The sequence below is a fragment of the Escherichia sp. E4742 genome, from assembly GCF_005843885.1.
Taxonomy (GTDB): domain Bacteria; phylum Pseudomonadota; class Gammaproteobacteria; order Enterobacterales; family Enterobacteriaceae; genus Escherichia.
In genome coordinates, this window is record NZ_CP040443.1 from 2,013,410 (window position 1) to 2,071,080 (window position 57,671).

The 57,671-nt window shown below is 50.4% G+C and carries 48 protein-coding genes, 3 tRNA genes, 3 rRNA genes and 2 pseudogenes (2 of these 56 running past the window's edge); 30 read left to right on the top strand and 26 right to left on the bottom strand.

Annotation, left to right across the window (positions count from 1 at the left end):
- A protein-coding gene (gene gppA / locus FEM44_RS09785) for a guanosine-5'-triphosphate,3'-diphosphate diphosphatase (RefSeq protein WP_135523383.1) crosses the window boundary here: on the top strand, nt 1-1,335 show its 3' portion. Its footprint begins 150 nt before the window's first position; only the last 1,335 of its 1,485 coding nucleotides appear in the window; its start codon lies beyond the left edge, outside the window; its stop codon occupies nt 1,333-1,335.
- Between the two features lie 57 nt (nt 1,336-1,392).
- Here gppA and rep read toward each other — a convergent pair whose 3' ends face one another.
- Nucleotides 1,393-3,414 carry a DNA helicase Rep gene (gene rep / locus FEM44_RS09790; protein WP_001238867.1) on the bottom strand — a complete coding sequence of 674 codons (2,022 nt, stop codon included), beginning with the start codon at nt 3,412-3,414 and terminating at the stop codon, nt 1,393-1,395.
- Nucleotides 3,415-3,500: 86 nt separating this feature from the next.
- Between rep and ppiC the strand changes: the two genes are divergently transcribed.
- On the top strand, nt 3,501-3,782 hold the full coding sequence (ppiC, locus tag FEM44_RS09795; RefSeq protein ID WP_001140251.1) for a peptidylprolyl isomerase PpiC: 282 nt from the start codon (nt 3,501-3,503) through the stop codon (nt 3,780-3,782).
- 45 nt (nt 3,783-3,827) lie between these two features.
- On the opposite strand, the gene ilvC is transcribed toward ppiC, so the two are convergent.
- Complete coding sequence (gene ilvC, locus FEM44_RS09800) at nt 3,828-5,303, bottom strand: ketol-acid reductoisomerase (protein ID WP_135523382.1); 1,476 nt, start codon at nt 5,301-5,303, stop codon at nt 3,828-3,830.
- Between the two features lie 149 nt (nt 5,304-5,452).
- On the opposite strand from ilvC, the gene ilvY reads away from it, so the two are divergent.
- Entirely contained in the window at nt 5,453-6,340 is an 888-nt protein-coding gene (ilvY, locus tag FEM44_RS09805; protein ID WP_135523381.1) for an HTH-type transcriptional activator IlvY, read from the top strand.
- Between the two features lie 2 nt (nt 6,341-6,342).
- On the opposite strand, the gene FEM44_RS09810 is transcribed toward ilvY, so the two are convergent.
- The 9 genes from FEM44_RS09810 to ilvL form a co-directional block, all read right to left on the bottom strand.
- A complete protein-coding gene (locus FEM44_RS09810; RefSeq protein WP_135523380.1) occupies nt 6,343-6,684 on the bottom strand; it encodes a helix-turn-helix domain-containing protein in 342 nt (113 codons plus the stop codon).
- The gene (locus tag FEM44_RS09815; protein ID WP_165383357.1) at nt 6,681-6,998 is read right to left on the bottom strand and encodes a type II toxin-antitoxin system RelE/ParE family toxin; all 318 of its coding nucleotides are present in this window, start codon (nt 6,996-6,998) and stop codon (nt 6,681-6,683) included. Before FEM44_RS09815 ends, FEM44_RS09810 begins: the two co-directional genes overlap by 4 nt.
- Before the next feature lie 306 nt (nt 6,999-7,304).
- Nucleotides 7,305-8,849, bottom strand: a complete 1,545-nt coding sequence (gene ilvA, locus FEM44_RS09820; RefSeq protein WP_135523427.1) for a threonine ammonia-lyase, biosynthetic — start codon at nt 8,847-8,849, stop codon at nt 7,305-7,307.
- A 2-nt stretch (nt 8,850-8,851) separates the two neighbouring features.
- Entirely contained in the window at nt 8,852-10,702 is a 1,851-nt protein-coding gene (gene ilvD, locus FEM44_RS09825) for a dihydroxy-acid dehydratase (protein ID WP_135523378.1), read from the bottom strand.
- 64 nt (nt 10,703-10,766) lie between these two features.
- Nucleotides 10,767-11,696 (bottom strand): branched-chain-amino-acid transaminase, encoded by a 930-nt coding sequence (gene ilvE / locus FEM44_RS09830; RefSeq protein ID WP_000208520.1) that lies wholly within the window; start codon nt 11,694-11,696, stop codon nt 10,767-10,769.
- Nucleotides 11,697-11,715: 19 nt separating this feature from the next.
- Nucleotides 11,716-11,979, bottom strand: a complete 264-nt coding sequence (ilvM, locus tag FEM44_RS09835) for an acetolactate synthase 2 small subunit (protein ID WP_000983255.1) — start codon at nt 11,977-11,979, stop codon at nt 11,716-11,718.
- The gene (gene ilvG / locus FEM44_RS09840) at nt 11,976-13,622 is read right to left on the bottom strand and encodes an acetolactate synthase 2 catalytic subunit (RefSeq protein WP_135523377.1); all 1,647 of its coding nucleotides are present in this window, start codon (nt 13,620-13,622) and stop codon (nt 11,976-11,978) included. Before ilvG ends, ilvM begins: the two co-directional genes overlap by 4 nt.
- Nucleotides 13,623-13,624: 2 nt before the next feature.
- Nucleotides 13,625-13,675: a peptide IlvX gene (gene ilvX / locus FEM44_RS09845; RefSeq protein ID WP_001387183.1), complete on the bottom strand. Its 51-nt coding sequence runs from the start codon at nt 13,673-13,675 to the stop codon at nt 13,625-13,627.
- Between the two features lie 86 nt (nt 13,676-13,761).
- Complete coding sequence (ilvL, locus tag FEM44_RS09850) at nt 13,762-13,860, bottom strand: ilv operon leader peptide (RefSeq protein WP_024149608.1); 99 nt, start codon at nt 13,858-13,860, stop codon at nt 13,762-13,764.
- A 350-nt stretch (nt 13,861-14,210) separates the two neighbouring features.
- On the opposite strand from ilvL, the gene FEM44_RS09855 reads away from it, so the two are divergent.
- On the top strand, nt 14,211-15,731 hold the full coding sequence (locus tag FEM44_RS09855; protein WP_135523376.1) for a YifB family Mg chelatase-like AAA ATPase: 1,521 nt from the start codon (nt 14,211-14,213) through the stop codon (nt 15,729-15,731).
- 24 nt (nt 15,732-15,755) lie between these two features.
- Here the strand turns inward: FEM44_RS09855 and maoP are convergent, their stop codons facing one another.
- Nucleotides 15,756-16,094: a macrodomain Ori organization protein MaoP gene (maoP, locus tag FEM44_RS09860; RefSeq protein WP_000841001.1), complete on the bottom strand. Its 339-nt coding sequence runs from the start codon at nt 16,092-16,094 to the stop codon at nt 15,756-15,758.
- 118 nt (nt 16,095-16,212) lie between these two features.
- Here maoP and hdfR point away from each other — a divergent pair, with 118 nt between their 5' ends.
- Complete coding sequence (gene hdfR / locus FEM44_RS09865; RefSeq protein WP_130209370.1) at nt 16,213-17,052, top strand: HTH-type transcriptional regulator HdfR; 840 nt, start codon at nt 16,213-16,215, stop codon at nt 17,050-17,052.
- Nucleotides 17,053-17,147: 95 nt separating this feature from the next.
- Here hdfR and FEM44_RS09870 read toward each other — a convergent pair.
- From FEM44_RS09870 to FEM44_RS09895, 6 genes are all read right to left on the bottom strand, one after another.
- Nucleotides 17,148-17,223, bottom strand: a tRNA-Trp gene (locus tag FEM44_RS09870).
- An 8-nt stretch (nt 17,224-17,231) separates the two neighbouring features.
- Nucleotides 17,232-17,308: transfer RNA gene (locus FEM44_RS09875), tRNA-Asp, on the bottom strand.
- A gap of 54 nt (nt 17,309-17,362) precedes the next feature.
- Nucleotides 17,363-17,478, bottom strand: a 5S ribosomal RNA gene (gene rrf, locus FEM44_RS09880).
- Nucleotides 17,479-17,579: 101 nt separating this feature from the next.
- Nucleotides 17,580-20,481: ribosomal RNA gene (locus FEM44_RS09885) — 23S ribosomal RNA — on the bottom strand.
- 191 nt (nt 20,482-20,672) lie between these two features.
- Nucleotides 20,673-20,748: transfer RNA gene (locus FEM44_RS09890), tRNA-Glu, on the bottom strand.
- A gap of 85 nt (nt 20,749-20,833) precedes the next feature.
- Nucleotides 20,834-22,375, bottom strand: a 16S ribosomal RNA gene (locus tag FEM44_RS09895).
- Together the 16S, 23S and 5S rRNA genes with 3 tRNA genes alongside form the textbook arrangement of a ribosomal RNA operon.
- Before the next feature lie 479 nt (nt 22,376-22,854).
- Here FEM44_RS09895 and FEM44_RS09900 point away from each other — a divergent pair.
- From FEM44_RS09900 to FEM44_RS25980, 3 genes and pseudogenes are all read left to right on the top strand, one after another.
- Complete coding sequence (locus tag FEM44_RS09900; protein WP_135523364.1) at nt 22,855-23,547, top strand: FadR/GntR family transcriptional regulator; 693 nt, start codon at nt 22,855-22,857, stop codon at nt 23,545-23,547.
- Between the two features lie 13 nt (nt 23,548-23,560).
- A pseudogene (locus tag FEM44_RS25470) lies at nt 23,561-23,713 on the top strand (MFS transporter); the annotation flags it as partial.
- Nucleotides 23,714-23,743: 30 nt separating this feature from the next.
- A pseudogene (locus tag FEM44_RS25980) lies at nt 23,744-23,824 on the top strand (hypothetical protein); the annotation flags it as partial.
- Here the strand turns inward: FEM44_RS25980 and rbsR are convergent.
- From rbsR to kup, 7 genes are all read right to left on the bottom strand, one after another.
- Nucleotides 23,790-24,782 carry a ribose operon transcriptional repressor RbsR gene (gene rbsR, locus FEM44_RS09910; RefSeq protein WP_130215068.1) on the bottom strand — a complete coding sequence of 331 codons (993 nt, stop codon included), beginning with the start codon at nt 24,780-24,782 and terminating at the stop codon, nt 23,790-23,792. The pseudogene FEM44_RS25980 and the gene rbsR sit on opposite strands and share 35 nt — an antisense overlap.
- Nucleotides 24,783-24,785: 3 nt before the next feature.
- A complete protein-coding gene (gene rbsK / locus FEM44_RS09915; protein WP_135523375.1) occupies nt 24,786-25,715 on the bottom strand; it encodes a ribokinase in 930 nt (309 codons plus the stop codon).
- Between the two features lie 125 nt (nt 25,716-25,840).
- Nucleotides 25,841-26,731, bottom strand: coding sequence for a ribose ABC transporter substrate-binding protein RbsB (gene rbsB / locus FEM44_RS09920; protein ID WP_001056273.1), 891 nt, complete (start codon nt 26,729-26,731; stop codon nt 25,841-25,843).
- 24 nt (nt 26,732-26,755) lie between these two features.
- Nucleotides 26,756-27,721, bottom strand: a complete 966-nt coding sequence (gene rbsC, locus FEM44_RS09925) for a ribose ABC transporter permease (RefSeq protein WP_000211858.1) — start codon at nt 27,719-27,721, stop codon at nt 26,756-26,758.
- A 4-nt stretch (nt 27,722-27,725) separates the two neighbouring features.
- Nucleotides 27,726-29,231, bottom strand: a complete 1,506-nt coding sequence (gene rbsA, locus FEM44_RS09930) for a ribose ABC transporter ATP-binding protein RbsA (RefSeq protein ID WP_135523362.1) — start codon at nt 29,229-29,231, stop codon at nt 27,726-27,728.
- A gap of 7 nt (nt 29,232-29,238) precedes the next feature.
- The gene (rbsD, locus tag FEM44_RS09935) at nt 29,239-29,658 is read right to left on the bottom strand and encodes a D-ribose pyranase (protein ID WP_130206840.1); all 420 of its coding nucleotides are present in this window, start codon (nt 29,656-29,658) and stop codon (nt 29,239-29,241) included.
- Nucleotides 29,659-29,826: 168 nt separating this feature from the next.
- Nucleotides 29,827-31,695: a low affinity potassium transporter Kup gene (kup, locus tag FEM44_RS09940; protein WP_000102319.1), complete on the bottom strand. Its 1,869-nt coding sequence runs from the start codon at nt 31,693-31,695 to the stop codon at nt 29,827-29,829.
- 222 nt (nt 31,696-31,917) lie between these two features.
- On the opposite strand from kup, the gene ravA reads away from it, so the two are divergent.
- Nucleotides 31,918-33,414 carry an ATPase RavA gene (gene ravA / locus FEM44_RS09945; RefSeq protein WP_135523361.1) on the top strand — a complete coding sequence of 499 codons (1,497 nt, stop codon included), beginning with the start codon at nt 31,918-31,920 and terminating at the stop codon, nt 33,412-33,414.
- A complete protein-coding gene (gene viaA, locus FEM44_RS09950) occupies nt 33,408-34,859 on the top strand; it encodes an ATPase RavA stimulator ViaA (protein WP_135523360.1) in 1,452 nt (483 codons plus the stop codon). The genes ravA and viaA overlap by 7 nt, the downstream gene beginning before the upstream one ends.
- Before the next feature lie 4 nt (nt 34,860-34,863).
- On the opposite strand, the gene asnA is transcribed toward viaA, so the two are convergent.
- Nucleotides 34,864-35,856, bottom strand: coding sequence for an aspartate--ammonia ligase (gene asnA, locus FEM44_RS09955; RefSeq protein ID WP_000845136.1), 993 nt, complete (start codon nt 35,854-35,856; stop codon nt 34,864-34,866).
- A gap of 151 nt (nt 35,857-36,007) precedes the next feature.
- Between asnA and asnC the strand changes: the two genes are divergently transcribed.
- The 20 genes from asnC to pstS form a co-directional block, all read left to right on the top strand.
- Nucleotides 36,008-36,466, top strand: a complete 459-nt coding sequence (gene asnC, locus FEM44_RS09960; RefSeq protein WP_000432970.1) for a transcriptional regulator AsnC — start codon at nt 36,008-36,010, stop codon at nt 36,464-36,466.
- A gap of 89 nt (nt 36,467-36,555) precedes the next feature.
- Entirely contained in the window at nt 36,556-36,999 is a 444-nt protein-coding gene (gene mioC / locus FEM44_RS09965; protein ID WP_135523359.1) for an FMN-binding protein MioC, read from the top strand.
- 378 nt (nt 37,000-37,377) lie between these two features.
- The gene (gene mnmG, locus FEM44_RS09970) at nt 37,378-39,267 is read left to right on the top strand and encodes a tRNA uridine-5-carboxymethylaminomethyl(34) synthesis enzyme MnmG (protein WP_130206830.1); all 1,890 of its coding nucleotides are present in this window, start codon (nt 37,378-37,380) and stop codon (nt 39,265-39,267) included.
- Nucleotides 39,268-39,330: 63 nt separating this feature from the next.
- A complete protein-coding gene (gene rsmG / locus FEM44_RS09975; protein WP_033804388.1) occupies nt 39,331-39,954 on the top strand; it encodes a 16S rRNA (guanine(527)-N(7))-methyltransferase RsmG in 624 nt (207 codons plus the stop codon).
- 616 nt (nt 39,955-40,570) lie between these two features.
- Nucleotides 40,571-40,951 (top strand): F0F1 ATP synthase subunit I, encoded by a 381-nt coding sequence (gene atpI / locus FEM44_RS09980; protein WP_130206826.1) that lies wholly within the window; start codon nt 40,571-40,573, stop codon nt 40,949-40,951.
- Between the two features lie 8 nt (nt 40,952-40,959).
- Nucleotides 40,960-41,775 (top strand): F0F1 ATP synthase subunit A, encoded by an 816-nt coding sequence (atpB, locus tag FEM44_RS09985; protein WP_000135618.1) that lies wholly within the window; start codon nt 40,960-40,962, stop codon nt 41,773-41,775.
- A gap of 46 nt (nt 41,776-41,821) precedes the next feature.
- Nucleotides 41,822-42,061 (top strand): F0F1 ATP synthase subunit C, encoded by a 240-nt coding sequence (atpE, locus tag FEM44_RS09990; protein WP_000429386.1) that lies wholly within the window; start codon nt 41,822-41,824, stop codon nt 42,059-42,061.
- A gap of 61 nt (nt 42,062-42,122) precedes the next feature.
- Nucleotides 42,123-42,593 (top strand): F0F1 ATP synthase subunit B, encoded by a 471-nt coding sequence (gene atpF, locus FEM44_RS09995; protein ID WP_001052219.1) that lies wholly within the window; start codon nt 42,123-42,125, stop codon nt 42,591-42,593.
- A gap of 14 nt (nt 42,594-42,607) precedes the next feature.
- Nucleotides 42,608-43,141, top strand: a complete 534-nt coding sequence (gene atpH, locus FEM44_RS10000) for a F0F1 ATP synthase subunit delta (protein ID WP_001288587.1) — start codon at nt 42,608-42,610, stop codon at nt 43,139-43,141.
- A 12-nt stretch (nt 43,142-43,153) separates the two neighbouring features.
- Nucleotides 43,154-44,695 (top strand): F0F1 ATP synthase subunit alpha, encoded by a 1,542-nt coding sequence (gene atpA, locus FEM44_RS10005; RefSeq protein ID WP_001176745.1) that lies wholly within the window; start codon nt 43,154-43,156, stop codon nt 44,693-44,695.
- 50 nt (nt 44,696-44,745) lie between these two features.
- On the top strand, nt 44,746-45,609 hold the full coding sequence (atpG, locus tag FEM44_RS10010) for a F0F1 ATP synthase subunit gamma (protein WP_130215078.1): 864 nt from the start codon (nt 44,746-44,748) through the stop codon (nt 45,607-45,609).
- Nucleotides 45,610-45,635: 26 nt separating this feature from the next.
- Nucleotides 45,636-47,018 carry a F0F1 ATP synthase subunit beta gene (gene atpD / locus FEM44_RS10015; RefSeq protein WP_000190506.1) on the top strand — a complete coding sequence of 461 codons (1,383 nt, stop codon included), beginning with the start codon at nt 45,636-45,638 and terminating at the stop codon, nt 47,016-47,018.
- A gap of 20 nt (nt 47,019-47,038) precedes the next feature.
- Nucleotides 47,039-47,458 carry a F0F1 ATP synthase subunit epsilon gene (locus tag FEM44_RS10020; protein WP_001251965.1) on the top strand — a complete coding sequence of 140 codons (420 nt, stop codon included), beginning with the start codon at nt 47,039-47,041 and terminating at the stop codon, nt 47,456-47,458.
- Between the two features lie 387 nt (nt 47,459-47,845).
- On the top strand, nt 47,846-49,216 hold the full coding sequence (gene glmU, locus FEM44_RS10025; RefSeq protein WP_130215080.1) for a bifunctional UDP-N-acetylglucosamine diphosphorylase/glucosamine-1-phosphate N-acetyltransferase GlmU: 1,371 nt from the start codon (nt 47,846-47,848) through the stop codon (nt 49,214-49,216).
- A gap of 162 nt (nt 49,217-49,378) precedes the next feature.
- Nucleotides 49,379-51,208 (top strand): glutamine--fructose-6-phosphate transaminase (isomerizing), encoded by a 1,830-nt coding sequence (gene glmS / locus FEM44_RS10030; protein ID WP_135523358.1) that lies wholly within the window; start codon nt 49,379-49,381, stop codon nt 51,206-51,208.
- 458 nt (nt 51,209-51,666) lie between these two features.
- A complete protein-coding gene (locus tag FEM44_RS10035; RefSeq protein WP_135523357.1) occupies nt 51,667-52,242 on the top strand; it encodes a chaperone-usher fimbrial major subunit in 576 nt (191 codons plus the stop codon).
- Between the two features lie 34 nt (nt 52,243-52,276).
- Nucleotides 52,277-53,005: a fimbrial chaperone gene (locus tag FEM44_RS10040; RefSeq protein ID WP_441316615.1), complete on the top strand. Its 729-nt coding sequence runs from the start codon at nt 52,277-52,279 to the stop codon at nt 53,003-53,005.
- A gap of 18 nt (nt 53,006-53,023) precedes the next feature.
- Nucleotides 53,024-55,531 carry a fimbria/pilus outer membrane usher protein gene (locus FEM44_RS10045; protein WP_135523355.1) on the top strand — a complete coding sequence of 836 codons (2,508 nt, stop codon included), beginning with the start codon at nt 53,024-53,026 and terminating at the stop codon, nt 55,529-55,531.
- Complete coding sequence (locus tag FEM44_RS10050; RefSeq protein WP_135523354.1) at nt 55,522-56,613, top strand: fimbrial protein; 1,092 nt, start codon at nt 55,522-55,524, stop codon at nt 56,611-56,613. The genes FEM44_RS10045 and FEM44_RS10050 overlap by 10 nt, the downstream gene beginning before the upstream one ends.
- A gap of 226 nt (nt 56,614-56,839) precedes the next feature.
- On the top strand, nt 56,840-57,671 hold the 5' portion of the coding sequence (gene pstS / locus FEM44_RS10055; RefSeq protein ID WP_135523353.1) for a phosphate ABC transporter substrate-binding protein PstS. 209 nt of this gene lie beyond the right edge of the window; only the first 832 of its 1,041 coding nucleotides appear in the window; the start codon lies at nt 56,840-56,842; the stop codon falls past the right edge of the window.

The following is a 57,671-nucleotide window of genomic DNA, read 5'->3' on the forward strand; positions in this document are numbered from 1 at the left end:
GCCCTGTCTAATGAAGCAATGGAGCGCGGCTGGCAATGCCTGCGTCTGTTTGCTGAACGTCTGCAAGATATCCCTCCCTCGCAAATTCGCGTTGTCGCCACGGCGACGTTACGTCTTGCCGTCAATGCTGGTGATTTCATCGCAAAAGCGCAGGAAATCCTTGGCTGTCCGGTACAGGTCATTAGCGGTGAAGAGGAAGCACGCCTGATTTATCAGGGTGTTGCTCACACCACTGGCGGTGCAGATCAGCGCCTGGTGGTAGATATCGGCGGCGCCAGTACTGAACTGGTAACCGGCACCGGCGCACAAACGACGTCCTTGTTCAGCCTGTCTATGGGCTGCGTTACCTGGCTTGAGCGCTATTTTGCCGATCGTAATCTGGGGCAAGAAAACTTTGTCGCAGCCGAACAAGCCGCGCGCGAAGTGCTACGTCCAGTTGCTGATGAATTGCGCTATCACGGCTGGAAGGTGTGCGTTGGTGCTTCCGGCACCGTGCAGGCTTTGCAGGAAATCATGATGGCGCAGGGTATGGATGAACGCATTACCCTGGCGAAATTGCAGCAACTGAAACAGCGCGCTATTCACTGTGGCAGGCTGGAAGAGCTGGAAATCGAAGGGCTGACGCTGGAACGCGCGTTAGTATTCCCAAGTGGTCTGGCGATCCTGATAGCCATTTTTACCGAGCTGAATATCCAGTGTATGACGCTGGCCGGCGGCGCACTGCGTGAAGGCCTGGTTTACGGCATGTTACATCTGGCGGTCGAGCAGGATATTCGCAGCCGAACACTGCGTAATATTCAACGTCGCTTTATGATTGATACCGATCAAGCACAGCGTGTGGCTAAACTTGCCGCTAACTTGTTCGATCAGGTCGAAAATACCTGGCATCTTGAAGCGATTAGCCGCGATTTACTGATCAGCGTCTGTCAGCTTCATGAAATTGGCCTTAGCGTTGACTTCAAACAAGCGCCGCAACATGCCGCTTATCTGGTGCGTAACCTGGATCTTCCCGGTTTTACCCCCGCGCAGAAAAAGCTGCTGGCGACGTTATTACTCAACCAGACGAATCCGGTCGATCTCCCATCGCTGCATCAGCAAAATGCCGTACCGCCGCGCGTCGCAGAACAACTCTGCCGTTTACTGCGCCTCGCCATCATTTTTGCCAGCCGTCGTCGTGATGATTTAGTACCAGATATAAAATTACAGGCCGATCATGAGCAGTTGACCTTAACGCTGCCACAAGGTTGGCTGACCCAGCATCCGCTGGGTACAGAGGTTATCGATCAGGAAAGCCAGTGGCAGAGCTATGTCCACTGGCCGCTGGAAGTGCATTAACGTGCAAGGTGCTGGATGCAATGCTGACGCATCTTTTCCGGCTTCCCCAGGGAGTGATTATTTCCCTCGTTTTGCCGCCATCATCGCTTTCAGATTCGCCAGATGACTTTGCCCTTTCTGCATCCGTTCTTCGGCGCTGACCACTTTACGCTCCTGTTCCCAAATCAAGTCATCCTGCGGCAGCTCCAGTAAGAATCGGCTCGGCTCCGGACGCACCAGTTCGCCGTACTGACGGCGTTCTTTACACAGCGTAAAGGTCAATTCCTTCTGGGCGCGGGTGATGCCGACATAGGCCAGCCGCCGCTCCTCATCGATATTGTCTTCATCGATGCTGCTCTGGTGCGGCAAAAATCCTTCTTCCATACCGACCATGTAGACATAGGGAAACTCCAGTCCTTTTGACGCGTGGAGAGTCATCAGTTGTACCTGATCCAGCTCTTCCTCGCTCTCACCGCGCTCCATCATGTCGCGCAGAGTAAAGCGCGTCACCACCTGGGTTAACGTCATCGGCTCATCCAGCTCGCTACCTTCCAGCATCTCCGTCATCCAGCTAAACAGTTGGTTGACGTTCTTCATGCGCATTTCGGCGGCTTTCGGGCTGGGCGATGTTTCGTACAGCCAGGATTCATAATCCATGCCGTGGATCAGATCACGCACCGCGGCAATCGGCTCCCGCTCCGCCAGACGCTGGATTTCTGCCAACCAGTGAGTGAAGCGGGTCAATGCTTCATAACCACGTCCGCTAAGCGTCTGACTCAGGCCCATATCAAAGCTGGCGGTAAACATGCTTTTATTGCGCGTCATCGCCCACTCACCCAGCTTTTTCAGCGTAGCCGGGCCAATCTCTCGCTTCGGCGTGTTAACGATACGCAGAAATGCGCTGTCGTCGTCCGGGTTAGTCAGCACGCGCAGATAAGCCAGCAAATCCTTGATTTCAGGACGAGAGAAAAACGACGTACCACCAGATATTTTGTACGGGATGCGGTTTTGCATCAGGAATTTTTCAAACACCCGCGACTGATGGTTGCCGCGATAGAGAATGGCGTAATCTTTGTACTGCGTTTTATTGACGAAGTGATGCGCAATCAGTTCACCGGTGACACGCTCGGCTTCATGTTCCTCGTTATTCGCGCTTAAAACTTTTAGCTCCGCGCCGTAGCCCAGTTCGGAGAACAGACGCTTTTCAAAGACGTGCGGGTTATTGGCGATCAGGATGTTCGCCGCTTTCAGAATACGCCCGGAAGAGCGGTAGTTCTGCTCAAGCTTAATCACCTTCAACGCCGGGAAATCCTGGCTTAACAACACCAGGTTTTGCGGACGTGCGCCGCGCCAGGAGTAGATCGACTGGTCATCATCACCCACCACGGTAAAGCGCGCGCGGCTGCCCACCAGCAGTTTCACCAGTTCATACTGGCTGGTGTTGGTGTCCTGATACTCATCCACCAGCAGGTAGCGAATTTTGTTCTGCCAGCGCTCGCGTACTTCTTCATTGCGTTGCAGAAGTAGCGTCGGCAATAAAATCAGATCGTCGAAGTCGAGAACATTGCACGCTTTCAGGTGCGCATCATACAGCCCATAACAATGGGCAAAAATGCGATCCCGCTCGCCTTTTGCCTCTGCCGCCGCCTGCGCAGGAGTTTTGAGATCGTTCTTCCAGTTGGAGATGGTTGAAATCAGCTGTTGCAGGAGAACTTTGTCATCTTCAATCAGTCCTTCGGTCAACTCTTTGAGCAAAGCAAGCTGATCGGTATCGTCAAACAACGAGAAGTTCGCCTTCATCCCCAATGCTGCATACTCGCGTTTGATGATATCCAGCCCCAGCGTGTGAAAGGTGGAGATCATCAGCCCGCGCGCCTCTTTACGCCCCAGCGTCTGCCCGACACGCTCTTTCATCTCGCGCGCCGCCTTATTGGTAAAGGTCACAGCCGCGATATGTCGCGCCTGATAACCGCAACCGCGGATCAGATGGGCGATTTTATTGGTGATAACACGAGTTTTACCGGAACCCGCGCCCGCCAGCACCAGGCAAGGGCCGGTAACGAATTCGACAGCTTGTTGTTGGCCGGGGTTTAGACGCATAGAAAAATCGCTCAATGAAAGTCGGGAGGGGAAAATAACAGCGTGGTAGTATAGCCAGCCTCATCCTTACCACTCAAGGCACGATCATGGCAAAAACAGCAGCAGCACTGCATATCCTTGTAAAAGAAGAGAAACTGGCTCTGGATCTTCTCGAGCAGATTAAGAACGGTGCCGATTTCGGCAAGCTGGCGAAGAAACATTCCATTTGCCCATCAGGCAAACGCGGCGGTGATTTAGGTGAATTCCGCCAGGGTCAGATGGTTCCGGCGTTCGATAAAGTGGTTTTCTCTTGTCCGGTACTGGAGCCGACTGGCCCGCTGCATACCCAGTTCGGTTACCACATCATTAAGGTGCTTTACCGTAACTAATAGCAAGGCCTTCTCCGGGAGAAGGCCTTGAACTCTGAATCGCTATTAACCCGCAACAGCAATACGTTTCATATCCGTCATATAGCCGCGCAGTTTCTTACCTACCTGCTCAATCGCATGGCTGCGAATCGCTTCATTCACATCACGCAACTGCGCGTTATCTACCGCACCTTCCGGAATAGCTTTACCCAGGTCGCCCGGTTGCAGCTCTGCCATAAACGGTTTCAGCAACGGCACACAAGCGTAAGAGAACAGATAGTTACCGTACTCGGCGGTATCAGAGATAACCACGTTCATTTCGTACAGGCGCTTACGGGCGATGGTGTTGGCAATCAGCGGCAGTTCGTGCAGTGATTCATAATAAGCAGATTCTTCAATGATGCCGGAATCAACCATGGTTTCGAACGCCATTTCAACGCCCGCTTTTACCATTGCGATCATCAGTACGCCTTTATCGAAGTACTCCTGCTCGCCGATTTTACCTTCATACTGCGGCGCGGTTTCGAACGCGGTTTTGCCGGTTTCTTCACGCCAGGTCAGCAGTTTCTTATCGTCGTTGGCCCAGTCCGCCATCATGCCGGAGGAGAATTCGCCGGAGATGATGTCGTCCATATGTTTCTGGAACAGCGGTGCCATGATCTCTTTCAGTTGTTCTGACAGCGCGTAAGCTCGCAGTTTTGCCGGGTTAGAGAGCCTGTCCATCATCAGGGTGATGCCGCCCTGTTTCAGTGCTTCGGTGATTGTTTCCCAACCGAACTGAATCAGTTTTTCTGCGTATGCCGGGTCGGTGCCTTCTTCCACCAGCTTGTCGAAGCACAGCAGAGAGCCGGCCTGCAGCATACCGCACAGAATAGTCTGCTCGCCCATCAGGTCAGATTTCACTTCCGCAACGAAGGAGGATTCCAGCACGCCCGCACGATGACCACCGGTTGCCGCCGCCCAGGCTTTAGCGATCGCCATGCCTTCGCCTTTCGGATCGTTTTCCGGGTGAACGGCAATCAGCGTCGGTACGCCGAATCCTCGTTTGTACTCTTCACGTACTTCGGTGCCAGGGCATTTCGGCGCAACCATTACTACGGTGATGTCTTTACGGATCTGCTCGCCCACTTCGACGATGTTGAAACCGTGCGAGTAACCCAGCGCCGCTCCGTCTTTCATCAGTGGCTGTACGGTGCGCACTACATCAGAGTGCTGCTTGTCCGGCGTCAAGTTAACCACCAGATCCGCCTGCGGGATCAGTTCTTCGTAAGTACCAACTTTAAAACCGTTTTCGGTCGCTTTACGCCAGGATGCGCGCTTCTCGGCAATCGCTTCTTTACGCAGAGCGTAGGAGATATCGAGACCAGAATCACGCATATTCAGACCCTGGTTCAGACCCTGTGCACCACAGCCGACGATGACCACTTTTTTACCCTGAAGGTAGCTCGCGCCGTCAGCGAATTCGTCGCGGCCCATAAAGCGACATTTGCCCAGCTGTGCCAGCTGCTGGCGCAGATTCAGTGTATTGAAGTAGTTAGCCATGGTGATTCCTCGTGATGTTGTGCTTCTTATTGTTCGGTTCGCGTTTGCGAGATTGAATTCACTATATGACAGGAAATTTATTGCGGAAATTGATATATTCACAACGTCACATTGCAATTTCTGCAACGTCAACATTGAGGGCTGCGCCATTGGATTTACGCGATCTGAAAACCTTCCTGCATCTGGCGGAAAGCCGCCATTTTGGCCGTAGCGCGCGGGCAATGCACGTTAGCCCGTCCACGCTCTCTCGGCAGATTCAGCGCCTGGAAGAAGATCTCGGTCAGCCGCTGTTTGTGCGCGATAACCGCACGGTAACGCTGACGGAAGGGGGCGAAGAACTGCGCGTTTTCGCCCAGCAAACGCTGTTGCAGTATCAGCAATTGCGCCACACCATCGATCAGCAAGGGCCCTCGCTCTCTGGCGAGTTACATATTTTCTGCTCGGTGACCGCCGCTTATAGCCATCTGCCGCCGATTCTCGACCGCTTCCGCGCAGAGCACCCGTCGGTGGAGATCAAACTCACTACCGGTGATGCGGCGGACGCAATGGAAAAGGTGGTCACTGGCGAAGCTGATTTGGCGATTGCCGGGAAGCCGGAGACTCTGCCAGGCGCGGTGGCGTTTTCGATGCTGGAGAATCTGACGGTGGTGCTGATCGCGCCTGCCCTACCGTGCCCGGTGCGTAATCAGGTTTCGGCAGAGAAGCCGGACTGGTCTACAGTGCCATTTATCATGGCCGATCAGGGACCGGTACGCCGCCGCATTGAACTGTGGTTTCGGCGCAATAAAATCAGTAACCCGATGATTTACGCCACGGTTGGTGGGCATGAAGCAATGGTATCGATGGTAGCGCTCGGTTGCGGCGTGGCCTTGTTGCCAGAAGTGGTGCTGGAAAACAGCCCGGAACCGGTGCGTAACCGCGTGATGATTTTAGAGCGCAGCGATGAGAAAACGCCGTTTGAACTGGGTGTGTGTGCGCAGAAAAAGCGGCTGCATGAGCCGCTGATTGAGGCGTTCTGGAAGATTTTGCCTAATTAGTTTTACGGCCCCACCATTACCCGAACGGGCTTCCCAATACGACTTAGCATATTCACCAAAGCATCGATGGTGAATTTGCTGCATTTCTTGTTGACGACATCAGAGACGCGCGGCCGTGATATATGTAAAACGGTTGCCACCTCGGCTTGCTTCATCTGGTTTTGCTTAATCCAGAGGGTAATTTCTTCCATGAGCTGTTCTTTGATGACTAACGTGTTTTCGATTTCACTCAGGGAATCAGCGTAAAGCTTTTCTGCTTCCTGCTTATCAAACCCCAAATCAGCAAAAACATTACCGGCAGATGGCGTCACATGGCGAATATCACTATCAGTTTTGGCAATCACAGGCTGTTTCTCCGTTGTTGCACCACCCGGTTATAACGCGTTCTGGCGATGTTTTTATCGTGCTGACTGGTTTGTTGCGTCTGTTTCTGGAAACTATGCAAAACGTAGAGCGCTTCTACGAACTTCGCAACATACATAACGCGATAGATGCCATTGTTGTCACGAATACGAATTTCATTTACCCCAGCCCCAATTTCCGAAAACGGTTTCCAGTCATCGGGTTCAATTCCATACTGAATTTTGTGAAGCTGATAACCGACTGCTTTACGTACCGTTATGGGAAAAGCCAGGAGATCCTCCAGAGAAGATCCCACCCATCGAATTTCTTTTTCATTGGAGAGAGCTCGGGTGAGTAACATAACATCGTTGTGTATAAAATTTTATACATTGCTTTTGACTGGTGCAAGTGATAGTGGTGTACAAATAACCAAAAATAGCGGTGCTAAAGATATGGTGAGCCGAGTTTCACCACAAGCAGGTTGAGCGGCTTCTGGAAAACGTCTCGCAAAATTGAATGAGTGGATGCTTCGGACTGGCAGAAAAGCCCAATAACTGAGGGAAGATCATATCTGGATATTAGGCCCACTTTACTTTGTGGGCCTGAAAACCGAAACGCTGAGTTAACCCGCTAAAAAGAACCTGAACGCCGGGTTATTGGTTTCGTCGTGGCAATCGTAGCCCAGCTCATTCAGCCGGGTTTCGAAATCCGGCTCATGATCGCCAAGTTCGAACGCCGCCAGTACGCGCCCGTAATCAGTGCCATGACTACGATAGTGGAACAAAGAGATATTCCAGTGCGTGCCTAATGTGTTGAGGAAGCGCAGCAGCGCGCCCGGTGATTCCGGGAATTCGAAGCTGTAAAGGCGTTCCTGCAACGGATGCGATGGACGCCCGCCGACCATATAGCGCACGTGTAGCTTCGCCATTTCGTCGTCGGAGAGATCAACCACGCTGTAGCCACCATCGTTGAGCATCTGCAAAATTTCTTTGCGCTCTTCAAGGCCGCGGCTTAAGCGCACGCCGACAAAAATGCAGGCATCTTTAGCATCAGCGAAACGGTAGTTGAACTCTGTGACCGAGCGCCCGCCAAGCAACTGGCAGAACTTCAGGAAGCTGCCCTTTTCCTCCGGGATAGTCACCGCCAGCAACGCTTCACGCTGTTCGCCCAGTTCGCAGCGTTCCGAGACGTAGCGCAGGCCGTGGAAATTGACGTTCGCCCCCGAAAGTACATGCGCCAGTCGTTCGCCGCGAATGTTGTGCTGGGCGATATATTTTTTCATTCCCGCCAGCGCCAGCGCGCCAGACGGCTCCGCCACCGCGCGCACATCTTCGAACAGGTCTTTCATCGCCGCGCAGATAGCATCGCTGTCGACGGTGATGATGTCATCAAGATACTCCTGGCACAAACGGAAGGTTTCATCGCCTATACGTTTTACCGCAACGCCTTCGGCGAACAGCCCCACACGCGGCAAATCAACCGGATGACCGGCATCCAGCGCCGCTTTCAGGCAGGCGGAATCTTCCGCTTCTACGGCGATCACTTTGATTTGCGGCATCAGCTGTTTAATCAGCACCGCCACACCCGCCGCCAGGCCGCCGCCGCCGACTGGCACAAATACGCGGTCAAGATGAGCGTCCTGCTGGAGCAATTCCAGCGCCAGCGTGCCCTGCCCGGCAATCACCATCGGATGGTCGAACGGCGGCACCCAGGTGAAACCCTGCTGCTGTGACAGTTCGATCGCTTTAGCTTTCGCTTCGTCAAAGTTCGCGCCATGAAGCAGCACTTCGCCGCCAAAACCGCGTACCGCATCAACTTTGATATCGGCGGTGGCGGTTGGCATGACGATCAGTGCCTTCACGCCTAACCGCGCGGAGGAAAACGCGACGCCCTGCGCGTGGTTACCCGCCGAGGCGGTGATCACGCCATGCGCTTTCTGTTCTTCCGTCAGGCCCGCCATCATGGCGTATGCGCCGCGCAGCTTAAAGCTGTGCACCGGCTGGCGATCTTCGCGTTTCACCAGAATCACGTTATCAAGACGCGACGAGAGCTTTTCCATTTTTTGTAGCGGCGTGACCTGCGCCGCTTCGTAGACCGGCGCGCGCAGCACCGCTCTTAAATATTCGGCACCTTCCGGAGCACCGGACAGGGGTTGTGAGTCTGCCATCATTAACCCCCCAGTTTCGATTTATCGCGCACCGCGCCTTTGTCGGCGCTGGTTGCCAGGCTGGCATAAGCGCGCAGGGCAAAGGAAACCTGGCGTTCACGGTTTTTCGGCGTCCAGGCCTGGTCGCCACGCGCTTCCTGCGCTTCACGACGCGCGGCAATTTCCTGCTCGCTCAGTTGCAACTGAATGCCGCGATTCGGAATGTCGATTTCGATCAGGTCGCCATCTTCAATGATCGCGATATTGCCGCCGCTTGCCGCTTCCGGTGAGACGTGGCCGATGGAGAGGCCGGAAGTCCCGCCGGAGAAACGGCCATCGGTGATCAGCGCACAGGCTTTGCCGAGGCCCATCGATTTCAGGAAGGTGGTCGGGTAGAGCATTTCCTGCATGCCCGGGCCACCTTTCGGACCTTCGTAGCGGATCACCACAACATCACCCGCGACGACTTTACCGCCGAGGATCGCTTCAACCGCGTCATCCTGGCTTTCGTACACTTTCGCCGGGCCGATGAATTTGAGGATGCTGTCATCGACGCCCGCGGTTTTAACGATGCAGCCGTTTTCTGCGAAATTACCATAGAGCACCGCCAGACCACCATCTTTGCTGTAGGCATGTTCCAGCGAGCGGATACAGCCGTTTGCGCGATCGTCATCGAGAGAATCCCAACGGCAATCCTGCGAGAATGCCTGTGTAGTACGAATGCCCGCTGGGCCAGCGCGGAACATATTTTTTACCGCGTCATCCTGGGTCAGCATCACGTCGTATTGTTCCAGCGTTTGCGGCAACGTCAGGCCAAGTACGTTTTTCACATCACGGTTCAGTAACCCCGCGCGATCCAGTTCGCCAAGAATACCGATAACCCCACCAGCCCGGTGAACATCTTCCATATGGTATTTCTGGGTGCTCGGCGCAACTTTACACAGCTGCGGAACCTTGCGGGAAAGCTTATCGATATCACTCATGGTGAAGTCGATTTCCGCTTCCTGCGCCGCCGCCAGCAGGTGAAGTACCGTGTTGGTAGAGCCGCCCATCGCGATATCCAGCGTCATGGCATTTTCAAACGCCGCTTTGCTGGCGATGTTACGCGGCAGGGCGCTTTCATCATCCTGCTCGTAGTAACGTTTGGTCAGCTCAACAATGCGTTTACCAGCGTTGAGGAACAGTTGCTTACGGTCGGCGTGGGTTGCCAGCAGCGAGCCATTACCCGGCTGCGACAGGCCCAGCGCTTCGGTCAGGCAATTCATCGAGTTAGCGGTGAACATCCCGGAGCAGGAACCGCAGGTTGGGCAAGCGGAACGTTCAACCTGATCGCTCTGGGAGTCAGAGACTTTCGGATCTGCGCCCTGGATCATCGCATCAACCAGATCGAGCTTGATTAACTGATCGGACAGTTTGGTTTTCCCGGCTTCCATCGGGCCGCCGGAAACAAAGATCACCGGAATGTTTAATCGCAGGGAGGCCATCAGCATCCCCGGGGTGATTTTGTCGCAGTTAGAGATGCAGACCATGGCGTCGGCGCAGTGAGCGTTAACCATATACTCAACGGAATCAGCGATCAGCTCGCGAGACGGCAGTGAATAAAGCATCCCCCCGTGGCCCATAGCAATCCCATCATCCACCGCAATGGTGTTGAATTCTTTGGCAACGCCGCCAGCCGCTTCAATTTGTTCAGCGACCAGTTTACCGAGATCGCGAAGATGGACGTGACCCGGTACAAATTGAGTGAACGAGTTCACAACCGCGATAATCGGCTTACCGAAATCGGCGTCGGTCATTCCGGTGGCGCGCCACAGCGCACGAGCACCCGCCATATTACGACCATGAGTGGTGGTGGCGGAACGGTACTTAGGCATACTTTATTTACTCCCAGAGTCTGTCTCGTAAATGGGACGGTGCGTGCCGTCCCATTTTTTGTATTTATTGATTAACTTGATCTAACCAGCCCCATTTATCTTCGGTTTCGCCAGTGAAGAGGCCGAAGAAGGCTTGCTGGATGCGCTTGGTGACCGGGCCACAACGGCCTTCGCCAACCTGAATACCGTCTACGCTGCGCACTGGCGTGATTTCAGCCGCCGTACCGGACATAAACACTTCATCCGCCAGGTACAGTGATTCGCGCGACAGCACCTGCTCACGCACTTCAATTCCCAGCTCTTTCGCCAGTTTGATGATGGCATCACGGGTAATACCCGGCAGCGCGGATGAGGTGAACGGTGGGGTGAACAGCACACCGTCTTTCACTTCAAACAGGTTTTCGCCTGCGCCTTCAGAGATATAACCGTTCACATCCAGCGCGATACCTTCCTGATAACCGTGGCGGCGCGCTTCGCTGCCCACCAGCAGGGAAGAGAGGTAGTTACCGCCGGCTTTTGCCGCGGTTGGGATGGTGTTTGGTGCTGCGCGGTTCCAGGAGGAAACCATCGCATCGATCCCCTGCTCCAGCGCTTCTGCGCCCAGATACGCTCCCCACGGGAAAGCAGCGATAATCACGTCGGTTGAGTATCCCGCAGGCGGGTTTACGCCCATGCCAACATCACCGACGAAGATCAACGGACGGATATAGGCGCTGGTGAGATTGTTTTTGCGGATCACGTCACGACAAGCTTCCATCAGCTCATCAATGCTCTGCGAAACCGGGAAGCGATAGATTTTGGCGGAGTCATGCAGACGCTGCATATGCTCACGATGGCGGAATACAACCGGTCCTTTGTGCGAGTCGTAGCAACGGATGCCTTCAAAAACCGAGGTGCCATAGTGCAGCGCGTGCGACATCACATGCACCTTCGCGTCTTCCCAGCGAACCATCTCCCCATTGAACCAAATGTAATCAGCTTTCTTCGTGGTCATTTTTATATTCCTTTTGCGCTCAGGCGCGGATTTGTTGTGATGTGGTTGTGCTCTGGCAGATGGCAACGTGTGCGACGTCCACCAGTTTATTTAACTGACTAAACAGTAAGTCGACCGACCGAGGGCTGGCAACGGTCAATTCGATATTTATATTTTGTGCATCGCTGGCGGCGGCCATATTCATTGAGCAGACGTGGAAACCACGATGACGCACCACGCGTAAAACACGTTCTAAGGTTTCCGGATTGAAGCGAGCCGATACATTGACCTGATGTTGCATCATGATAATTTCTCCAACATTTCTGAATTACTGGCGCCAGGCGGCACCAGCGGCCAGACGTTCTCAAGTTCGTCGATTGAGACATGAAGCAGGTATGGCCCATCACTGTTCAGCATGGTGTCGAGTGCCGCTTCAACCTGGTCTTTACGGGTGATGTGTTGGCCAGGGATGCCGAAAGCACTGGCTAACATGAGGAAATCGGGGTTATCGGTAAGGGTGGTTTCGCTGTATCGTTCCTGGAAAAACAGTTGCTGCCATTGTCGAACCATCCCTAACCGCTGGTTATCGAGTAAGACGATTTTCAACGGTAATTGCTTGCGTTTTACGGTGCCCAGCTCTTGCACATTCATCATGAAAGAGCCGTCACCGGAGATACAGACGACGGTATCGTTCGGTCGCGCGACTTGTGCGCCAACCGCCGCTGGTAAACCAAAACCCATGGTGCCTAAGCCGCTGGAGGTGATGAAATTTTCCGGGCGAGTGTGGGCGATGTGCTGCGCAGCCCACATCTGGTGCTGCCCCACATCTGTGGTCACGACGCAATCCGCAGGTTTACGATCCGACAGTTGTTTTAACAACAACGGCGCGTAGATAGCGTCACCGGGATGGTCGTAACGCCAGGCATGTTCATCACGCAATTGAGCGCAGTATTGCCGCCAGTCATTGATATTTAACGACTGCTGTAATGCTGGTAACAGAGCATTTAAATCACCCTGTAATGCCACATGCACCTGACGCAGCTTGTTCATTTCTGCCGGGTCGATATCCATATGGATAACACTGGCGTGCGGTGCGAAGGTGTTCAGCTTGCCGGTCACCCGGTCATCAAAACGTGCACCTACGGCGATCAGTAAATCACATTCCTGCACCGCGAAGTTCGCCGCTTTGGTGCCGTGCATTCCCAGCATTCCCAGATAGTACGGATAATCCGCTTCAACTGCGCCCAGCCCTTTCAGCGTACAGGTGGCAGGCATTTTTGTGGCAGCGAGAAATTCACGCAAAGCCAGAACCGCCTGTGCCATGCCCACGCCACCGCCAACGTACAGCATCGGTTTTTGCGCTTTTGCCAGCATCTGGCGCGCTTGCTCGATTTCGGCATGTGGGAAAGTCACTTCGTTTTCAACGGTGGTGAACCACGGTTCCAGATCGCCGCTGGCTAACTGGATATCTTTTGGGATATCGACCAGAACTGGACCAGGACGACCTGAGCTGGCAACCTCAAACGCTTCGGCCATGATGCGCGGCAACTCTTCCAGCGACTGTACCAGGAAGCTGTGTTTGGTACAGGCTAATGACAATCCCAGGACATCCACTTCCTGAAATGCGTCGGTACCGATGAACGGTGCGGACACCTGACCGGTGATGGCAACGACAGGGATGGAATCTAACAGCGCGTCCGCAAGCCCGGTTATCAGGTTGGTTGCGCCCGGACCAGACGTGGCGATACATACGCCAGTTTTGCCAGTAGCACGGGCATAGCCGATAGCCGCCATTGCCGCTCCCTGCTCATGTCGGCACAGCAAGTGCTCCACGCCGCCGTCATACAATGCATCGTAAACCGGCATAATTGCGCCACCCGGATAACCGAAAACGGTATTCACACCCTGTGCCCGCAACGCATGTACCACCCACTGTGCGCCATTCATAGTTAGTTCCCCGTTCTGAATCTTGAGAAACAGAATTTTGTGCTGTTATTCATTGTCTGCTCCTCGGTTATGTTTTTAAGGTCAAAAAAAACCCCCGGACCTTTCGGTGCGGGGGTCTTAGTTCGTTAAGGCTTGATCTCTAAGCCTTTCCTCGTCCAAGTGCAGCCCCGCACGGTGGGATAATAATCACCACCACGCTAATCACGACTAGGCTAATCACTTGTAGAAGGGCTGTCATTTTGTCTTTTCTTGCATCTTGTTCGAAGGAATGCCTAAAGAGTTACCATAGATTTTGCGAATGGCACAAGATATTTTTTAATCACGTTTTGTTGTATTCCCAATCATTTCGATAAAAACCATTGTTTTTTATATAAAAAAAGGTGAGTGAAAAAAATTCAATTTCCGTATGTTTCTTGTCCTCGCCCAGAGGCTAATTTTTTTACTTCTCATTTTTGCGAGAGTTATTCCATCACTCATACAACTCAGATCACGTTGCATAAATAAACGGGAATCAGCCGCTAATTAACGCAATCTGGCAGACTACAGCAGTGATCTCTTATGCACATAATGGTGGCTCAAGGAGGGCTTATGTCACTGTCAATTGTTCATACTCGTGCGGCTCTGGGAGTAAACGCTCCCCCGATCACTGTTGAGGTTCATATCAGTAAAGGTCTACCAGGATTAACGATGGTGGGCTTACCAGAAACAACGGTAAAAGAAGCACGCGATCGCGTGCGCAGCGCCATTATCAATAGCGGATATGAATATCCGGCGAAAAAAATCACCATTAACCTTGCACCAGCCGACCTGCCGAAAGAAGGAGGGCGATATGATTTACCTATCGCTATTGCTTTGCTGGCAGCCTCTGAACAGCTTACAGCCAATAAGTTGCATGAATATGAATTAGTCGGGGAACTGGCGCTTACAGGCGCTCTGCGCGGCGTTCCTGGCGCAATCTCCAGTGCAACTGAAGCCATTAAGTCGGGCAGAAAAATTATCGTCGCGAAAGATAACGAAGATGAAGTGGGGCTAATTAACGGTGAAGGATGCTTGATAGCCGATCATCTGCAGGCTGTCTGTGCGTTTCTGGAAGGTAAGCATGCTCTCGAACGCCCGAAACCAACTGATGCAGTATCCCGCGCGCTACAAAATGATCTCAGCGATGTTGTCGGTCAGGAGCAAGGAAAGCGAGGGCTGGAAATTACCGCCGCAGGGGGCCACAACCTTTTACTGATTGGCCCACCAGGAACAGGTAAAACAATGCTCGCCAGCCGTATTAATGGCCTGTTGCCAGATTTAAGTAATGAAGAAGCTCTGGAAAGTGCCGCAATATTAAGCCTGGTGAATGCCGAGTCAGTGCAAAAACAATGGCGGCAGCGCCCGTTCCGCTCACCGCATCACAGTGCGTCGTTAACTGCGATGGTGGGCGGTGGCGCAATTCCTGGGCCAGGTGAAATTTCGCTGGCGCATAACGGCGTGCTTTTTCTTGATGAGCTACCTGAATTTGAACGGCGTACATTGGATGCCTTGCGGGAACCCATTGAGTCTGGACAGATCCATCTTTCACGCACGCGGGCCAAAATAACCTATCCGGCCCGTTTCCAGCTTGTTGCAGCGATGAATCCCAGCCCTACCGGACATTATCAGGGAAACCATAACCGCTGCACACCAGAGCAAACACTGCGTTATCTCAACCGACTCTCTGGTCCCTTTCTTGACCGCTTCGATCTCTCACTGGAGATCCCATTACCGCCCCCCGGCATTTTGAGTAAAACGATAGTGCCGGGAGAAAGCAGCGCCACCGTTAAACAACGTGTAATGGCCGCCAGAGAGCGCCAATTTAAGCGGCAGAATAAACTGAATGCCTGGCTGGATAGCCCGGAAATACGGCAATTCTGCAAGCTTGAGAGCGCAGATGCGCAGTGGCTGGAAGAAACGCTGATCCATCTGGGGTTATCGATTCGTGCCTGGCAGAGGTTACTGAAAGTTGCACGAACCATTGCTGATATTGATCAATCTGACATTATCACACGGCAGCATTTGCAGGAGGCAGTTAGCTATCGTGCGATCGACCGCTTGCTCATCCATTTGCAAAAACTGCTGACATAAAAAAAGGGCATTTCGCCCTTTTTATTAATCGTCGGAATCGGTGTAGTCTTCAGCTCCTTCAACCTGCGGTTTACCGCCGGAAAGGGTATGAAAACGTTTTGGACGCTTAATACGCGTCATATACTTGGACCACACGCGTTCTGCTTCTGTCACTGGCTCACGTTCGCCACGGCATACTGCTACGAAGAGTTTCTCTTCCTCGGTAACCGGCTCGCGTTTGCCGAGATCCAGCTCATTGAAGGCATAACCATGACGCTCAAGCAGTTGTGCCTCTTTGATGGTGAAATCACCATGACGAGAGAATCCACGTGGATAATGTTTATTGTCGAAATATCGATTAGTCGTCGTAAAGCTTTCCGCCATCCTGCACGCTCCTAATTCTTTGACCGAGCTAGTTATGGCGCGGAGTATTAGTTACGCTTGACAGAGTGTAAAACAAAACATTTAAATCATAACGACAAATAATTTTGCGGAGAGCACTGTGGATACGGAATTGTTAAAAACTTTCCTGGAAGTTAGCCGAACGCGTCACTTTGGTCGAGCGGCTGAATCGCTCTATCTGACCCAATCAGCCGTGAGCTTTCGAATCAGACAACTGGAAAATCAATTGGGTGTGAATCTTTTCACCCGCCACAGAAACAATATCCGTTTAACCGCTGCCGGAGAAAAGCTTCTGCCTTATGCAGAAACGCTAATGAGCACCTGGCAGGCCGCCCGCAAGGAGGTGGCGCATACCTCACGACATAATGAGTTTTCTATCGGTGCCAGCGCCTCGCTGTGGGAGTGTATGCTTAATCAGTGGCTGGGGCGCTTGTATCAGAATCAGGATGCCCACACAGGTCTGCAATTTGAAGCGCGGATTGCCCAACGACAGTCTCTGGTAAAACAGCTACATGAACGTCAACTTGATCTTCTTATTACCACTGAAGCGCCCAAAATGGACGAATTTAGTAGCCAGTTGTTGGGACATTTCACTTTAGCGCTCTATGCCAGCGCCCCCTCTAAGTTAAAGGGTGATCTTAACTATCTGCGTCTGGAATGGGGGCCGGATTTTCAACAGCATGAGACAGGTTTGATCGGTGCTGATGAAGTTCCAATCCTGACAACCAGTTCTGCTGAACTGGCACAACAACAGATTGAAATGCTTAATGGCTGCACCTGGCTACCGGTAAGTTGGGCGCGCAAAAAAGGCGGTTTGCATACTGTTGTCGACAGTACAACACTTTCACGGCCGCTCTATGCCATATGGCTGCAAAATAGCGACAAACACGCGCTGATTCGAGATCTATTGAAAATTAACGTACTGGATGAAGTGTATTAATCAAAATAGCCGGCAAGGATGCCGATGGAAGGATTTACTTCGGAGAGGGTTATTTCAGATAAAAAAAATCCTTAGCTTTCGCTAAGGATGATTTCTGGCAGGGGCGGAGAGACTCGAACTCCCAACACCCGGTTTTGGAGACCGGTGCTCTACCAATTGAACTACGCCCCTAATTAGGGTGGCGGAACGGACGGGACTCGAACCCGCGACCCCCTGCGTGACAGGCAGGTATTCTAACCGACTGAACTACCGCTCCACCGAATTCTTTTACAACCACCGGTTTTATGACCGGCTTACTGCTTAATTTGATGCCTGGCAGTTCCCTACTCTCGCATGGGGAGACCCCACACTACCATCGGCGCTACGGCGTTTCACTTCTGAGTTCGGCATGGGGTCAGGTGGGACCACCGCGCTAAGGCCGCCAGGCAAATTCTGTTTTATCAACACGTCTTTCTTCGACATGTCGATGTAATCTGTATCAGGCTGAAAATCTTTCTCTCAATCCGCCAAAACATCTTCGGCGTTGTAAGGTTAAGCCTCACGGTTCATTAGTACCGGTTAGCTCAACGCATCGCTGCGCTTACACACCCGGCCTATCAACGTCGTCGTCTTCAACGTTCCTTCAGGACTCTCAAGGAGTCAGGGAGAACTCATCTCGGGGCAAGTTTCGTGCTTAGATGCTTTCAGCACTTATCTCTTCCGCATTTAGCTACCGGGCAGTGCCATTGGCATGACAACCCGAACACCAGTGATGCGTCCACTCCGGTCCTCTCGTACTAGGAGCAGCCCCCCTCAGTTCTCCAGCGCCCACGGCAGATAGGGACCGAACTGTCTCACGACGTTCTAAACCCAGCTCGCGTACCACTTTAAATGGCGAACAGCCATACCCTTGGGACCTACTTCAGCCCCAGGATGTGATGAGCCGACATCGAGGTGCCAAACACCGCCGTCGATATGAACTCTTGGGCGGTATCAGCCTGTTATCCCCGGAGTACCTTTTATCCGTTGAGCGATGGCCCTTCCATTCAGAACCACCGGATCACTATGACCTGCTTTCGCACCTGCTCGCGCCGTCACGCTCGCAGTCAAGCTGGCTTATGCCATTGCACTAACCTCCTGATGTCCGACCAGGATTAGCCAACCTTCGTGCTCCTCCGTTACTCTTTAGGAGGAGACCGCCCCAGTCAAACTACCCACCAGACACTGTCCGCAACCCGGATCACGGGTCTACGTTAGAACATCAAACATTAAAGGGTGGTATTTCAAGGTCGGCTCCACGCAGACTGGCGTCCACACTTCAAAGCCTCCCACCTATCCTACACATCAAGGCTCAATGTTCAGTGTCAAGCTATAGTAAAGGTTCACGGGGTCTTTCCGTCTTGCCGCGGGTACACTGCATCTTCACAGCGAGTTCAATTTCACTGAGTCTCGGGTGGAGACAGCCTGGCCATCATTACGCCATTCGTGCAGGTCGGAACTTACCCGACAAGGAATTTCGCTACCTTAGGACCGTTATAGTTACGGCCGCCGTTTACCGGGGCTTCGATCAAGAGCTTCGCTTGCGCTGACCCCATCAATTAACCTTCCGGCACCGGGCAGGCGTCACACCGTATACGTCCACTTTCGTGTTTGCACAGTGCTGTGTTTTTAATAAACAGTTGCAGCCAGCTGGTATCTTCGACTGATTTCAGCTCCACGAGCAAGTCGCTTCACCTACATATCAGCGTGCCTTCTCCCGAAGTTACGGCACCATTTTGCCTAGTTCCTTCACCCGAGTTCTCTCAAGCGCCTTGGTATTCTCTACCTGACCACCTGTGTCGGTTTGGGGTACGATTTGATGTTACCTGATGCTTAGAGGCTTTTCCTGGAAGCAGGGCATTTGTTGCTTCAGCACCGTAGTGCCTCGTCATCACGCCTCAGCCTTGATTTTCCGGATTTGCCTGGAAAATCAGCCTACACGCTTAAACCGGGACAACCGTCGCCCGGCCAACATAGCCTTCTCCGTCCCCCCTTCGCAGTAACACCAAGTACAGGAATATTAACCTGTTTCCCATCGACTACGCCTTTCGGCCTCGCCTTAGGGGTCGACTCACCCTGCCCCGATTAACGTTGGACAGGAACCCTTGGTCTTCCGGCGAGCGGGCTTTTCACCCGCTTTATCGTTACTTATGTCAGCATTCGCACTTCTGATACCTCCAGCATGCCTCACAGCACACCTTCGCAGGCTTACAGAACGCTCCCCTACCCAACAACACATAGTGTCGCTGCCGCAGCTTCGGTGCATGGTTTAGCCCCGTTACATCTTCCGCGCAGGCCGACTCGACCAGTGAGCTATTACGCTTTCTTTAAATGATGGCTGCTTCTAAGCCAACATCCTGGCTGTCTGGGCCTTCCCACATCGTTTCCCACTTAACCATGACTTTGGGACCTTAGCTGGCGGTCTGGGTTGTTTCCCTCTTCACGACGGACGTTAGCACCCGCCGTGTGTCTCCCGTGATAACATTCTCCGGTATTCGCAGTTTGCATCGGGTTGGTAAGTCGGGATGACCCCCTTGCCGAAACAGTGCTCTACCCCCGGAGATGAATTCACGAGGCGCTACCTAAATAGCTTTCGGGGAGAACCAGCTATCTCCCGGTTTGATTGGCCTTTCACCCCCAGCCACAAGTCATCCGCTAATTTTTCAACATTAGTCGGTTCGGTCCTCCAGTTAGTGTTACCCAACCTTCAACCTGCCCATGGCTAGATCACCGGGTTTCGGGTCTATACCCTGCAACTTAACGCCCAGTTAAGACTCGGTTTCCCTTCGGCTCCCCTATTCGGTTAACCTTGCTACAGAATATAAGTCGCTGACCCATTATACAAAAGGTACGCAGTCACCCCATAAAGAGGCTCCCACTGCTTGTACGTACACGGTTTCAGGTTCTTTTTCACTCCCCTCGCCGGGGTTCTTTTCGCCTTTCCCTCACGGTACTGGTTCACTATCGGTCAGTCAGGAGTATTTAGCCTTGGAGGATGGTCCCCCCATATTCAGACAGGATACCACGTGTCCCGCCCTACTCATCGAGCTCACAGCATGTGCATTTTTGTGTACGGGGCTGTCACCCTGTATCGCGCGCCTTTCCAGACGCTTCCACTAACACACACACTGATTCAGGCTCTGGGCTGCTCCCCGTTCGCTCGCCGCTACTGGGGGAATCTCGGTTGATTTCTTTTCCTCGGGGTACTTAGATGTTTCAGTTCCCCCGGTTCGCCTCATTAACCTATGGATTCAGTTAATGATAGTGTGTCGAAACACACTGGGTTTCCCCATTCGGAAATCGCCGGTTATAACGGTTCATATCACCTTACCGACGCTTATCGCAGATTAGCACGTCCTTCATCGCCTCTGACTGCCAGGGCATCCACCGTGTACGCTTAGTCGCTTAACCTCACAACCCGAAGATGTTTCGTAAAACACCATCGTGTTGCGAAAATTTGAGAGACTCACGAACAACTTTCGTTGTTCAGTGTTTCAATTTTCAGCTTGATCCAGATTTTTAAAGAGCAAATATCTCAAACATCACTCGTAAGTGAGTTTTGAGATACAGAGGTCGGCGACTTTCACTCACAAACCAGCAAGTGGCGTCCCCTAGGGGATTCGAACCCCTGTTACCGCCGTGAAAGGGCGGTGTCCTGGGCCTCTAGACGAAGGGGACGTATCAGTCTGCTTCGCAAGACGCCTTGCTTTTTACTTTCTATCAGACAATCTGTGTGAGCACTTCAAAGAACGCTTCTTTAAGGTAAGGAGGTGATCCAACCGCAGGTTCCCCTACGGTTACCTTGTTACGACTTCACCCCAGTCATGAATCACAAAGTGGTAAGCGCCCTCCCGAAGGTTAAGCTACCTACTTCTTTTGCAACCCACTCCCATGGTGTGACGGGCGGTGTGTACAAGGCCCGGGAACGTATTCACCGTGGCATTCTGATCCACGATTACTAGCGATTCCGACTTCATGGAGTCGAGTTGCAGACTCCAATCCGGACTACGACGCACTTTATGAGGTCCGCTTGCTCTCGCGAGGTCGCTTCTCTTTGTATGCGCCATTGTAGCACGTGTGTAGCCCTGGTCGTAAGGGCCATGATGACTTGACGTCATCCCCACCTTCCTCCAGTTTATCACTGGCAGTCTCCTTTGAGTTCCCGGCCGGACCGCTGGCAACAAAGGATAAGGGTTGCGCTCGTTGCGGGACTTAACCCAACATTTCACAACACGAGCTGACGACAGCCATGCAGCACCTGTCTCACAGTTCCCGAAGGCACCAATCCATCTCTGGAAAGTTCTGTGGATGTCAAGACCAGGTAAGGTTCTTCGCGTTGCATCGAATTAAACCACATGCTCCACCGCTTGTGCGGGCCCCCGTCAATTCATTTGAGTTTTAACCTTGCGGCCGTACTCCCCAGGCGGTCGACTTAACGCGTTAGCTCCGGAAGCCACGCCTCAAGGGCACAACCTCCAAGTCGACATCGTTTACGGCGTGGACTACCAGGGTATCTAATCCTGTTTGCTCCCCACGCTTTCGCACCTGAGCGTCAGTCTTCGTCCAGGGGGCCGCCTTCGCCACCGGTATTCCTCCAGATCTCTACGCATTTCACCGCTACACCTGGAATTCTACCCCCCTCTACGAGACTCAAGCTTGCCAGTATCAGATGCAGTTCCCAGGTTGAGCCCGGGGATTTCACATCCGACTTAACAAACCGCCTGCGTGCGCTTTACGCCCAGTAATTCCGATTAACGCTTGCACCCTCCGTATTACCGCGGCTGCTGGCACGGAGTTAGCCGGTGCTTCTTCTGCGGGTAACGTCAATAAGCAAAGGTATTAACTTTACTCCCTTCCTCCCCGCTGAAAGTACTTTACAACCCGAAGGCCTTCTTCATACACGCGGCATGGCTGCATCAGGCTTGCGCCCATTGTGCAATATTCCCCACTGCTGCCTCCCGTAGGAGTCTGGACCGTGTCTCAGTTCCAGTGTGGCTGGTCATCCTCTCAGACCAGCTAGGGATCGTCGCCTAGGTGAGCCGTTACCCCACCTACTAGCTAATCCCATCTGGGCACATCCGATGGCAAGAGGCCCGAAGGTCCCCCTCTTTGGTCTTTCGACGTTATGCGGTATTAGCTACCGTTTCCAGTAGTTATCCCCCTCCATCAGGCAGTTTCCCAGACATTACTCACCCGTCCGCCACTCGTCAGCGAATCAGCAAGCTGATTCCTGTTACCGTTCGACTTGCATGTGTTAGGCCTGCCGCCAGCGTTCAATCTGAGCCATGATCAAACTCTTCAATTTAAAAGTTTGATGCTCAAAGAATTAAACTTCGTAATGAATTACATGTTCACTCTTGAGACTTGGTATTCATTTATCGTCTTGCGACGTTAAGAATCCGTATCTTCGAGTGCCCACACAGATTGTCTGATAAATTGTTAAAGAGCAGTGCCGCTTCGCTTTTTCTCAGCGGCGCGGGGTGTGCATAATACACTTTCCCGCTACAGAGTCAAGCATTTTTTTGCTTTTCTCTGTCAGGATTCTCAGGAGAATCCCGCTGACCCGGCGGCGTGTTCGCCGTTGTTCCGTGTCAGTGGTGGCGCATTATAGGGAGTTATTCTGAGCTGACAAGAGGAAATTTAAAATAATTTTCCGAATGCGCATTTTTTCAGCAAAACACCTGTAAGTGTGCCATAAAACAAGCAATTTGCCGTTTTTGCAACCGCAATCACACTTCCAGGTGGCATACTAAAGAGGAATAAAAAGAAAAAGGAAGATAAGTAATGCCTTTAAGCGCACAACAGTTAGCTGCACAGAAAAACCTTTCATATGTTCTGGCTGAGAAGCTGGCACAACGAATCTTAAAAGGTGAATACGCACCTGGCACCATTTTGCCGGGTGAAATTGAACTGGGTGAGCAATTTGGTGTGAGTCGTACTGCGGTACGCGAAGCGGTCAAGACGTTAACGGCAAAGGGGATGGTTTTACCGCGTCCACGAATTGGTACGCGTGTCATGCCACAATCCAACTGGAATTTTCTTGATCAAGAGTTGCTCACCTGGTGGATGACAGAAGAGAACTTTCATCAGGTCATTGATCACTTTTTGGTTATGCGTATCTGTCTGGAGCCGCAAGCCTGTTTACTGGCTGCAACTATAGGAACAGCAGAACAGAAGGCGCATCTCAACACGCTAATGGCCGAAATGGTTGCATTAAAAGATAACTTCCGCCGAGAGCGTTGGGTTGAGGTCGATATGGCCTGGCATGAGCACATCTATAAAATGAGCGCCAATCCGTTTTTGACCTCTTTCGCCTCGCTATTCCATTCGGTTTATCACACTTACTTCACGTCAATAACCAGTGACACCGTGATAAAGCTGGATCTGCACCAGGCGATCGTCGATGCGATTATCCAAAGCGATGGCAACGCGGCATTTAAGGCTTGTCAGGCGCTACTACGCTCCCCTGATAAGTAACATAACAAACGGGATGGCGGGTTTTCCGTGTATTGCGGCGATGGACTTCTCTATACAGACACTAAATATCACCATCCGGAATACCACCTTATCCGCTATTGCTCATTGCCTCGCCAAGCTATCCGCCATCATCAGTTATACGCTGACGATGGCAATGCTTATTCCGGATAAGTTATTACTGTTGCTTCAGTAGTAATTGAAAGCAACTGATAGTAATAATTTGATTAAACGCCAGCAAAAATCTAAGCCGAACCGCGCGCCATCAGAATCGGAGTAAGTTGTAATCGTTGTTGCTGTAAGGTTGGCTGCGCCATTCGGTGGATGAGTACATCAATCGCCAGCTCTCCCAATTCATCTTTCGGTTGATGGATAGTGGTGAGCGGTGGCGTCATATAACGTGCCAGTTCAATATCGTCATAACCAATCACCGCGATATCCTGCGGGACATGCAATCCAGCCTGGTACAACGCCTGGTAAACACCCACTGCCATTGCGTCATTTCCGGTAAAGACCGCCTGAGGACGCAGCGAATGTGATAACAGCTGTCGCATAGCGTCAAACCCGCCGTTAAATTCAAAATCGCCAGTCACTTCATAGCCATCAGGAATGTCGAGGCCAGCACGTTTCATCGCCGCCCGATAACCTTCCAGTCGCAAACGTGCAGGCGTTTTATCCAGAGGTCCGGTAATACAGGCGATACGAGTATGACCTTTGTCGATCAGATATTGCGTCGCTAAATCTCCGCCCAGCAACGAGTTATCCTGAATGAGATCGCTGTCGCCATCGAACGGCGCCCAGTCCATCATCACGGTTGGCACTGTCGGATAACGTTGCATGATTTCACGCGAAGGCTGATGCGTTTCGGTGCAGAGTAACAGCAAGCCATCAACACGCTTTTGCATCAACGTTTCCAGATTACGATTCATTCGCTGCTCATCGCCTTCGGTATTACAAAGGACAAGACTATAGCCGCGTTCGAAGCAACTGCGTTCAACACCACGCACCAGTTCAGAATAGAAAGGATTAGTGCTGGCGGTGATCAACATGCCAATGGTATGTGTTTGATTAAGCTTGAGACTACGTGCCAGAGCTGATGGCGCGTAATTGAGTTCTTTAATCGCCGCTTCAACTTTGGCGGTAATCGCTTCACTGACGAAGCGATCTTTATTGATGACGTGAGAAACTGTTGAGGTAGAAACGCCCGCCAGGCGGGCAACATCTTTCATTGTAGCCAAGCGTCACCTCTGCCTGTCTAAAAATGCGTCGATCTCTTCACGCCACGGTACGGAAGGTTGTGCGCCTTTACGTGTTACGGCAATCGCAGCGGCGGCATGGGCAAAACGAATCGCCTCTGGCAATGGTTTTTCTTCCAGCAACGCCGTGATTAACGCGCCGTTAAAGGTATCCCCGGCAGCAATGGTATCGACAGCCTGCACCCGGAATCCAGGAACGCGCTGACCTTCACCATTCACGCTAGCCCATACACCACGACTTCCTAAAGTAATCAGTACAGTACGGATACCTTTTTCATGCAGTACCTGCGCCGCCTTCGCCGCATCTTCATCATTTTCAACACGAATACCGGTGAGCTTTTCTGCTTCCGTTTCGTTTGGCGTAATAATGTCCACCAGCGCCAACAGTTCGTCAGGAAGTTCGCGAGCAGGAGCCGGGTTAAGCGCAACGATAGTCTTATTTTGATGGGCGATTTTCGCCGCTGCCATCACACTTTCGAGTGGTGATTCCAGCTGCATTAATAATGCTGAGGCATTCGCAATACGCTCGCGTTGTGCTTCTACCAGCACAGGGGAAAGGGCAGCGTTAGCGCCGGAATGAATACCGATGACGTTCTCGCCTTCGCCATTAACAAAAATCAGCGCCACACCTGTTGATTCGCCTTTGATCACGCTGACCGGAGAAATATCGATGTTATCAGTGGCGAGTTGCTGACGAACGCTCTCACCAATGCTGTCATCACCCGTACAGGCAATAAACGCGATATTCGCACCGCTACGCCCTGCTGCCACCGCCTGATTCGCACCTTTGCCGCCAAATGCGACTTGATAGTGGTTACCGGTTACGGTTTCGCCTGGAGTAGGAAAAGATTGAAGATTAAGGATATGGTCAGCATTAATGCTGCCAAGAACAACGAGGCTGCCTGCGTTTTGCATATTCGGGATGTCCATAAAATGCGCCACCGGGTTAGGGTGGCGCGTGCCCTGCTTTTCTTTATATTACACGTTCATCTGTCGATGACGTATTGATGCCACTATCAGGTTATAAAACCTGACCAAGACTACTGCTTAACAACCAGTTTCAGATCAACCGGATATTTCGCCTGAACTTTTTCGCCTTTCAGAACTTTATCCGCGGTTTCGACACCTTTCGCGCCAATCTGATCGGGTAACTGAGCGATAGTCGCTGCCAGTTTGCCATCATTTACTGCTTTTTCGCCATCAGGTGTACCGTCAAATCCGACGACCATCACATCCGATTTACCTGCAGTTTGCAGCGCACGCAGTGCGCCCAGCGCCATTTCATCGTTCTGCGCAAACACTGCCTGCACATCCGGATGAGCGGTAAGTAGGTTCTGCATTACGTTCAAACCTTTGGTACGGTCGAAGTCTGCCGGCTGGCTGGCAAGGACGTTAAATTTATGAGCAGCAACAGCCTGCTGGAAGCCTTCGCCACGTTCACGGGCTGCGGATGTACCGGCAATGCCTTGCAGCTCGATAACTTTGGCACCTTCGCCCGCTTTCTTCGCGATGTAATCACCGGCGATTTTGCCGCCCAGTACGTTATCAGAAGCAATGTGGCTCACCACTTCGCCTTTCGTGGCCTGGCGGTCAAGGGTGATAACCGGGATGTTCGCCTGGTTTGCCATCTTCACGGCGTTACCCACCGCATCGGAGTCGGTCGGGTTAATCAGCAGAATTTTGGTGCCGCGAACGGTTAAGTCCTGCACGTTCGCCAGCTCTTTCGCCGGGTTGTTCTGGGAGTCCAGCACCACCAGGTTATAGCCGAGTTTATCCGCCTCTTTCTGCGCGCCATCTTTCAGCGATACAAAGAACGGGTTATTGAGTGTGGAAACCACCAGCGCAATGGTGTCTTTTGCCATTGCATTCGCACTAACGGTGGCGCTTAGCGCAACAGCAGAAACCAGGGTAGCCAGTTTTTTCATGTTCATATTCAAGATGTCCTGTAGTCGTTATTACTGCTTTTTGTTGTCTACCAGCACCGCCAGCAAAATCACCACAGCTTTGACGATCATCTGGTAATAGGAGGAAACACCTAACAAATTCAATCCATTATTAAGGAAGCCAAGAATTAATGCGCCGATCAACGTCCCAACAATGCGACCTTTTCCGCCCGCCAGGCTCGTACCGCCCAGAACCACTGCCGCAATAGCATCCAGCTCATAGCCAGTCCCCGCCGTGGGTTGTGCGGAGGAGAGGCGCGCCACTTCAATGATCCCGGCCAGTGATGCCAGCAGACCACAAAGAGAATAGACGATGATTTTGATTTTATTGACGTTGATACCAGAAAGACGCGTTGCCGCTTCGTTGCCGCCCAGCGCGTAGATGTAACGCCCCAGACGCGTGTGATGCAGCATGTACCAGGCCGCGAGGAAGACAATCCCCATGATCCAGACTGGCGTCGGTACGCCCAGCGGACGACCAATACCAAACCAGCCAAACAGATCGGCGTTCTCAGTAAAGCCGGTATTCACTGGGCTTCCGTTGGTATAAACCATGGTCACGCCGCGCAGTAAAAGCATCATAACCAGCGTGGCGATAAACGCCTGGACGCGACCTTTCGCTACAATCACCCCGGTTACCGCGCCAATTGCGGCACCTAATGCCAGTGCGGCAGCGACAGCCACCAGCGCGTTGACTTCAATGCCGACGATAGATGCAGCAACTGCGCCAGTCAGCGCCAACAGAGAACCGACGGACAGGTCGATGCCCGACGTCAGGATCACCAGCGTCATCCCGACCGCCATAATGGCGTTCACCGAGGTTTGCTGGAGAATATTGAATAAGTTATTGATGGTGAAAAAGTTCGGGCTTAACGTCGAGACAATCGCGATCAGCACCAGCAGAGCGATAAGCGATTTCTGCTCCATCAGCCACGCTTTCGTGAAATAACGGCGACCAGAAACAGTCTGGGTTGTCATTTTTTTACTCCTGATTCACGCGATTAAGCTTGCCCACAGCGGCAGCCATTAACACTTCCTGGGTGGCCTGCTCACGAGTAAATTCCCCGCTGAGATGCCCTTCATGCATGACGATGATGCGATCGCTCATGCCTAATACTTCTGGCATCTCTGATGACACCAGAATGATGCTCAAGCCATCGGCTTTGAACTGGTTAATCAGTTGATAGATCTCTTTTTTCGCGCCGACATCTACACCACGGGTAGGTTCATCAAGGATAAGTACTTTCGGACGCGTCATCAGACCGCGGGCAATCGCCACTTTTTGCTGATTGCCACCGGAGAGCAGGCCAATTGCCTGTTCCATTGACGGCGTTTTCACATTGAACAGGCGAATAAAATCACTCACAGCCTGTTGTTCATCGGCATGCTTCAAACTGCCGCCAGTACGGCTGAAGTAGCGCAGCGCAGTCAGCGACATATTTTCTTTTACTGACATGCCCAGTACTAAACCGTCGCGCTTACGGTCTTCAGAGATATACACAATGCCGTTTGCCAGGCCATCCTGCGGTGAACGAGTAATAACTTCATGCCCATCCAGCGTGACATAACCGCTGGTGCGCGGCAGTGCGCCATAGAGCACTTTCATCAATTCGGTACGCCCCGCGCCCATCAAACCAGAGACGCCAAGGATTTCGCCATTGCGTAGGGTAAAAGAAACGTTGTTAACACCAGGTCCGCAGAGATTATCGACTTTCAGGCGGATATCTCCCGGCTCTTTGTCCAGGTGTGGATACTGCTCTTCCAGCTTGCGGCCCACCATCATCTCAATCAGCGAATCTTCGGTCAGTGATGCCACTTCACGCTCGGCAATAAATTGCCCGTCACGAAAAACGGTAACGTCATCGCAAATCTCGAAGATTTCTTTCATGCGGTGGGAGATATAGACAATGCCGCGCCCTTGCGATTTCAGCTCGCGGATGACGCGGAACAGGGATTCGGTTTCGGTATCAGTCAGCGCATCAGTCGGTTCATCCATAATGATGACTTTCGACTCAAAGCTCAGCACTTTGGCGATTTCAACCATTTGCTGGTCACCGATGGAAAGATCGCCCACCAGCTTGTCGCTTTTAAAGCGCAGGTTAAGTTTAGCCAGTAATTTATCCGCTTCGGCATACATGGTTTTCCAGTCAATTTTGCCAAAGCGATTAACAAACTCACGACCGAGGAAAATGTTTTCGGCAATGGTCAACTGCGGGATCAGGTTCAGCTCCTGGTGGATAATCCCAATCCCGGCTTCCTGGGAAGATTTCGGCCCGGTAAATGTCGTTTCTTTCCCCAGCCATAAAAGCGTACCGGCATCGCGAGTATAGATACCGGTAAGCACTTTCATCATGGTGGATTTACCCGCGCCGTTTTCGCCTACCAGCGCCATCACGCGGCCCGGATAGACATTTAACGCGGCGCCCGAGAGGGCTTTTACGCCCGGAAAGGCTTTATCAATGCCTTTAAGCTGTAGTAATGCTTCCATGACGACCTCAGAACGTCACGCCAGCACAGAGAATGATATTCGCATACGGAGAACATTCTCCGCTGCGAATTACCGCCTGACTTTCTGCGGTTAGTTGTTTGAATTGTTCATGCGTGGTGTAACGAATTTCAATGGTGTTTCCCTGGTGTTGTTGCAGCTGCTCAAGGTGAGTGAGCAACGTTTCGTGGAGTTGCGGATTATGTTGTTTGATCTCTTCCGCGATAATGGCTGCCTCAACCTGCATTTCACTCGTAACAACTCCCAGTACCTGCATAAAAGAAGGTACGCCCTGGGTTAATGCCACATCGATACGCGTTGTACTTTTGGGGATGGGTAAACCAGCATCACACACCACCAGCGTATCGGTATGCCCCAGACGGGAGATCACCGACGAAATATCAGAATTAAGAACGGTGCCTTTTTTCATTTTTTTCTCCATCAGCGAAACGTTTCGCTGACCAGCAGTTTAATCCTGACTGAACAGAGAAAACCATCGCAACGTTACTGAAATGTGATCAACATCGAAACGTTTTACATCGTGATTAAGCATGAAAAACAAAAACGCCCCCTTTATGGAGAAAGGAGGCGTCTGGCGTTAGATTTCGACCTGAGTACCTAGTTCAATAACCCGGTTTGGTGGGATTTCAAACTGATCTGGTGCACGCAGTGCATTACGCTGCAACAGCAAGTACAGTTTGCCACGCAAACGTAAGTACCACGGGCGTTTGCCGAGGATCAACGACTCATGGGACATAAAGAAGGAGGTTTCCATCATCCGGCAACTTAACCCTTCCAGGCCACAGCGGTGGAAGACTTCTTCCACGTTTGGAGTTTCCCGCCAGCCGTAACTTGCCACCACGCGCCAGAAAGTGGGCGACAGTTGTTCAATCTGTACCCGACGGACGTTATGGACATATGGCGCGTCTTCGGTGCGCAGAGTTAACAGAATTACCCGCTCATGCAATACCTTGTTATGTTTCAGGTTATGCATCAGCGCAAAGGGAATGACGTTGATTGCACGCGACATGTACACCGCAGTTCCGGGAACGCGAACGGGCGGTGATTTCTCCAGCGAAGCAATCATCGCTTCCAGAGAATTACCATGTTCATGCATCCGTCGCAGCAGGCGGAAACGCTCGCTCTTCCAGGTGGTCATCACGATAAACATCACCGTACCGAGGCTCAATGGCAACCAGCCGCCGGAGAGCAGTTTATCGAGGTTAGCGGTGAACAATGGAATATCGACACAAAGGAAGGCTATCAGGATCAGCGCAACAAAATACTTATTCCAGTGCCAGTTCTGACGCGCCACGGTAGTCGAAAGAATAGACGTCAGCACCATGGTTCCGGTTACCGCAATCCCATACGCCGCCGCCAGGTTACTGGAGTGCTCAAAGCTGACAATCACAATCACGACCGCGACATAGAGCATCCAGTTCACAAACGGAATATAGATTTGCCCTGACTCCATTTCGGAGGTGTGAATGATACGCATCGGCGAAAGATATCCCAGACGTACCGCCTGACGCGTCAATGAGAAAACGCCAGAGATAACTGCCTGCGAGGCAATCACCGTTGCCAGTGCAGCGATGATCAGCAGCGGGATTAGCGCCCAATCCGGTGCTAACAGGAAGAACGGGTTCTTAATCGCTTCCGGGTTCTTTAACAACAGCGCTCCCTGGCCGAAGTAATTAAGGGTTAAGGAAGGCAAGACGACAGTGAACCACGCCAGGCGAATCGGGAACTTACCAAAATGCCCCATATCGGCATACAGCGCCTCGACTCCGGTAATCGACAGCACCACCGCCCCTAATGCAATAAAAGAAACCGTTTTGTATTCAAGGAAGAAATGCACCGCCCACATCGGATTCAGTGCATGCAGCACTTCCGGGTTAGCAATAATGCTACGTAACCCAAGCCCTGCCAGAATCAAAAACCAGGTCAGCATGATCGGCGCAAACAGCTTACCGACCATAGCCGTGCCATGTTTTTGAATCATAAACAGTAAAGTAAGAACGATGATTGAGAGGGGAACTATCCAGGTATCCAGTTGCGGGGCGACGATTTCCAGACCTTCAATGGCAGACATCACCGAAATAGCGGGAGTAATGACGACTTCACCATAGAAAAAGCTGCCACCGATTAGCCCCATAATCACTAACATTGAGGTCGTTCGAGCCGACGTATTACGCCCGGCAAGCGACATCAACGTCAGAATTCCCCCTTCTCCGGCGTTATCCGCGCGCATCACGAAGGTAAGGTATTTGATGGAAACCACAAAGATTAGCAGCCAGAAGATCAGCGATAAAAAGCCAAACACAGCATCGCGTTCAACGCCAAAACCAAACTGGCCGGACAAACATTCACGAAGTGTATATAACGGGCTGGTACCAATATCGCCGTAGACAACTCCAATCGCCGCGAGGGTAATCGCGGGCAACGATTGCTTATTATCAGTGCTCATAGACTAGTCTTTCGTTGAAATATGAAATGTGTGCGTAGTCCCTTGGCCCACAAAAAAGCGCACAGTATGCACGATTAACGGCAAAATCGTACTCCTAAATGCGGCCACATTAACCTGGCTCAAAGAAAAATATCCCTTCTTTGAGACTATTTTTGCCACCAGCAAGAAACGTCTATACTCGCAATTTACGCAGAACTTTTGACGAAAGGACGCCACTTCATTATGGCTCACCCTCATTTATTAGCGGAAAGAATTTCCCGCCTGAGCAGCGCGCTGGAAAAGGGGCTTTATGAACGTAGCCACGCTATCCGCCTTTGTTTGTTAGCGGCATTAAGTGGTGAAAGCGTGTTCTTGCTTGGCCCTCCAGGTATTGCTAAAAGTCTGATCGCCCGTCGCTTAAAATTCGCCTTCCAGAATGCGCGCGATTTTGAATATCTGATGACCCGCTTCTCCACCCCGGAAGAAGTTTTTGGCCCCCTTTCCATTCAGGCGTTAAAAGATGAAGGACGCTATGAACGCTTAACCAGCGGTTACCTGCCGGAAGCAGAAATCGTCTTTCTGGATGAAATCTGGAAAGCTGGCCCGGCGATTCTTAATACCCTGCTCACCGCCATTAACGAACGTCAATTCCGTAACGGTGCTCATGTCGAAAAAATCCCGATGCGCTTGCTCGTGGCGGCCTCCAACGAGCTGCCGGAAGCAGACAGCAGTCTGGAAGCGTTATATGACCGCATGCTGATTCGTCTGTGGTTAGATAAAGTGCAGGATAAAGCGAATTTCCGCTCCATGCTGACCAGCCAACAAGATGAAAATAACAATCCGGTTCCTGCCGCCTTGCAGGTCACTGATGAAGAATATGAACGCTGGCAGAAAGAGATTAGTGAAATTACGCTGCCCGATCATGTATTTGAGCTGATTTTTATGCTGCGCCAGCAACTGGATAAATTACCGGATGCACCTTACGTCTCCGATCGTCGCTGGAAAAAAGCGATCCGCTTATTGCAGGCCAGCGCTTTTTTTAGTGGTCGCAGTGCTGTTGCCCCGGTTGATCTTATCTTGCTGAAAGATTGCCTGTGGTATGACGCGCAAAGCCTGAATTTGATTCAACAACAAATTGATTTATTGATGACCGGTCACGCCTGGCAACAGCAAGGGATGTTGACCCGCCTGGGCGCGATTGTGCAACGTCGTCTGCAACTCCAGCAGCAACAAAGCGATAAAACAGCCTTAACGGTAATTCGTCTGGGCGGCATTTTCAGCCGTCGTCAGCAGTATCAGCTTCCTGTCAACGTTACTGCTTCCAATCTGACTCTGCTGCTGCAAAAACCGTTAAAACTGCATGATATGGAAGTCGTTCATATCACCTTTGAGCGTAGCGCGCTGGAACAGTGGCTGAGCAAAGGTGGTGAGATTCGTGGCAAACTGAACGGTATCGGCTTTGCCCAGAAACTGAATCTGGAAGTTGATAGCGCCCAACATCTGGTTGTACGCGATGTAAGTTTACAAGGCAGTATGCTGGCGCTCCCCGGTTCATCGGCTGAAGGTCTGCCAGGTGAAATAAAACAACAACTGGAAGAGCTTGAAAGCGACTGGCGTAAGCAACATGTTTTATTCAGCGAACAGCAAAAATGTCTGTTTATCCCTGGCGACTGGTTAGGTCGCATTGAAGCCAGCCTACAGGATGTCGGCGCCCAGATTCGCCAGGCGCAACAATGCTAACACTGGATACGCTCAATGTGATGCTGGCCGTCAGCGAAGAGGGATTGATCGAAGAGATGATCATCGCGCTGCTGGCCTCACCGCAGCTGGCGGTCTTCTTTGAAAAATTCCCACGACTGAAGGCGGCAATCACTGATGATGTTCCCCGCTGGCGTGAGGCGCTGCGCAGTCGGCTGAAAGATGCCCGAGTCCCGCCGGAACTCACCGAAGAGGTGATGTGCTATCAGCAAAGCCAGCTTCTCTCCACGCCGCAGTTTATTGTGCAGCTACCGCAGATTCTGGACTTACTGCATCGTCTGAATTCCCCGTGGGCCGAACAAGCCCGACAGCTGGTTGATGCTAACAGCACTATCACTCAGTCATTGCATACGCTTTTTCTCCAGCGTTGGCGCTTAAGCCTGATTGTGCAAGCGACGACCCTGAATCAGCAGTTATTAGAAGAAGAACGCGAACAACTGTTGAGCGAAGTTCAGGAACGCATGACATTAAGCGGACAGCTCGAACCAGTTCTGGCAGATAACAACACCGCAGCCGGTCGTCTGTGGGATATGAGCGCCGGTCAGCTTAAACGCGGCGACTATCAGTTGATTGTGAAATACGGGGAATTTCTTAACGAACAGCCGGAACTGAAACGTCTGGCGGAACAGCTGGGACGTTCGCGGGAGGCCAAATCAATACCCCGCAACGATGCGCAGATGGAAACCTTCCGCACCATGGTGCGCGAACCGGCAACCGTTCCTGAGCAGGTTGATGGCCTGCAACAAAGCGATGATATTTTACGCCTTCTGCCGCCGGAACTGGCGACACTGGGCATCACTGAACTGGAATATGAATTTTATCGTCGGCTGGTGGAAAAACAGTTGCTCACCTATCGTCTGCACGGTGAATCATGGCGTGAAAAAGTGATCGAACGCCCGGTGGTACATAAAGATTACGACGAACAACCGCGTGGACCGTTTATTGTCTGCGTAGATACTTCCGGCTCAATGGGCGGTTTTAATGAGCAGTGTGCGAAAGCGTTCTGTCTGGCCTTGATGCGCATAGCCCTCGCTGAAAATCGACGCTGCTATATTATGTTATTTTCCACCGAGATCGTCCGTTACGAGCTTTCAGGCCCACAAGGTCTTGAACACGCGATCCGCTTTTTAAGTCAGCAGTTTCGTGGCGGCACCGATCTGGCCAGTTGTTTTCGCGCCATTATGGAACGTTTACAAAGTCGGGAATGGTTTGACGCTGATGCGGTGGTGATTTCTGATTTTATCGCCCAGCGGTTGCCTGACGATGTGACGAGTAAAGTGAAAGAGTTGCAGCGGGTACATCAACATCGCTTTCATGCCGTGGCGATGTCGGCACACGGCAAACCCGGCATCATGCGCATTTTCGATCATATCTGGCGCTTTGATACCGGGATGCGAAGCCGCCTGCTCAGACGCTGGCGGCGATAAACGATTACAGCAGAGAAGGGACGCTCTCGCGAACGGCTGCTGGCCATACACCACACTGAACCTGGCCGATATGTGGCAGTTGCAGCAGCAGCATGGTCAAACGAGACTGGCCGATACCGCCGCCGATGGTCTGCGGCATTTCACCACGCAGCAGCGCCTGATGCCATTCCAGCTGCAGACGATCTTCATCACCGGTCAGCGCCAGTTGATGCTTCAGCGTGTCGGCATCCACGCGGATCCCCATGGAAGAAAGCTCAAACGCATCTTCCAGTACCGGGTTCCATACCAGAATATCGCCGTTCAGACCCGCATGGCCCAGCTCTGACGGGGTGCTCCAGTCATCATAATCCGGTGCGCGCACGTCGTGGCGATGACCATCACTCAGCTTGCCACCAATCCCGACGAGGAATACCGCGCCAAGATCTTTCGCAATCGCCCGCTCACGCCCTTTGGCATCGAGATCCGGATAACGAGACAGTAACTCCTGGCTGTGTACGAAGTGGATCTGATCCGGCAGGAACGGTGCCAGACCAAACTCTTCGCTAACAGCAGCTTCGGTTGCTTTAATTCCCGCCCAGATCGCCTCTACTGTGCTTTTCAGAGTGGAGAATTGACGCTCACCGTCGCCCATTACGCGTTCCCAGTCCCACTGGTCAACATAGACCGAGTGCAGCGGGGAAAGACGGTCTTCATCGGGGCGAAGGGCTTTCATGTGCGTGTACAGCCCTTCGCCCACGCTGAAGTCGTGTTGCCCTAATGTCTGACGTTTCCACTTCGCCAGTGAATGAACCACTTCGAACTGGGCATCAGGCAGAGCTTTCACTTTTACCTGTACCGCTTTTTCACAGCCCGACAAGTTATCCTGCGTGCCATCCCCCACACGGCTAAGAATCGGCGCCTGGACTTCAATCAGCCCTAAGCGTTCTTCCAGTTGACGAGAAAAGTGAGATTTCACGAAGCTAATTTGACGTTGTTTGGCAATGTAAGCGGTTTTCATTTTTTATACTCCTGCGTCCTGTTGCTTATGATTAAGCAACAAAAACCGACACACATGCAATAATCATTCAATAAAAAGCCTAACTCACTTTTGATTCGTTAAAAAATAAGGCTAAAATAGAATAAATCATCAATACACATAAGAAAATCCTATGGAAAATTATCTGATCGACAATCTGGACCGCGGCATCCTGGAAGCATTAATGGGTAATGCACGCACCGCTTACGCCGAACTGGCGAAACAATTTGGTGTCAGTCCGGGGACGATTCACGTTCGTGTAGAGAAAATGAAGCAGGCGGGGATCATTACCGGCGCCCGTATCGACGTCAGCCCAAAACAGCTCGGTTATGACGTAGGCTGTTTTATCGGCATTATCCTGAAGAGCGCAAAAGACTATCCTTCCGCGCTGGCAAAGCTGGAAAGTCTCGACGAAGTCACCGAAGCCTATTACACCACCGGCCACTACAGCATCTTTATAAAAGTAATGTGCCGCTCGATCGACGCCCTCCAGCATGTACTTATCAACAAGATCCAAACAATTGATGAAATTCAGTCCACCGAGACACTGATCGTCCTGCAGAACCCGATCATGCGCACCATCAAGCCATGATCAGCTTTTTTAATCCCATACTTTTCCACAGGTAGATCCCAGCGCGTTCACAGCGTACAATACGCCACTCTTAATAAAGGTGGCGGTTTATGGCAGATATCACTCTTATCAGCGGCAGCACCCTGGGCGGTGCCGAATATGTAGCAGAACACCTGGCTGAAAAGCTGGAAGAGGCGGGTTTTACCACCGAAACGCTGCACGGCCCGCTGTTAGAAGATTTATCTGCCTCTGGGATCTGGCTGGTTATCAGCTCAACCCACGGTGCCGGAGACATTCCGGACAACCTTTCTCCTTTATATGAAGCTTTACAGGAACAAAAACCCGATCTTTCTGCGGTACGCTTTGGCGCAATCGGTATTGGTAGTCGTGAATACGACACTTTTTGTGGTGCGATCGATAAACTCGAGGCAGAACTCAAAAATTCCGGGGCAAAACAGACAGGCGAAACACTGAAGATCAACATCCTTGATCACGACATTCCGGAAGATCCGGCAGAAGAATGGCTGGGATCTTGGATTAATTTACTCAAATAAGTATACAGATCGTGCGATCTACTGTGGATAACTCTGTCAGGAAGCTTGGATCAACCGGTAGTTATCCAAAGAACAACTGTTGCTCAGTTTTTGAGTTGTGTATAACCCCTCATTCTGATCCCAGCTTATACTGTCCAGGATCACCGATCATTCACAGTTAATGATCCTTTCCAGGTTGTTGATCTTAAAAGCCGGATCCTTGTTATCCACAGGGCAGTGCGATCCTAATAAGAGATCACAATAGAACAGATCTCTAAATAAATAGATCTTCTTTTTAATACCCAGGATCCCGGGGCTTTCTCAAGCTGACAAAGTTGAGTAGAATCCACGGCCCGGGCTTCAATCCATTTTCATACCGCGTTATGCGAGGCAATCACCATGTTTTATCCGGATCCTTTTGACGTCATCATCATTGGCGGGGGTCATGCAGGCACCGAGGCTGCGATGGCCGCGGCGCGTATGGGTCAACAGACTCTGCTTTTGACACACAATATCGACACTCTGGGGCAGATGAGCTGCAACCCGGCGATCGGCGGTATTGGGAAGGGACATCTGGTAAAAGAAGTGGATGCACTCGGCGGTCTGATGGCGAAAGCGATCGATCAGGCAGGTATCCAGTTTAGGATACTAAACGCCAGCAAAGGGCCGGCGGTTCGCGCTACCCGAGCTCAGGCGGATCGTGTGCTCTATCGTCAGGCGGTACGCACGGCGCTGGAGAACCAACCGAATCTGATGATCTTCCAGCAGGCAGTTGAGGATCTTATTGTCGAAAACGATCGCGTGGTCGGTGCTGTCACCCAAATGGGACTGAAATTCCGTGCCAAAGCCGTCGTGCTCACCGTTGGGACGTTCCTCGACGGTAAAATTCATATCGGTCTGGATAATTACAGCGGTGGCCGTGCTGGTGATCCGCCATCCATTCCGCTTTCTCGCCGTTTGCGTGAACTGCCGCTGCGCGTTGGTCGTCTGAAAACCGGGACGCCGCCGCGTATCGATGCGCGCACTATCGACTTCAGCGTGCTGGCGCAACAGCATGGCGATAACCCAATGCCGGTATTCTCGTTCATGGGCAATGCGGCCCAGCATCCCCAGCAGGTTCCGTGTTATATCACCCATACCAACGAGAAAACCCATGATGTGATCCGCAGTAACCTCGATCGTAGCCCAATGTACGCAGGGGTGATCGAAGGTGTCGGCCCACGCTACTGCCCGTCGATCGAAGACAAAGTCATGCGCTTCGCCGACAGAAATCAGCATCAGATCTTCCTTGAACCGGAAGGGCTGACCTCTAACGAAATTTATCCGAACGGTATCTCCACCAGCCTGCCATTCGATGTGCAGATGCAAATCGTCCGCTCCATGCAGGGTATGGAAAACGCGAAGATCGTGCGTCCGGGTTATGCCATTGAGTATGACTTCTTCGATCCACGCGACCTGAAACCGACGCTGGAGAGTAAGTTTATCCAGGGGCTGTTCTTTGCTGGTCAGATTAACGGCACTACCGGTTACGAAGAAGCCGCTGCGCAAGGTTTGCTGGCCGGTCTTAACGCTGCCCGTCTGTCTGCTGACAAAGAAGGTTGGGCTCCGGCGCGTTCTCAGGCGTATCTCGGCGTACTGGTTGATGACCTGTGCACTTTAGGAACCAAAGAACCGTACCGTATGTTTACCTCCCGCGCAGAATATCGTCTGATGCTGCGCGAAGATAACGCGGATCTGCGTTTGACTGAAATCGGTCGTGAACTGGGTCTGGTAGATGACGAACGCTGGGCGCGCTTTAACGAGAAGCTTGAGAACATCGAGCGTGAGCGTCAGCGTCTGAAATCGACCTGGGTAACCCCGTCAGCGGAAGCTGCAGCCGAAGTGAATGCTCACCTGACTGCGCCGCTTTCCCGTGAAGCCAGCGGTGAAGATCTGCTGCGTCGTCCGGAAATGACTTATGAAAAATTAACCACGCTGACGCCGTTTTCCCCTGCGTTGACAGACGAACAGGCGGCGGAACAGGTTGAGATTCAGGTTAAATACGAAGGTTATATTGCGCGCCAGCAAGATGAGATCGAAAAGCAACAGCGTAACGAGAACACGCTGCTGCCTGCGACGCTGGATTACCGCCAGGTATCTGGTCTGTCTAACGAAGTGATCGCCAAACTTAACGATCACAAACCGGCCTCTATCGGTCAGGCTTCGCGTATTTCTGGCGTCACGCCTGCGGCCATCTCCATTCTGCTGGTGTGGCTGAAAAAACAGGGTATGCTGCGTCGTAGCGCATAACGCATTAAAAATGCCAGGTAAGCACCCGCTTACCTGGCAACGCATCAAGAACAGGTAATCACCGTGCTCAACAAACTCTCTTCACTGCTGAAAGACGCAGGAATTTCGCTTACCGATCACCAGAAAAATCAGCTTATTGCCTACGTAAATATGCTGCATAAATGGAATAAGGCGTACAACCTGACCTCGGTCCGCGATCCTAACGAGATGCTGGTACGCCATATTCTCGACAGCATTGTCGTTGCTCCATATCTGCAAGGTGAGCGTTTTATCGATGTGGGAACCGGACCTGGGTTGCCTGGCATACCGCTTTCCATCGTGCGTCCTGAAGCCCATTTCACGCTGCTGGATAGCCTTGGTAAACGCGTGCGTTTCCTCCGTCAGGTGCAACATGAACTGAAACTGGAAAACATTGAACCGGTACAGAGCAGGGTAGAAGAGTTTCCGTCAGAGCCGCCGTTTGATGGCGTAATTAGCCGCGCTTTTGCGTCTTTGAACGATATGGTGAGCTGGTGCCATCATCTTCCTGGTGAGCAAGGCCGTTTTTATGCGTTGAAAGGTCAAATGCCGGAAGATGAAATCGCTTTGTTGCCCGAAGAATATCAGGTCGAATCAGTGGTTAAACTTCAGGTTCCAGCCCTGGATGGCGAACGTCATCTGGTGGTGATTAAAGCAAATAAAATTTAATTTTTATCAAAAAAATAATAAAAAATTGACCGGTTAGACTGTTAACAACAACCAGGTTTTCTACTGATATAACTGGTTACATTTAACGCCACGTTCACTATTTTGCATCAACAAAGTAACGTGGCTTTTTTTGGTAAGCAGATAATAAGTCATTAGTGAAAATATCAGGCTGCTAAAAATCGGCGCTAAGAACCATAATTTCCTGTTAAAGTTTTATTAAGAATGTCAATGGGTGGTTTTTGTTGTGTAAATGCTATTTGTGAAAAGAGTATCTGTTTTTAGACTTAAATATCAGAAGCTTGCAAAGGCATCATTTGCCAAGTAAATAAATATGCTACGGGTGAACATGCTCGATATGTGATCTGAAGCACGCTTTACCACTAGTGTTTACGCGTTATTTACAGTTTTTCATGATCCACCACGGTTAGCAGAAAAGTCGCAATTGTATGCACTGGAAAAATATTTAAACATTTATTCACCTTTTGGCTACTTATTGTTTGAAATCACGGGGGCGCACCGTATAATTTGACCGCTTTTTGATGCTTGACTCTAAGCCTTAAAGAAAGTTTTATACGACACGCGGCATACCTCGAAGGGAGCAGGAGTGAAAAACGTGATGTCTGTGTCGCTCTTGAGTCGAAACGTTGCTCGGAAGCTTCTGCTCGTTCAGTTACTGGTGGTGATAGCAAGTGGATTGCTGTTCAGCCTCAAAGACCCCTTCTGGGGCGTCTCTGCGTTAAGTGGAGGTCTGGCAGTCTTTCTGCCTAACGTTTTTTTTATGATATTTGCCTGGCGTCACCAGGCGCATACACCAGCGAAAGGCCGGGTGGCCTGGACGTTCGCATTTGGCGAAGCTTTCAAGGTTCTGGCGATGTTGGTGTTACTGGTGGTGGCGTTGGCTGTTTTAAAGGCGGTATTCTTGCCGCTGATCGTTACGTGGGTTTTGGTGCTGGTGGTTCAGATACTGGCACCGGCTGTAATTAACAACAAAGGGTAAAAGGCATCATGGCTTCAGAAAATATGACGCCGCAGGATTACATAGGACACCACCTGAATAACCTTCAGCTGGACCTGCGTACATTCTCGCTGGTGGATCCGCATAACCCCCCAGCCACCTTCTGGACAATTAATATTGACTCCATGTTCTTCTCGGTGGTGCTGGGTCTGTTGTTCCTGGTTTTATTCCGTAGCGTAGCCAAAAAGGCAACCAGCGGCGTGCCAGGTAAGTTTCAGACCGCGATTGAGCTGGTGATCGGCTTTGTTAATGGTAGCGTGAAAGACATGTACCATGGCAAAAGCAAGCTGATTGCTCCGCTGGCCCTGACGATCTTCGTCTGGGTGTTCCTGATGAACCTGATGGATTTACTGCCTATCGACCTGCTGCCGTACATTGCTGAACATGTACTGGGTCTGCCTGCACTGCGTGTGGTTCCGTCTGCGGACGTGAACGTAACGCTGTCTATGGCACTGGGCGTATTTATCCTGATTCTGTTCTACAGCATCAAAATGAAAGGCATCGGCGGCTTCACGAAAGAGTTGACGCTGCAGCCGTTCAATCACTGGGCGTTCATCCCTGTCAACTTAATCCTTGAAGGGGTAAGCCTGCTGTCCAAACCAGTTTCACTCGGTTTGCGACTGTTCGGTAACATGTACGCTGGTGAGCTGATTTTCATTCTGATTGCTGGTCTGTTGCCGTGGTGGTCACAGTGGATCCTGAATGTGCCGTGGGCCATTTTCCACATCCTGATCATTACGCTGCAAGCCTTCATCTTCATGGTTCTGACGATCGTCTATCTGTCGATGGCGTCTGAAGAACATTAATTTACCAACACTACTACGTTTTAACTGAAACAAACTGGAGACTGTCATGGAAAACCTGAATATGGATCTGCTGTACATGGCTGCCGCTGTGATGATGGGTCTGGCGGCAATCGGTGCTGCGATCGGTATCGGCATCCTCGGGGGTAAATTCCTGGAAGGCGCAGCGCGTCAACCTGATCTGATTCCTCTGCTGCGTACTCAGTTCTTTATCGTTATGGGTCTGGTGGATGCTATCCCGATGATCGCTGTAGGTCTGGGTCTGTACGTGATGTTCGCTGTCGCGTAGTAAGCGTTGCTTTTATTTAAAGAGCAATATCAGAACGTTAACTAAATAGAGGCATTGTGCTGTGAATCTTAACGCAACAATCCTCGGCCAGGCCATCGCGTTTGTCCTGTTCGTTCTGTTCTGCATGAAGTACGTATGGCCGCCATTAATGGCAGCCATCGAAAAACGTCAAAAAGAAATTGCTGACGGCCTTGCTTCTGCAGAACGAGCACATAAGGACCTTGACCTTGCAAAGGCCAGCGCGACCGACCAGCTGAAAAAAGCGAAAGCGGAAGCCCAGGTAATCATCGAGCAGGCGAACAAACGCCGCTCGCAGATTCTGGACGAAGCGAAAGCTGAGGCAGAACAGGAACGTACTAAAATCGTGGCCCAGGCGCAGGCGGAAATTGAAGCCGAGCGTAAACGTGCCCGTGAAGAGCTGCGTAAGCAAGTTGCTATCCTGGCTGTTGCTGGCGCCGAGAAGATCATCGAACGTTCCGTGGATGAAGCTGCTAACAGCGACATCGTGGATAAACTTGTCGCTGAACTGTAAGGAGGGAGGGGCTGATGTCTGAATTTATTACGGTAGCTCGCCCCTACGCCAAAGCAGCTTTTGACTTTGCCGTCGAACACCAAAGTGTAGAACGCTGGCAGGACATGCTGGCGTTTGCCGCCGAGGTAACCAAAAACGAACAGATGGCAGAGCTTCTCTCTGGTGCACTGGCGCCAGAAACGCTCGCCGAGTCGTTTATCGCAGTTTGTGGTGAGCAACTGGACGAAAACGGTCAGAACCTGATTCGGGTTATGGCTGAAAATGGTCGTCTTAACGCGCTCCCGGATGTTCTGGAGCAGTTTATTCACCTGCGTGCCGTGAGTGAGGCTACCGCTGAGGTAGACGTCATTTCCGCTGCTGCATTGAGTGAACAACAGCTCGCGAAAATTTCTGCTGCGATGGAAAAACGTCTGTCACGCAAAGTTAAGCTGAATTGCAAAATCGATAAGTCTGTAATGGCAGGCGTTATCATCCGAGCGGGTGATATGGTCATTGATGGCAGCGTACGCGGTCGTCTTGAGCGCCTTGCAGACGTCTTGCAGTCTTAAGGGGACTGGAGCATGCAACTGAATTCCACCGAAATCAGCGAACTGATCAAGCAGCGCATTGCTCAGTTCAATGTTGTGAGTGAAGCTCACAACGAAGGTACTATTGTTTCTGTAAGTGACGGTGTTATCCGCATTCACGGCCTGGCCGATTGTATGCAGGGTGAAATGATCTCCCTGCCGGGTAACCGTTACGCTATCGCACTGAACCTCGAGCGCGACTCTGTAGGTGCGGTTGTTATGGGTCCGTACGCTGACCTTGCCGAAGGCATGAAAGTTAAGTGTACTGGCCGTATCCTGGAAGTTCCGGTTGGCCGTGGCCTGCTGGGCCGTGTGGTTAACACTCTGGGTGCACCAATCGACGGTAAAGGTCCGCTGGATCATGACGGCTTCTCTGCTGTAGAAGCAATCGCTCCGGGCGTTATCGAACGTCAGTCCGTAGATCAGCCGGTACAGACCGGTTATAAAGCCGTTGACTCCATGATCCCAATCGGTCGTGGTCAGCGTGAATTGATCATCGGTGACCGTCAGACTGGTAAAACCGCACTGGCTATTGATGCCATCATCAACCAGCGCGATTCCGGTATCAAATGTATCTATGTCGCTATCGGCCAGAAAGCGTCCACCATTTCTAACGTGGTACGTAAACTGGAAGAGCACGGCGCACTGGCTAACACCATCGTTGTGGTAGCAACCGCGTCTGAATCCGCTGCACTGCAATACCTGGCACCGTACGCTGGTTGCGCAATGGGCGAATACTTCCGTGACCGCGGTGAAGATGCGCTGATCATTTACGATGACCTGTCTAAACAGGCTGTTGCTTACCGTCAGATCTCCCTGCTGCTCCGTCGTCCGCCAGGACGTGAAGCATTCCCGGGCGACGTATTCTACCTCCACTCTCGTCTGCTGGAGCGTGCTGCGCGTGTTAACGCCGAATACGTTGAAGCCTTCACCAAAGGTGAAGTGAAAGGGAAAACCGGTTCTCTGACCGCACTGCCGATTATCGAAACTCAGGCGGGTGACGTTTCTGCGTTCGTTCCGACCAACGTAATCTCCATTACCGATGGTCAGATCTTCCTGGAAACCAACCTGTTCAACGCCGGTATTCGTCCTGCGGTTAACCCGGGTATCTCCGTATCCCGTGTTGGTGGTGCAGCACAGACCAAGATCATGAAAAAACTGTCCGGTGGTATCCGTACCGCTCTGGCACAGTATCGTGAACTGGCAGCGTTCTCTCAGTTTGCATCCGACCTTGACGATGCAACTCGTAAGCAGCTTGACCACGGTCAGAAAGTGACCGAACTGCTGAAACAGAAACAGTATGCGCCGATGTCTGTTGCGCAACAGTCTCTGGTTCTGTTCGCAGCAGAACGTGGTTACCTGGCGGATGTTGAACTGTCGAAAATCGGCAGCTTCGAAGCCGCGCTGCTGGCTTACGTCGACCGTGATCACGCTCCGTTGATGCAAGAGATCAACCAGACCGGTGGCTACAACGACGAAATCGAAGGCAAGCTGAAAGGCATCCTCGATTCCTTCAAAGCAACCCAATCCTGGTAACGTCTGGCGGCTTGCCTTAGGGCAGGCCGCAAGGCATTGAGGAGAAGCTCATGGCCGGCGCAAAAGAGATACGTAGTAAGATCGCAAGCGTCCAGAACACGCAAAAGATCACTAAAGCGATGGAGATGGTCGCCGCTTCCAAAATGCGTAAATCGCAGGATCGCATGGCGGCCAGCCGTCCTTATGCAGAAACCATGCGCAAAGTGATTGGTCACCTTGCACACGGTAATCTGGAATATAAGCACCCATACCTGGAAGAGCGCGACGTTAAACGCGTGGGCTACCTGGTGGTGTCGACCGACCGTGGTTTGTGCGGTGGTTTGAACATTAACCTGTTCAAAAAACTGCTGGCGGAAATGAAGACCTGGACCGACAAAGGCGTTCAATGCGACCTCGCAATGATCGGCTCGAAAGGTGTGTCGTTCTTCAGCTCCGTGGGCGGCAATGTTGTTGCCCAGGTTACAGGCATGGGGGATAACCCTTCCCTGTCCGAACTGATCGGTCCGGTAAAAGTGATGTTGCAGGCCTACGACGAAGGCCGTCTGGACAAGCTTTACATTGTCAGCAACAAATTTATTAACACCATGTCTCAGGTTCCGACCATCAGCCAGCTGCTGCCGTTACCGGCATCAGATGATGATGATCTGAAACATAAATCCTGGGATTACCTGTACGAACCCGATCCGAAGGCGTTGCTGGATACCCTGCTGCGTCGTTATGTCGAATCTCAGGTTTATCAGGGCGTGGTTGAAAACCTGGCCAGCGAGCAGGCCGCCCGTATGGTGGCGATGAAAGCCGCGACCGACAATGGCGGCAGCCTGATTAAAGAGCTGCAGTTGGTATACAACAAAGCTCGTCAGGCCAGCATTACTCAGGAACTCACCGAGATCGTCTCGGGGGCCGCCGCGGTTTAAACAGGTTATTTCGTAGAGGATTTAAGATGGCTACTGGAAAGATTGTCCAGGTAATCGGCGCCGTAGTTGACGTCGAATTCCCTCAGGATGCCGTACCGCGCGTGTACGATGCTCTTGAGGTGCAAAATGGTAATGAGCGTCTGGTGCTGGAAGTTCAGCAGCAGCTCGGCGGCGGTATCGTGCGTACCATCGCAATGGGTTCTTCCGACGGTCTGCGTCGCGGTCTGGATGTAAAAGACCTTGAACACCCGATCGAAGTCCCGGTAGGTAAAGCGACTCTGGGCCGTATCATGAACGTACTGGGCGAACCGGTCGACATGAAAGGCGAGATCGGTGAAGAAGAGCGTTGGGCGATTCACCGCGCAGCACCTTCCTACGAAGAGCTGTCAAACTCTCAGGAACTGCTGGAAACCGGTATCAAAGTTATCGACCTGATGTGTCCGTTCGCTAAGGGCGGTAAAGTTGGTCTGTTCGGTGGTGCGGGTGTAGGTAAAACCGTAAACATGATGGAGCTCATTCGTAACATCGCGATCGAGCACTCCGGTTACTCTGTGTTTGCGGGCGTAGGTGAACGTACTCGTGAGGGTAACGACTTCTACCACGAAATGACCGACTCCAACGTTATCGACAAAGTATCCCTGGTGTATGGCCAGATGAACGAGCCGCCGGGAAACCGTCTGCGCGTTGCTCTGACCGGTCTGACCATGGCTGAGAAATTCCGTGACGAAGGTCGTGACGTTCTGCTGTTCGTTGACAACATCTATCGTTACACCCTGGCCGGTACGGAAGTATCCGCACTGCTGGGCCGTATGCCTTCAGCGGTAGGTTATCAGCCGACTCTGGCGGAAGAGATGGGCGTTCTGCAGGAACGTATCACCTCCACCAAAACCGGTTCTATCACCTCCGTACAGGCAGTATACGTACCTGCGGATGACTTGACTGACCCGTCTCCGGCAACCACCTTTGCGCACCTTGACGCAACCGTGGTACTGAGCCGTCAGATCGCGTCTCTGGGTATTTACCCGGCCGTTGACCCGCTGGACTCCACCAGCCGTCAGCTGGACCCGCTGGTGGTTGGCCAGGAACACTACGACACTGCGCGTGGCGTTCAGTCCATCCTGCAACGTTATCAGGAACTGAAAGACATTATCGCCATCCTGGGTATGGATGAACTGTCTGAAGAAGACAAACTGGTGGTAGCGCGTGCTCGTAAGATCCAGCGCTTCCTGTCCCAGCCGTTCTTCGTGGCAGAAGTATTCACCGGTTCTCCGGGTAAATACGTCTCCCTGAAAGACACCATCCGTGGCTTTAAAGGCATCATGGAAGGCGAATACGATCACCTGCCGGAGCAGGCGTTCTACATGGTCGGTTCCATCGAAGAAGCAGTGGAAAAAGCCAAAAAACTTTAACGCCTTAATCGGAGGGTGATATGGCAATGACTTACCACCTGGACGTCGTCAGCGCAGAGCAACAAATGTTCTCTGGTCTGGTCGAGAAAATCCAGGTAACGGGTAGCGAAGGTGAACTGGGAATTTACCCGGGCCACGCACCGCTGCTCACCGCCATTAAGCCTGGTATGATTCGCATCGTGAAACAGCACGGTCACGAAGAGTTTATCTATCTGTCTGGCGGCATTCTTGAAGTGCAGCCTGGCAACGTGACCGTTCTGGCCGACACCGCAATTCGCGGACAGGATCTCGACGAAGCGCGAGCCATGGAAGCGAAACGTAAGGCTGAAGAGCACATTAGCAGCTCTCACGGCGACGTAGATTACGCTCAGGCGTCTGCGGAACTGGCCAAAGCGATCGCGCAGCTGCGCGTTATCGAGTTGACCAAAAAAGCGATGTAACACCGGCTTGAAAAGCATAAAAGCCAGTCTGGAAACAGGCTGGCTTTTTTTTCGCGCGCCGCAGCGAGATTGGTTCTGCTATATCCTGCGCATTTTTATATCCCGCAATTAAACTCATTTTTATAATTATGCGAAATCCTTCGCTGGTTTTCCTGTTTATTCATTGATCGAAATAAGAGCAAAAACATCATGCAGACACTTAAATGAAGGTGCTACCTTACTTTTATGCAGACAAAAGGCGCGCCAATGGTCGAAAATGGTGTTTTCGCCAGCGGGGATAACCCGTTATTGAGCAATTTATCCCCTGTCCATTTCACGATGAAAAAAATGTAGTTTTTTCAATGTGAAGCGGTTTAAATTCGTTCTCAAATTACAGTCAGGACGCGTATGTTGAATAATGCTATGAGCGTAGTGATCCTTGCAGCAGGCAAAGGCACTCGCATGTATTCCGATCTTCCGAAAGTGCTGCATACCCTTGCCGGGAAAGCGATGGTTCAGCATGTCATTGATGCTGCGAATGAATTAGGCGCAGCGCACGTTCACCTGGTTTACGGCCACGGCGGCGATCTGCTTAAACAGGCGTTGAAAGACGACAACCTGAACTGGGTGCTTCAGGCAGAACAGCTGGGTACGGGTCATGCAATGCAGCAGGCTGCACCTTTCTTTGCCGATGATGAAGACATTTTAATGCTCTATGGCGACGTGCCGCTGATCTCTGTTGAAACACTCCAGCGCCTGCGTGATGCTAAACCGCAGGGCGGCATTGGCCTGCTGACAGTGAAACTGGATGATCCGACCGGTTATGGACGTATCACCCGTGAAAACGGCAAAGTTACCGGCATTGTTGAGCACAAAGATGCCACCGACGAGCAGCGTCAGATTCAGGAAATCAACACCGGCATTCTGATCGCCAACGGCGCAGATATGAAACGCTGGCTGGCGAAGCTGACCAACAATAACGCTCAGGGCGAATACTACATCACCGACATTATTGCGCTGGCGTATCAGGAAGGACGTGAAATCGTTGCCGTTCACCCGCAACGTTTAAGCGAAGTTGAAGGCGTGAATAACCGCCTGCAACTCTCTCGTCTGGAGCGCGTTTACCAGTCCGAACAGGCTGAAAAACTGTTGTTAGCAGGCGTTATGTTGCGCGATCCGGCCCGTTTTGATCTGCGCGGTACACTTACTCACGGGCGCGATGTTGAAATTGATACTAACGTTATCATCGAGGGTAACGTTACTCTCGGTAATCGCGTGAAAATCGGCACCGGTTGCGTGATTAAAAACAGCGTGATTGGTGATGATTGTGAAATTAGCCCGTATACCGTAGTGGAAGATGCTAATCTGGCAGCGGCCTGTACCATCGGCCCGTTTGCCCGTCTGCGTCCCGGTGCTGAGTTGCTGGAAGGCGCACACGTCGGTAACTTCGTTGAGATGAAAAAAGCTCGTCTGGGTAAAGGCTCGAAAGCCGGTCATCTGACTTACCTGGGCGATGCGGAGATCGGCGATAACGTTAACATCGGTGCGGGAACCATTACCTGCAACTATGATGGAGCGAATAAATTCAAAACCATTATCGGCGATGATGTATTTGTCGGTTCCGACACCCAGCTGGTGGCTCCTGTAACGGTGGGTAAAGGAGCGACGATTGCTGCCGGTACAACTGTGACGCGTAATGTTGGCGAAAACGCATTAGCTATCAGCCGCGTGCCGCAGTCGCAAAAAGAAGGCTGGCGTCGTCCGGCAAAGAAAAAGTAATTCTGGCTGGGTAAATCCGGCCTCCAGGGATGAGGAGATAACATAATCTCCCTCCTACAAGCAGTAACTATAAAAATAACCCCACTCTCTACAAGGCTCGGGGCGCCCGAAAAAACGGGCATACAGGTTGACCGACAACGATATAAACCGGAATCAAAAACTATGTGTGGAATTGTTGGCGCGATCGCGCAACGTGATGTAGCAGAAATCCTTCTTGAAGGTTTACGTCGTCTGGAATACCGCGGTTATGACTCTGCTGGTCTGGCGGTTGTTGACGCAGAAGGTCATATGACCCGTCTGCGCCGTCTCGGTAAAGTCCAGATGCTGGCTCAGGCAGCGGAAGAACATCCTCTGCATGGCGGTACGGGTATTGCTCATACTCGCTGGGCGACGCACGGCGAACCTTCAGAAGTGAATGCGCATCCGCATGTTTCTGAACACATTGTGGTGGTGCATAACGGCATCATCGAAAACCATGAACCGCTGCGTGAAGAGTTAAAAGCGCGTGGCTATACCTTCGTTTCTGAAACCGACACCGAAGTTATTGCTCACCTGGTTAACTGGGAACTGAAACAGGGCGGCACTCTGCGTGAAGCTGTTCTGCGTGCTATTCCGCAGTTGCGTGGCGCTTATGGCACGGTAATTATGGATACCCGTCACCCGGATACCCTGCTGGCGGCACGTTCTGGTAGTCCGTTGGTGATTGGCCTCGGTATGGGCGAAAACTTTATCGCTTCTGACCAGTTGGCGCTGCTGCCGGTGACTCGTCGCTTTATCTTCCTCGAAGAGGGCGATATTGCCGAAGTGACTCGCCGTTCGGTAACCATCTTCGATAAATCAGGCGCGGAAGTAAAACGTCAGGATATCGAATCCAACCTGCAATATGACGCGGGCGATAAAGGTATTTACCGCCACTACATGCAGAAAGAGATCTACGAACAGCCAAACGCCATCAAAAACACTCTCGCCGGACGTATCAGCCACGGTCAGGTTGATCTAAGTGAACTGGGGCCGAATGCCGACGAACTGTTGTCGAAGGTTGAGCATATTCAGATCCTCGCCTGTGGTACTTCTTACAACTCCGGTATGGTTTCCCGTTACTGGTTTGAATCGCTGGCAGGTATTCCGTGCGACGTCGAAATCGCCTCTGAATTCCGCTATCGCAAATCTGCTGTACGCCGCAATAGCCTGATGATCACCTTGTCGCAGTCTGGCGAGACCGCGGATACCCTGGCTGGCCTGCGTCTGTCGAAAGAGCTGGGATATTTGGGCTCGCTGGCAATCTGTAACGTTCCGGGTTCTTCTCTGGTACGTGAATCCGATCTGGCGTTGATGACTAATGCGGGTACTGAAATTGGCGTGGCGTCTACCAAAGCATTCACCACTCAGTTAACCGTGCTGTTGATGCTGGTGGCGAAACTGTCTCGCCTGAAAGGTCTGGATGCCTCCATTGAACATGACATCGTGCATGGTCTGCAGGCGCTGCCGAGCCGTATTGAGCAGATGCTGTCTCAGGACAAACGTATTGAAGCACTGGCAGAAGATTTCTCTGACAAACATCACGCGCTGTTCCTGGGCCGTGGCGATCAGTATCCAATCGCGCTGGAAGGCGCATTGAAGCTGAAAGAGATCTCTTATATTCACGCTGAAGCCTACGCTGCGGGTGAACTGAAACATGGTCCGCTGGCGTTGATTGACGCAGATATGCCGGTTATCGTCGTCGCGCCGAATAACGAACTGTTGGAAAAACTGAAATCCAACATTGAAGAAGTTCGTGCGCGTGGCGGTCAGTTGTACGTCTTCGCCGATCAGGACGCTGGCTTTGTGAGCAGTGATAACATGCACATCATTGAGATGCCGCATGTGGAAGAGGTTATCGCACCGATCTTCTACACCGTTCCGCTGCAACTGCTGGCGTACCATGTCGCGCTGATCAAAGGTACTGACGTTGACCAGCCGCGTAACCTGGCGAAATCGGTTACGGTTGAGTAAATAATAATTCATTGAATCATTAATAAAGGGCTGCCGTATGGCAGCCCTTTTTACATTTAAATAATAAATGATATTTATATTCTCTATATGTTTAATTGACGGACAACACAATAAATCCACTTTTATATTTGCTAAAAATATAAATCACACTACTAAATATATCATTCAAAAAAATAATATAAGTTTCATGTATTTGTTTTTTTATAATTCATTGTTTTTTTGTATTAATTTATTCCTAAATATTATCCTTTGCTATTTTATTTGTTGTAAACCTTGTAATTAAGTTGCAATAATGCTATCTCTTGTAATAAATATTACTTTCAGAAAATTTTTGTAATTAATATTAATATCTGGATAATGAAATTTCATTATTGTAATATCCTTCAGAATCGTAAGGTTAAAACATATGTTTTATTTATGATTTATTGGAATAGATATAAATTATTAATGGAGTTTTTATGAAACGTAATATTATTGGCGGTGCGCTGACGCTGTCTGCTCTTTTAATGTCAGGCCATGTTTTAGCTGAAGATGGAACCGTTCACTTTGTCGGTGAAATTGTAGACAGCACCTGTGAAGTAACCTCTGATACCAACGATCAAACTGTCCCATTAGGCAAAGTTAATAAAACGGCTTTTTCTGCACCGGGAGATCTCGCTTCTCCGCAGGCGTTTAGCATCAAACTGGAAAAATGTCCGGCAACCTATGACAAAGCCGCAGTTCGTTTTGATGGCGTTGAAGCATCAAATGCGAGTGGTGATTTAGCAATTGGTAATCCTCTGAACACGACTACCCCAGGCGATTATACGGGTCAGGGTGCAGCAATTGCAGCTACAGGTGTCGCAATTCGTATTTTTAACCGTGAAGATAATAGCCAGGTTAAATTATATACAGACTCAGCATGGGCCAATATAGATAAAACGCTTGGCACCGCTGAAATGAAATTTATTGCTCGCTACATTGCAACAAGTGCTGCTGTAACTGCGGGTACAGCTAACGCTGATGCTCAATTTACTATCGAGTACATGAAGTAAACTAACTAGAGCCTTTTTATACTGAAATAAAGGCATCTTATTATTTTATGTAATCAGGCTCTGTCAAAATGGAATAATGGCAACTCGCATGATGAAAATTATTGGACTTGTTTTTATTTTTCTTATTTCCACATGTGCGCATGCCGGAATTATTATTGGTGGCACACGGTTGGTTTACTTAAGTAATAAATCAGACGTTACTGTCTCCGTTTATAACAAAGAAGACAAAATTCCCTATCTTGTCCAGGCGTGGGTCGACCCCTTTAATAAAGATGATAAAAGTAAAGCCCCGTTTGCTGTTATTCCGCCTGTTTCAAGACTGGAACCCTTACAGGAAAAAGTGTTACGTATTATAAAAACGAAAGGTGTTTTACCAGAAGATCGGGAGTCGGTATTCTGGCTGAATGTCAAAAACATTCCTCCTGCAAATAAAAACAAAGATGTTAACGCGTTAGAGATAGCGATAAAAACACGTATAAAACTATTCTGGCGCCCAGCATCCATAAAAACAATTCCAGAATCTGGCGCGGTTAATGTTAAATGGCATCGCCAGGCAAATAATCTCATTGTTGAAAATACAAATGCTATCCATATTAATATTATGGAAGTTAATGTCGATGGTAAAGACATTCCACTGAATATGATTCGCCCCTTTGAAACGCTTACGTTACCTTTGCCCGCACAGGCAAGTGGCAAAAATATGTATTGGCGATTTATTAATGATTATGGCGCTGTGAGCGAAAAAATTAAGGTCACATTGTGATTTATCGGGGGCATTCTTATGGCTAAAACAACTTTTTTTACTCATACAATGTCGGGAGTTTTACTCATCCTTTCCGGACAAGTCATAGCTGATGATAATTTTTTTAATCCCGCATTATTGGAAATTGATCATCCAACAGGTGTCGATATCAGCCAGTTTAACCGGGCAAACACGTTGCCCGCTGGTGTCTACAATGTTGATATTTATATCAATAGCAAAATGTTTGAGCGCCGGGATGTAAAATTTATCCATGACAACGAGGAGCAAGAGCTTTATCCCTGTTTTATTTCTCTGAAAGAAACGCTTGCGTCGATGGGGGTAAAAGTTAAAACGCTACCTTCACTTAACGATGCAGATGAAAAATCTTGTGTAAATCCCGTACCTCTCATTACAGGTTCAACGTGGTTATTTGATGGTCAATTATTACGCCTTAATATCACTATTCCGCAGATTTACCTTGATATGAATACACGTGATTATATTAGCCCGACTCGCTGGGATGAAGGTATTAATGCGTTGATGGTGAACTATGATTTTTCAGGTAGTCATACATTAAAAGCAGATTACAGTGCGGAGGATAGTAACTACCTCAATATACGCAATGGATTGAACATTGGTGCATGGCGACTGCGTAATTACAGTACATTAAACATAACAAATGGCGATGCGGAGTACCACTCAATTAATACGTGGTTACAGCGTAATATTCCTTCATTACGTAGCCAAATTATGTTAGGTGATACATGGACTGCAAGCGATATATTTGATAGTACTCAAATTAGAGGTGTTCGGTTATATACGGATAACGATATGTTACCGGTAAGCCAAAACAGTTTTTCTCCTGTAGTGCACGGCATTGCTAAAACTAATGCTACAGTTATTATCCGGCAGAATAATTATATTATTTATCAGACTGCTGTCCCGCAGGGCGCTTTTGCAATAACCGATCTCAATACCGTCAGTTCCGGTGGCGATCTCGATATAACCATTAAAGAAGAAGATGGTACTGAACAACATTTTACTCAGCCTTATGCTTCTTTAGCTGTTCTTAAGCGTGAAGGGCAAACGGATATTGATTTTAGTATTGGTGAATTACGCAATGATGAACACCATAAACCGGGTGTAATGCAGGCACAGGTCATCCATGGTTTGTCAAAAGGGATTACCCTGTATAGCGGTGCTCAACTTGCTGAAGATTATTCTTCTTTTGCTCTGGGTATCGGTAAAGATTTAGGGCGTTTTGGTGCAGTATCTCTTGATGTAACACATGCACAAGCGCAGTTCGACGATGCCGAAAATGAAACCGGACAATCATACCGATTTCTTTATTCTAAATTCTTTAATGATACCGATACGAGCATCCGTCTTGTTGGTTACCGTTATTCTACAGAAGGTTATTACACTCTGGATGAATGGTCTTCGAGATATAATAATCAGGATGATTTTTGGCAAACAGGAAACAGACGTAGTCGAGTTGAAGGTACATTAACGCAATCCTTTGAACAAGGATACGGAAATGTTTATTTGACATTGAGTCGTCAGGAATATTGGCATACGAATAATATTGAACGTTTAATTCAATTTGGTTATAGCAACAGCTGGAATAGCATATCATGGAATATGTCATGGAGTTACTCTGATATGTCTTCCAGTCGATATGGAAGCAATAATACTAAGGATAATGACAACGAACAAATTTATATGTTGTCGCTTTCTGTTCCTTTATCGGGTTGGCTAAATAATTCATTTGCGACGTATTCAGTTACCCAAAATGATTATTCCAATAGCTCCCATCAGGTTGGCTTGAGTGGCACTATGCTGGAAAGAAACAATCTCTCCTATAATTTGACGCAATCATACACCAGTGATGATGACACTGCAGGTGGCAGTCTTGCGCTGACCTATGATGGAACGTATGGCTCAGTCAATAGCAGTTATAATTATGACCGTAATGTACAGCGTTTAAATTATGGTGCCAGGGGGGGAATATTGGCACATAGCGAAGGTATTACTTTTAGCCAGGAACTTGGGGACACCGTTGCTCTTATTAAGGTACCTGGCGCGTCTGGTCTTGATGTTGAAAATACCACAGGCGTGGCAACTGACTGGCGTGGGTTTACCGTCAAAACACAACTTAGTCCCTACAGTGAAAACCGTATTGCTATTAGCAATAGTTATTTTTTGAATGAAAATGTCGAGTTGGATAACTCTGTAGTAAATATTGTACCAACACGTGGTGCAGTGGTAAAAGCTGAATTTTTAACGCATATCGGCTCAAGAGTATTTTTTACTCTTTTACAAGATAATGGCAAACCAGTCCCTTTTGGTGCAATGGCTTCAGTTGACAGTGGTTCGGTAGGTATTGTGGGTGATAACGGTGAACTCTATCTTTCTGGTTTATCTGAGCAGGGAAAAATAAAAATAGTATGGGGAGACAGTGCAGCTAAAAACTGTACGGTTGACTATATAGTAAATGAATCAGAAGGTGATGCAGGATTAATTCAACAGGATGCTATATGTCATTAAAAGAATATTATATAAAATATATTGTTATATGGGTGATCGGAACGATTGTTGCCTTGACATGTCTCGACGTATCGGCGGCTCCGAATGGTATTTGTACGGCTGATGGTGGTACTCATACCACTAGATTAAGGTTCCCAAATTATCAGATAGTTGGGTTTCAAAATGCCACGGGTGAAATTTTTGAAAAAGACGTCAATAACAATGATTCCTTTATGGGGCATTGTCATTGTGATACAGGAACAGTGGGGAAATTTGAAAGTGTTTATTATACCGCTGAAATAAATAATGCTCTGCTTCCAGCGGGAGCTCACTCAGGTCTTAATTATTATAACTTAAATAGCTACCTTGATGTTGGGATCTCTTTTTATGTCCTTAATAAAGGATATCACAATGCTCCATTCGAATATGTAGAAAATGATGCTGGTGATGGTGCTGAAATAGATTATTTATGTAATCGTGTAGAACCATTGAATATAATAAGCGGCACAGATTCAAAAATTTATTTTTACGTTAAAAAACCTTTTGTTGGCAAGACAATTATCCCCGACACCTTGATAGCCAGATTGTTTGGAACTATTAGCCGGGATACACCTGTTGATTATTCTCAACCGATTGTCAATGTATATATATCCGGTGATATAACTGCACCACAAACATGTGAGATAAACTCTGATCAGGTCATTATATTTGATTTTAAGAAAATCCCTGCCTCTGAGTTTTCTTCTACAGCAGGCTCATCACTACGCAACAGAAAAATCACGATGAATGCTGATATAAAATGTACTGGTGGAGTCTATTCATGGAACCAAATCAATGTTTTATTGAATGCTAATGCCGTAGGTTCCGATACATCAATGATTCAGACAACAAATCCAGATGTTGCCATCAAAGTGTATGATAAATACGATCAAGAAGTAGACGTGCATGGCGGTGTTATGGAACCTGACTTTACTGCTTCATCTTTTGGCGAAAAAGAAGGTCATCTTTTATTTTCAAGCGCACCTGCCAGCGCCACAGGTACAAGACCACAACCAACGCCATTCAGTGCAACGGCTACGCTAACCTTTGAATTTTCAAATTAATTTCACAGACAACGATTGTTGATGACAGTCGTTGTCATATTTGCTCAATGATTCTGCTTTTGATGATTAAGTCATCATAAAAAAGACAATATAAATCAATAAGTAAAAAGATAATCCCGCTTGTCATAAAACTGTCATATTCCTTACATATAACTGTCACCTGTTTGTTTTATTTTGCTTCTCGTAGCCAACAAACAATGCTTTATGAATCCTCCCAGGAGACATTATGAAAGTTATGCGTACCACCGTCGCAATTGTTGTCGCCGCGACCTTATCGATGAGTGCTTTCTCTGTGTTTGCAGAAGCAAGCCTGACAGGTGCAGGTGCAACCTTCCCTGCGCCGGTGTATGCCAAATGGGCTGACACTTACCAGAAAGAAACCGGTAATAAAGTTAACTACCAGGGTATCGGTTCTTCCGGTGGCGTAAAACAGATTATCGCCAATACCGTTGATTTCGGTGCTTCAGACGCGCCGCTGTCTGACGAAAAACTGGCTCAGGAAGGTCTGTTCCAGTTCCCGACCGTGATTGGCGGCGTGGTGCTGGCGGTTAACATTCCGGGGCTGAAGTCTGGCGAACTGGTGCTGGATGGTAAAACGCTCGGCGACATCTACCTGGGCAAAATCAAGAAGTGGGATGACGAAGCCATCGCCAAACTGAATCCGGGGCTGAAACTGCCTTCACAGAACATTGCCGTAGTGCGCCGCGCAGATGGCTCCGGTACTTCCTTCGTCTTCACCAGTTACCTGGCGAAAGTGAACGAAGAGTGGAAAAACAACGTCGGCACTGGCTCTACCGTAAAATGGCCGATCGGTCTGGGTGGTAAAGGTAACGACGGTATTGCTGCGTTCGTTCAGCGTCTGCCGGGGGCAATTGGTTACGTTGAATATGCGTATGCCAAGCAAAATAACCTCGCTTATACCAAACTTATTTCAGCGGACGGTAAACCTGTTGCACCGACCGAAGAAAACTTCGCTAACGCTGCAAAAGGCGCAGACTGGAGCAAAACATTCGCTCAGGATCTGACTAACCAGAAAGGCGAAGATGCGTGGCCTATCA

Coding starts and splice junctions, on each gene's coding strand:
- rep (WP_001238867.1), bottom strand. CDS start 3,414: ATGCGTCTAAACCCCGGCCAACAACAAGCTGTCGAATTCGTTACCGGC.
- ppiC (WP_001140251.1), top strand. CDS start 3,501: ATGGCAAAAACAGCAGCAGCACTGCATATCCTTGTAAAAGAAGAGAAA.
- ilvC (WP_135523382.1), bottom strand. CDS start 5,303: ATGGCTAACTACTTCAATACACTGAATCTGCGCCAGCAGCTGGCACAG.
- ilvA (WP_135523427.1), bottom strand. CDS start 8,849: ATGGCAGACTCACAACCCCTGTCCGGTGCTCCGGAAGGTGCCGAATAT.
- ilvD (WP_135523378.1), bottom strand. CDS start 10,702: ATGCCTAAGTACCGTTCCGCCACCACCACTCATGGTCGTAATATGGCG.
- ilvE (WP_000208520.1), bottom strand. CDS start 11,696: ATGACCACGAAGAAAGCTGATTACATTTGGTTCAATGGGGAGATGGTT.
- ilvM (WP_000983255.1), bottom strand. CDS start 11,979: ATGATGCAACATCAGGTCAATGTATCGGCTCGCTTCAATCCGGAAACC.
- ilvG (WP_135523377.1), bottom strand. CDS start 13,622: ATGAATGGCGCACAGTGGGTGGTACATGCGTTGCGGGCACAGGGTGTG.
- ilvL (WP_024149608.1), bottom strand. CDS start 13,860: ATGACAGCCCTTCTACAAGTGATTAGCCTAGTCGTGATTAGCGTGGTG.
- FEM44_RS09855 (WP_135523376.1), top strand. CDS start 14,211: ATGTCACTGTCAATTGTTCATACTCGTGCGGCTCTGGGAGTAAACGCT.
- maoP (WP_000841001.1), bottom strand. CDS start 16,094: ATGGCGGAAAGCTTTACGACGACTAATCGATATTTCGACAATAAACAT.
- FEM44_RS09900 (WP_135523364.1), top strand. CDS start 22,855: ATGCCTTTAAGCGCACAACAGTTAGCTGCACAGAAAAACCTTTCATAT.
- rbsK (WP_135523375.1), bottom strand. CDS start 25,715: ATGCAAAACGCAGGCAGCCTCGTTGTTCTTGGCAGCATTAATGCTGAC.
- rbsB (WP_001056273.1), bottom strand. CDS start 26,731: ATGAACATGAAAAAACTGGCTACCCTGGTTTCTGCTGTTGCGCTAAGC.
- rbsC (WP_000211858.1), bottom strand. CDS start 27,721: ATGACAACCCAGACTGTTTCTGGTCGCCGTTATTTCACGAAAGCGTGG.
- rbsA (WP_135523362.1), bottom strand. CDS start 29,231: ATGGAAGCATTACTACAGCTTAAAGGCATTGATAAAGCCTTTCCGGGC.
- rbsD (WP_130206840.1), bottom strand. CDS start 29,658: ATGAAAAAAGGCACCGTTCTTAATTCTGATATTTCGTCGGTGATCTCC.
- kup (WP_000102319.1), bottom strand. CDS start 31,695: ATGAGCACTGATAATAAGCAATCGTTGCCCGCGATTACCCTCGCGGCG.
- ravA (WP_135523361.1), top strand. CDS start 31,918: ATGGCTCACCCTCATTTATTAGCGGAAAGAATTTCCCGCCTGAGCAGC.
- viaA (WP_135523360.1), top strand. CDS start 33,408: ATGCTAACACTGGATACGCTCAATGTGATGCTGGCCGTCAGCGAAGAG.
- asnA (WP_000845136.1), bottom strand. CDS start 35,856: ATGAAAACCGCTTACATTGCCAAACAACGTCAAATTAGCTTCGTGAAA.
- asnC (WP_000432970.1), top strand. CDS start 36,008: ATGGAAAATTATCTGATCGACAATCTGGACCGCGGCATCCTGGAAGCA.
- mioC (WP_135523359.1), top strand. CDS start 36,556: ATGGCAGATATCACTCTTATCAGCGGCAGCACCCTGGGCGGTGCCGAA.
- mnmG (WP_130206830.1), top strand. CDS start 37,378: ATGTTTTATCCGGATCCTTTTGACGTCATCATCATTGGCGGGGGTCAT.
- atpI (WP_130206826.1), top strand. CDS start 40,571: ATGTCTGTGTCGCTCTTGAGTCGAAACGTTGCTCGGAAGCTTCTGCTC.
- atpB (WP_000135618.1), top strand. CDS start 40,960: ATGGCTTCAGAAAATATGACGCCGCAGGATTACATAGGACACCACCTG.
- atpE (WP_000429386.1), top strand. CDS start 41,822: ATGGAAAACCTGAATATGGATCTGCTGTACATGGCTGCCGCTGTGATG.
- atpH (WP_001288587.1), top strand. CDS start 42,608: ATGTCTGAATTTATTACGGTAGCTCGCCCCTACGCCAAAGCAGCTTTT.
- atpA (WP_001176745.1), top strand. CDS start 43,154: ATGCAACTGAATTCCACCGAAATCAGCGAACTGATCAAGCAGCGCATT.
- atpG (WP_130215078.1), top strand. CDS start 44,746: ATGGCCGGCGCAAAAGAGATACGTAGTAAGATCGCAAGCGTCCAGAAC.
- atpD (WP_000190506.1), top strand. CDS start 45,636: ATGGCTACTGGAAAGATTGTCCAGGTAATCGGCGCCGTAGTTGACGTC.
- FEM44_RS10020 (WP_001251965.1), top strand. CDS start 47,039: ATGGCAATGACTTACCACCTGGACGTCGTCAGCGCAGAGCAACAAATG.
- glmU (WP_130215080.1), top strand. CDS start 47,846: ATGTTGAATAATGCTATGAGCGTAGTGATCCTTGCAGCAGGCAAAGGC.
- glmS (WP_135523358.1), top strand. CDS start 49,379: ATGTGTGGAATTGTTGGCGCGATCGCGCAACGTGATGTAGCAGAAATC.
- FEM44_RS10035 (WP_135523357.1), top strand. CDS start 51,667: ATGAAACGTAATATTATTGGCGGTGCGCTGACGCTGTCTGCTCTTTTA.
- FEM44_RS10045 (WP_135523355.1), top strand. CDS start 53,024: ATGGCTAAAACAACTTTTTTTACTCATACAATGTCGGGAGTTTTACTC.
- FEM44_RS10050 (WP_135523354.1), top strand. CDS start 55,522: ATGTCATTAAAAGAATATTATATAAAATATATTGTTATATGGGTGATC.